At 57.9% G+C, this 47,359-nt stretch carries 41 protein-coding genes and 1 pseudogene (1 of these 42 only partly in view); 34 read left to right on the top strand and 8 right to left on the bottom strand.

What is annotated here, in order from left to right; all coding sequences use genetic code 11:
• Positions 1-101: 101 nt before the first annotated feature.
• Positions 102-1,446, bottom strand: a pseudogene (locus tag QP915_RS04265) (IS256 family transposase).
• 132 nt (positions 1,447-1,578) lie between these two features.
• On the opposite strand from QP915_RS04265, the gene QP915_RS04260 reads away from it, so the two are divergent.
• The 3 genes from QP915_RS04260 (at position 1,579) to QP915_RS04250 (ending at position 2,607) form a co-directional block, all read left to right on the top strand.
• Positions 1,579-1,779: a hypothetical protein gene (locus QP915_RS04260; RefSeq protein WP_239234729.1), complete on the top strand. Its 201-nt coding sequence runs from the start codon at positions 1,579-1,581 to the stop codon at positions 1,777-1,779.
• Between the two features lie 36 nt (positions 1,780-1,815).
• Complete coding sequence (locus QP915_RS04255; protein WP_284768223.1) at positions 1,816-1,971, top strand: hypothetical protein; 156 nt, start codon at positions 1,816-1,818, stop codon at positions 1,969-1,971.
• Between the two features lie 120 nt (positions 1,972-2,091).
• Positions 2,092-2,607 carry a hypothetical protein gene (locus QP915_RS04250; RefSeq protein ID WP_239234725.1) on the top strand — a complete coding sequence of 172 codons (516 nt, stop codon included), beginning with the start codon at positions 2,092-2,094 and terminating at the stop codon, positions 2,605-2,607.
• 73 nt (positions 2,608-2,680) lie between these two features.
• Here QP915_RS04250 and QP915_RS04245 read toward each other — a convergent pair whose 3' ends face one another.
• Together QP915_RS04245 and QP915_RS04240 are read right to left on the bottom strand one after the other, a co-directional pair.
• The gene (locus tag QP915_RS04245) at positions 2,681-5,071 is read right to left on the bottom strand and encodes a glycogen/starch/alpha-glucan phosphorylase (RefSeq protein WP_284768222.1); all 2,391 of its coding nucleotides are present in this window, start codon (positions 5,069-5,071) and stop codon (positions 2,681-2,683) included.
• Positions 5,072-5,169: 98 nt separating this feature from the next.
• Positions 5,170-6,375 carry an amidohydrolase gene (locus QP915_RS04240; protein ID WP_284768220.1) on the bottom strand — a complete coding sequence of 402 codons (1,206 nt, stop codon included), beginning with the start codon at positions 6,373-6,375 and terminating at the stop codon, positions 5,170-5,172.
• A gap of 36 nt (positions 6,376-6,411) precedes the next feature.
• On the opposite strand from QP915_RS04240, the gene QP915_RS04235 reads away from it, so the two are divergent.
• A complete protein-coding gene (locus QP915_RS04235) occupies positions 6,412-6,810 on the top strand; it encodes a hypothetical protein (RefSeq protein ID WP_049378311.1) in 399 nt (132 codons plus the stop codon).
• Here the strand turns inward: QP915_RS04235 and QP915_RS04230 are convergent.
• Positions 6,807-7,889, bottom strand: coding sequence for a glycerate kinase (locus tag QP915_RS04230; RefSeq protein WP_284768219.1), 1,083 nt, complete (start codon positions 7,887-7,889; stop codon positions 6,807-6,809). The two genes, QP915_RS04235 and QP915_RS04230, sit on opposite strands and share 4 nt — an antisense overlap.
• A gap of 199 nt (positions 7,890-8,088) precedes the next feature.
• Here QP915_RS04230 and gdhA point away from each other — a divergent pair, with 199 nt between their 5' ends.
• A complete protein-coding gene (gene gdhA, locus QP915_RS04225) occupies positions 8,089-9,435 on the top strand; it encodes an NADP-specific glutamate dehydrogenase (protein WP_284768218.1) in 1,347 nt (448 codons plus the stop codon).
• Positions 9,436-9,636: 201 nt separating this feature from the next.
• Positions 9,637-10,395: a DivIVA domain-containing protein gene (locus tag QP915_RS04220; protein WP_049378308.1), complete on the top strand. Its 759-nt coding sequence runs from the start codon at positions 9,637-9,639 to the stop codon at positions 10,393-10,395.
• 191 nt (positions 10,396-10,586) lie between these two features.
• On the opposite strand, the gene QP915_RS04215 is transcribed toward QP915_RS04220, so the two are convergent.
• Complete coding sequence (locus tag QP915_RS04215; protein ID WP_284768216.1) at positions 10,587-11,234, bottom strand: hypothetical protein; 648 nt, start codon at positions 11,232-11,234, stop codon at positions 10,587-10,589.
• Between the two features lie 150 nt (positions 11,235-11,384).
• Here QP915_RS04215 and QP915_RS04210 point away from each other — a divergent pair, with 150 nt between their 5' ends.
• The 16 genes from QP915_RS04210 to ffh all read left to right on the top strand — a co-directional run bounded on the left by QP915_RS04210 (position 11,385) and on the right by ffh (position 31,957).
• Positions 11,385-11,930: a YceD family protein gene (locus tag QP915_RS04210; protein WP_284768214.1), complete on the top strand. Its 546-nt coding sequence runs from the start codon at positions 11,385-11,387 to the stop codon at positions 11,928-11,930.
• Complete coding sequence (gene rnc / locus QP915_RS04205; protein ID WP_049378305.1) at positions 11,927-12,697, top strand: ribonuclease III; 771 nt, start codon at positions 11,927-11,929, stop codon at positions 12,695-12,697. The genes QP915_RS04210 and rnc overlap by 4 nt, the downstream gene beginning before the upstream one ends.
• A 2-nt stretch (positions 12,698-12,699) precedes the next feature.
• Positions 12,700-13,515 (top strand): bifunctional DNA-formamidopyrimidine glycosylase/DNA-(apurinic or apyrimidinic site) lyase, encoded by an 816-nt coding sequence (mutM, locus tag QP915_RS04200; protein ID WP_284768213.1) that lies wholly within the window; start codon positions 12,700-12,702, stop codon positions 13,513-13,515.
• A gap of 53 nt (positions 13,516-13,568) precedes the next feature.
• Positions 13,569-15,068: an alanine/glycine:cation symporter family protein gene (locus QP915_RS04195; RefSeq protein ID WP_284768212.1), complete on the top strand. Its 1,500-nt coding sequence runs from the start codon at positions 13,569-13,571 to the stop codon at positions 15,066-15,068.
• A gap of 16 nt (positions 15,069-15,084) precedes the next feature.
• The gene (locus tag QP915_RS04190) at positions 15,085-15,369 is read left to right on the top strand and encodes an acylphosphatase (RefSeq protein ID WP_225746771.1); all 285 of its coding nucleotides are present in this window, start codon (positions 15,085-15,087) and stop codon (positions 15,367-15,369) included.
• Between the two features lie 78 nt (positions 15,370-15,447).
• Positions 15,448-18,969: a chromosome segregation protein SMC gene (smc, locus tag QP915_RS04185; RefSeq protein WP_284768210.1), complete on the top strand. Its 3,522-nt coding sequence runs from the start codon at positions 15,448-15,450 to the stop codon at positions 18,967-18,969.
• Positions 18,970-19,058: 89 nt separating this feature from the next.
• Positions 19,059-20,996 (top strand): signal recognition particle-docking protein FtsY, encoded by a 1,938-nt coding sequence (gene ftsY, locus QP915_RS04180; RefSeq protein WP_284768209.1) that lies wholly within the window; start codon positions 19,059-19,061, stop codon positions 20,994-20,996.
• A gap of 372 nt (positions 20,997-21,368) precedes the next feature.
• Positions 21,369-24,347 (top strand): DUF4040 family protein, encoded by a 2,979-nt coding sequence (locus tag QP915_RS04175; RefSeq protein ID WP_284768208.1) that lies wholly within the window; start codon positions 21,369-21,371, stop codon positions 24,345-24,347.
• Complete coding sequence (locus tag QP915_RS04170; protein ID WP_049378298.1) at positions 24,347-24,823, top strand: sodium:proton antiporter; 477 nt, start codon at positions 24,347-24,349, stop codon at positions 24,821-24,823. Before QP915_RS04175 ends, QP915_RS04170 begins: the two co-directional genes overlap by 1 nt.
• Positions 24,823-26,364: a monovalent cation/H+ antiporter subunit D family protein gene (locus tag QP915_RS04165; RefSeq protein ID WP_239273125.1), complete on the top strand. Its 1,542-nt coding sequence runs from the start codon at positions 24,823-24,825 to the stop codon at positions 26,362-26,364. Before QP915_RS04170 ends, QP915_RS04165 begins: the two co-directional genes overlap by 1 nt.
• Positions 26,365-26,898, top strand: a complete 534-nt coding sequence (locus QP915_RS04160) for a monovalent cation/H+ antiporter subunit E (RefSeq protein ID WP_239273124.1) — start codon at positions 26,365-26,367, stop codon at positions 26,896-26,898.
• Positions 26,895-27,185: a hypothetical protein gene (locus tag QP915_RS04155; RefSeq protein ID WP_023021278.1), complete on the top strand. Its 291-nt coding sequence runs from the start codon at positions 26,895-26,897 to the stop codon at positions 27,183-27,185. The genes QP915_RS04160 and QP915_RS04155 overlap by 4 nt, the downstream gene beginning before the upstream one ends.
• A 3-nt stretch (positions 27,186-27,188) precedes the next feature.
• On the top strand, positions 27,189-27,557 hold the full coding sequence (locus QP915_RS04150) for a Na+/H+ antiporter subunit G (RefSeq protein WP_284768205.1): 369 nt from the start codon (positions 27,189-27,191) through the stop codon (positions 27,555-27,557).
• A gap of 230 nt (positions 27,558-27,787) precedes the next feature.
• Positions 27,788-28,126: a P-II family nitrogen regulator gene (locus QP915_RS04145; RefSeq protein ID WP_239273121.1), complete on the top strand. Its 339-nt coding sequence runs from the start codon at positions 27,788-27,790 to the stop codon at positions 28,124-28,126.
• A gap of 6 nt (positions 28,127-28,132) precedes the next feature.
• Positions 28,133-30,256: a [protein-PII] uridylyltransferase gene (locus QP915_RS04140; protein ID WP_284768203.1), complete on the top strand. Its 2,124-nt coding sequence runs from the start codon at positions 28,133-28,135 to the stop codon at positions 30,254-30,256.
• Between the two features lie 51 nt (positions 30,257-30,307).
• Positions 30,308-31,957, top strand: a complete 1,650-nt coding sequence (gene ffh / locus QP915_RS04135; protein ID WP_284768202.1) for a signal recognition particle protein — start codon at positions 30,308-30,310, stop codon at positions 31,955-31,957.
• 128 nt (positions 31,958-32,085) lie between these two features.
• On the opposite strand, the gene QP915_RS04130 is transcribed toward ffh, so the two are convergent.
• On the bottom strand, positions 32,086-34,353 hold the full coding sequence (locus QP915_RS04130; RefSeq protein ID WP_284768201.1) for an acyltransferase family protein: 2,268 nt from the start codon (positions 34,351-34,353) through the stop codon (positions 32,086-32,088).
• Between the two features lie 352 nt (positions 34,354-34,705).
• Between QP915_RS04130 and rpsP the strand changes: the two genes are divergently transcribed.
• Positions 34,706-35,221 carry a 30S ribosomal protein S16 gene (gene rpsP / locus QP915_RS04125; protein ID WP_005325261.1) on the top strand — a complete coding sequence of 172 codons (516 nt, stop codon included), beginning with the start codon at positions 34,706-34,708 and terminating at the stop codon, positions 35,219-35,221.
• A 217-nt stretch (positions 35,222-35,438) separates the two neighbouring features.
• On the opposite strand, the gene QP915_RS04120 is transcribed toward rpsP, so the two are convergent.
• The gene (locus QP915_RS04120) at positions 35,439-36,125 is read right to left on the bottom strand and encodes a TetR/AcrR family transcriptional regulator (RefSeq protein WP_284768200.1); all 687 of its coding nucleotides are present in this window, start codon (positions 36,123-36,125) and stop codon (positions 35,439-35,441) included.
• Between the two features lie 38 nt (positions 36,126-36,163).
• Positions 36,164-36,568, bottom strand: a complete 405-nt coding sequence (locus QP915_RS04115; RefSeq protein WP_284768198.1) for a cupin domain-containing protein — start codon at positions 36,566-36,568, stop codon at positions 36,164-36,166.
• Positions 36,569-36,675: 107 nt separating this feature from the next.
• Here QP915_RS04115 and rimM point away from each other — a divergent pair, with 107 nt between their 5' ends.
• From rimM to QP915_RS04060, 11 genes are all read left to right on the top strand, one after another.
• Complete coding sequence (rimM, locus tag QP915_RS04110) at positions 36,676-37,173, top strand: ribosome maturation factor RimM (RefSeq protein WP_284768196.1); 498 nt, start codon at positions 36,676-36,678, stop codon at positions 37,171-37,173.
• Positions 37,170-38,042 (top strand): tRNA (guanosine(37)-N1)-methyltransferase TrmD, encoded by an 873-nt coding sequence (gene trmD, locus QP915_RS04105; protein ID WP_284768195.1) that lies wholly within the window; start codon positions 37,170-37,172, stop codon positions 38,040-38,042. The genes rimM and trmD overlap by 4 nt, the downstream gene beginning before the upstream one ends.
• A 494-nt stretch (positions 38,043-38,536) precedes the next feature.
• Positions 38,537-39,169 carry a hypothetical protein gene (locus tag QP915_RS04100; RefSeq protein ID WP_284768193.1) on the top strand — a complete coding sequence of 211 codons (633 nt, stop codon included), beginning with the start codon at positions 38,537-38,539 and terminating at the stop codon, positions 39,167-39,169.
• Positions 39,170-39,315: 146 nt separating this feature from the next.
• On the top strand, positions 39,316-41,652 hold the full coding sequence (locus QP915_RS04095; RefSeq protein WP_284768192.1) for a Tex family protein: 2,337 nt from the start codon (positions 39,316-39,318) through the stop codon (positions 41,650-41,652).
• Between the two features lie 202 nt (positions 41,653-41,854).
• Complete coding sequence (locus tag QP915_RS04090; protein ID WP_284768191.1) at positions 41,855-43,969, top strand: YhgE/Pip family protein; 2,115 nt, start codon at positions 41,855-41,857, stop codon at positions 43,967-43,969.
• A 148-nt stretch (positions 43,970-44,117) separates the two neighbouring features.
• Positions 44,118-44,462: a 50S ribosomal protein L19 gene (rplS, locus tag QP915_RS04085; protein WP_005325245.1), complete on the top strand. Its 345-nt coding sequence runs from the start codon at positions 44,118-44,120 to the stop codon at positions 44,460-44,462.
• 186 nt (positions 44,463-44,648) lie between these two features.
• Positions 44,649-45,452 (top strand): signal peptidase I, encoded by an 804-nt coding sequence (gene lepB, locus QP915_RS04080; protein WP_284768190.1) that lies wholly within the window; start codon positions 44,649-44,651, stop codon positions 45,450-45,452.
• Positions 45,430-46,167, top strand: coding sequence for a signal peptidase I (gene lepB / locus QP915_RS04075; protein WP_284768189.1), 738 nt, complete (start codon positions 45,430-45,432; stop codon positions 46,165-46,167). Before lepB (QP915_RS04080) ends, lepB (QP915_RS04075) begins: the two co-directional genes overlap by 23 nt.
• Positions 46,154-46,795 (top strand): ribonuclease HII, encoded by a 642-nt coding sequence (locus QP915_RS04070; RefSeq protein WP_284768187.1) that lies wholly within the window; start codon positions 46,154-46,156, stop codon positions 46,793-46,795. Before lepB (QP915_RS04075) ends, QP915_RS04070 begins: the two co-directional genes overlap by 14 nt.
• A 62-nt stretch (positions 46,796-46,857) precedes the next feature.
• Positions 46,858-47,163, top strand: coding sequence for a DUF2469 domain-containing protein (locus tag QP915_RS04065; RefSeq protein ID WP_005325239.1), 306 nt, complete (start codon positions 46,858-46,860; stop codon positions 47,161-47,163).
• A gap of 170 nt (positions 47,164-47,333) precedes the next feature.
• Positions 47,334-47,359, top strand: the 5' portion of a protein-coding gene (locus QP915_RS04060) for a YraN family protein (protein ID WP_284768185.1). The gene runs 373 nt beyond the window's last position; the window shows 26 of its 399 coding nt (coding positions 1-26); its start codon is at positions 47,334-47,336; its stop codon lies off the right edge, out of view.

Raw genomic sequence — 47,359 nt, 5'->3', positions numbered from 1 at the left:
ACATGAGGAGATCATGGCCAGTCAAGAAGTGGGTCATTCCACGTGGTTCCGATCCTGTATTCCCATTATCAGCGTCAAGTTGTTTGTGTGTGGGGCTAGGTTTATAGGTATTTGTCGAAGCTGTCGGGGTAGGCCACGGCCATTTGGTTAATGGCTTGTTTCCAGCCGGAAACTCGGGTCCCTTCCATGAGTCTGCCGGTTGTCGCTGAGACCCGTTTGCCCTGCTTCGCTCTCTTGGCAGCTCGTCTGTCTTCGATATTGCAGATCATCAACCATAGCGTCTTGAGCGCTGATTCATTGTTAGTGAACTGCACCCTGTTGCGGGTAGCTTTCCGCAGTTCATTGTTGAATGATTCAATCGAATTCTTCGTGTAAATGACCTTGCTGGCTGCTGGTGGGAACTGGAGAAACGGTACGAAACGCGCCCATGCATCTCGCCAGACTTTGACTGAGCGTGGATACTTTTCTGCCAATTCAGAGGCTTCAAATTCGTCTAAGGCAGCCTTAGCTGTGGACTCGTCCGTGGCGGTGTAAATCTTTTTCAACGCGGCCGATACGCCCCGGCGATCCCTGTAGGCTACCCATCGGTTAGCGGCACGAATCAGGTGCACGATACAGGTTTGCACCATAGAGTTCGGCCAAGGTTGCCTTTACTTCTTCCGGCAAGCCTTTGAACCCGTTACAGCAAACGATAAAGACGTCTTTAACCCCACGGTTAGAAAGATTGGCGCATACTTGCGCCCAGGATGAAGCGCTTTCTTCTTTGGCCATCCACAATCCCAAAATGTGTTTGATACCGTCCAGATCCACACCGATTGCCATGTACGCGGACTTATTGACCACTAGGCCGCCATCGCGGAGTTTAATGCGCAGCGTGTCCAGGAAAATGACCGGGTAGAACTCGTCTAGCTGGCGGTTTTGCTAGACCATGACCTCATCGAGGACGGCATCGGTGACTGCGGAAATCGTCTCATGGGAAATATCAACACGCATCGCCGTTGCCATATGGTGCTGGATGTCCCTAATTGTCATCCCACCGGCGTACAAGCTAACGGTCATGTCATCGACATCGGTCAATCTCCTCGAGCCTTTAGGGACCATAGTCAGCAAGAATGTGCCAGCCCTATCCCTCGGCACATCAACGGTAACTGGCCCGTAGTTAGAATCCACGGTCTTTGGATACGACCCGTTGCGGTGATTGTCTGTTCTAGCTGCAGCTTTAGCGCTCCTGTCGCCAGACTCGTAGCCCAGGTGGGCATCCATTTCAGCGTTGAGTCCCCTGGTAATCGAGGCTTGCAACATGCCGCGAACCAGGTCGTTGGCATCCGTTGTAGACGTGCCTAGGTCATCAATCAGCTTCGCGATTTCAGGGTTAGCAAGAAGCTTCTTTTCAATCGCATCAATCTTGGCCTTATCAGCCGGATCTCGTCTCGCCACAGTAGTCATTCTGGTCCATCTCCTCATGCAGGTTAGGTACCCACACACAAACCATCAGACACTCTCTATTCCGAAGCCACTCCGGCGGCGTGGGCCGCGCACAACAAGGACCGCGATAAGCTGCAGGACATTAGCCGTGAGATGCTCGGCAGCGCCCTCGACTTGGTCATGGCCGCTGGCCACCCGTTCTACGATAATGACCACCAGAAGGTCGATACTCCCGACTATAGCTTCATGTACGAGGACGACTACGCCAAGCTTTCCGGAGGCGAGACCGACTGGAATTACTTCGAGTCCAACGATGACTTCAAGAAGATGGCGCAAGGTGACGTCAAGCCGTAGCAGAAGTATTGGGGTATCGCGCAGGTAGGTTCCACGTTGCAGAACTCCCGCTCGGGCGAGGCAAAGGCTCCGTACTCTGACCCGCTTAACGACGTCGTCGATCTCCCCACCATGACGACTGGCGCCCTCAATGCGCTGGGACAGGACGAGGATGGCTTTTCCATCATGATTGAGGGCGGTGCCATCGACTGAGCCGGCCACGGAAATAACCCAGTGCGCGATATCGAGGAGACTCAGGACTTTAATAAGTCGGTTGATGCTGCCATCAAGTAGGTAGAGGAGAACTCCTCGTGGGAGGACACTTTGCTCGTCGTGACCGCGGATCACGAAACCGGTTATCTATCCGGTGCGAATGAGGCAGCGACGGACGACAACCCTGATGCGGAAGACCGCTTTAACGCCATGGAAGGCGAAAAGGGCAAGGTCGCTCGGCACGGTTGGTACTCCGGGCAGCACACCAACCAATTGGTGCCATTCTTCTTCAAGGGTGCAGGCTCTGAGGACATCATGGCTAATACCTCCGGTACGGATTCGGTGCGCGGCGATTTCATCGATAACACCTTGGTGGCCAACTTGGTCTTTGATGAGTGGTGGAATGGTGACGCCGGCTCTGCCGACGAGCCAGAGCAGCCGGGAAGTACTACTAATCCGGCGGATGATGCAGGAAAGAAGGGCAGCAGCAAGGGCTTTGCCGCAGGTCTAGCTACAGGCCTAGGAATCTTGGGCGCTGTCGTTGGCGGACTCGGTTTCCTAGCCACGCAGATGGGTGTGCTCAATATTGACCTAAAGCCCATCTATGAGCAGCTAAAGCGCGTCGGCCTGCGCTAAACAAACGGAAGTAGGCCTAACGCCACGTTAAAGTCCTGCCCTCAGCTGCAGAAGCGGAGGGGCAGGACTTTTCTTAGCTCTGGGAAATCGGAGTTGGTTGGATCTTCCAGACCTCGTTGGCATAGTCCGCGATGGTCCGGTCGGAAGAAAAGCGGCCAGAGTAGCAAATATTGAGCCACGCCTTCTTGGCCCAGGCAAGTTGGTCTGCCTCGTATTCGGCAGCCATGCGGTCGCGGGTCTCGCGGTAGTCGGCGAAGTCACCTAGGACGTAGTACTGGTCTTGAGCGTGCTCCCCGAAGCCGTCGAGAAGCGAGGCGCGCAGATCGCCGAAGATACCGGCATTGTCTGCGCCCAGGGTGCCGTCGACAAGCGCATCCAGTACGCGGGCCAAGCCTGGCACGCTCTGGTAAAGCTCGCCCGGGTTGTACTCGGCGCGCAGCTGTGGCAATTCCTCATTGCGGGCGCCGAAGATATAAGCGTTGTCCTCGCCAACCGCCTCGACGATTTCTACGTTTGCTCCATCCATGGTGCCCAAGGTCAGGGCACCATTCATCATGAACTTCATATTGGACGTGCCGGAGGCTTCCTTGCCAGCCACAGAAATCTGCTCAGAGATATCAGCGGCTGGGATGATGTGCTCGGCGGGGGAGACGTTGTAATTCTCTACGAAGACGACGCGGATGATGTCCTTGGTGGCCGGGTCGTTATTGACCAGGTCTGCGATGGTGTTGATGAGCTTAATAATCGCCTTAGCGCGGTCGTAGCCCGGTGCGGCCTTGGCACCAAAGATGAAAGTACGCTTCGGCACAGTTTCGCCCTCGTCCTTGATGCGGAAGTAGAGGTCAAGGACGTAGAGGGCGTTCATCAGCTGGCGCTTGTACTCGTGCAGGCGCTTAATCTGCACGTCAAAGATGGAATCAGGGTCGATTTCAGCGCCTTGGTGGACGTTTACCCACTGCGCAAAGTCGCGCTTATTGGCCTGCTTGATGGCGATCAGTTCTCGTAGTAGGTCAGCATCGTCGGCCTTATCGGCGAGTCTGGCCAGCTGGGTGAGGTCAGTAACCCACGCATCGGAACCAGCCTGCTGGGTGAGCAGTTCTGCCAGGCGGGGGTTGCACATCTTCAGCCAGCGGCGCGGGGTGACGCCATTGGTCTTATTGTTGAATTTTTCTGGCCAGAGCTCATGCCATTCGGACAGCGTATCGGCCTTGATGATTTCGGTATGCAGGGCGGCGACACCGTTAATGGAGTAAGCGGCGTAGCAGGCGATCCAGGCCATGTGAACCTGTCCGTTGGACACCGGCGCCATGTAGTCAATGCGACCTTGATCCAGGCCGCGATGGGCCATATCTTCGCGGAAGCGGCGATCGATTTCTTCCACCAACTGCCAGATGCGCCAGAACAGCTTTTGGAAGATGGACACTTCCCAGCTCTCCAGTGCCTCTGCGAGCACGGTGTGGTTGGTGTAGGCGAAGGTCTCGGTGACGATCTTCCATGCCGCATCCCAGCTCAGACCATGGTCATCGAGCAATATGCGCAAGAGCTCTGGGATGGCGAGCACGGGGTGAGTGTCATTGAGCTGGATGGAGTTGTACTGCGCAAAACCGGTGAGGTCCTCGCCGTGCTGGGCAATGTAGTTATCCACCATGGTCTGCAGGGATGCGGAGACAAAGAAGTATTGTTGGCGAACGCGCAGTACCTTGCCCTCGTAGGTGGTGTCGTTGGGGTAGAGCACGCGGCAGATATCCATGACGCGCTCGCGATCGACAATGGCCTCCGTAAAACGCTGGGAGTTGAAGGCGTCGTAATCGAATTCAGCGATGGGTTCGGACTTCCACAGGCGTAGCGTGCCTACGTTATCGGTTCCATAGCCGGTGATAGGCATGTCATAGGGAATGGCGCGCACATCCATGTCATCGAAGTGGACACGGCGTTGCTCGGAGGCGCGGCGGATGATGAAGTCATAGCCGTTTTCCATCCATGCATCAGGCTGTTCCTTCTGGAAGCCATTCTCAAAGGACTGGCGGAAAAGGCCGTAACGGTAGAGCAGGCCATAACCGGTGACGGGGTAGTCCTGGGTGACAGCGGAATCGAGGAAGCAGGCGGCAAGGCGGCCGAGGCCACCGTTGCCGAGCGCGGCATCGTGCTCGGCGTCGAAGACATCGCTCAGTTCGTGATCGGCAGCGGTGGCCGCTGCCTTGGCATCGTCGACCAAGCCCAGGTTGGTGAGGTTATTGAGCAGCGCGCGGCCCTGCAGGAACTCCGCGGAGAAGTAGTGCTGCTGGCGGGTGGCAGCGTAAGCCGAACGGGTGCGCTCCCAATTATCGGCAATCTGCTCCATGACGGCGCCGGATAGGCCCGACCAGAACTTGCGGTAGGAAGCGCTGTGCGGGCTCACACCGGAGGCCGCACGAACATGGGAGGGAACGGTGGATTCGAAAACAGAGTGCCGTGGCTGGCTCATGTGAAACCTTAAGTTAGTGGGAAGTCACGAAACGTCTGCCAGCTTAATAGGATTGGCGCAGCCTTGCAGGGGGGAATAGGGAAAGGCGCGCCGGGTACCTAGGACTTAGCCAAGTAGGTCAATGCCGCACCATATGCTGCCCGGGTGGAGGCATATACGGTCGGGGCATAGTCCGGAAGGAAGGTCGCCTGGTGGTTGACAGGCGGATCCTCTAACTCATTTTCCGGAGTGCAACCGATGTGCCAGAAGACATAAGGTACGCCCCATGCTTGTGGTAGATAGCAAAAGTCCTCAGAGGCGGTAGAAGGGGAGGCGATGACCGAATCGGAGCCGAAGGCGGCATCGAAAACCTCGGCCACTGGTGCGTGGGCCGTAGCGTCGTTATCGGTGACCTCGCCGTGAGCGTAGTACTCAAAGGTCGGGTCCTGCTCGCTTCCGGACGCCACACACTCGGCCTTGACCATGCGCTCGAGGGAGGCATAGACCTTTTCCGCGAGTGCGGGATCGTAATAGCGCGTATTGAGCACGAGCTCGGCGGATTCGGGAATGATGTTGTTTTTATCGCCGGAGTGAAGCTCGCCTACAGAGATGACAAAAAACTCGTGTGGGGCAACTTCGCGGCCCACGATAGCTTGGAGGCGGGTGACGATCATGGCCGCGATATAGGTGGGGTCGATGGAGTTATGGGGCATGGAGGCGTGGGCCGACTTTCCAAAGACGCGAATGCGCAGGGAATCGCAGCCGGCCATGATGGGGCCGGCGGTGTGGCGCACAGTACCGGCGCGGCCGGGCATGATGTGTTGTCCTAGGCAAATATCGGGACGAGGCACACGCTCGATGAGGTTATCGGCCAACATGTCCTTAGCCCCCACGGAGGATTCTTCGGCCGGTTGGAAAAGGGCGAGGAAGGTGCCGGACCAGGAGCTCCGAGAGGCGTCGAGAAGCGCGCAGGCACCCAGCAGCGCCGTGGTGTGCATATCGTGCCCGCAGGCGTGCATCTTTCCATTAGTGGCGGAATAGGACACGCCCGTGGCTTCCTCGACAGGCAACCCATCGAAGTCTGCGCGCAGCAAAGCAGTGGGACCATCGCCGTTGCGGAAGATAGCGACCATGCCAAAGCCACCGATATTTTCCACTACCTCGCAGTCAAAATCGGCGAGCTTGGCGCGGATGCGAGCGGCGGTGCGCTCCTCTTCATGCGAAAGCTCGGGGTGGCGGTGCAGGTCTTCGTAAAAGTCCTGCTGCCACCCCAGATCGGCTTCTTGGGAAGTGACAAGCTGGGCGATGCGGGCAGAATCAGACATGGTTTCACACCTTAGGGATTGGGTAGGGTTGGCGCTATGCCGGTTATTCAATTTGATGTTTTGGTTCCCAACGCGCAAGCAGAGCGCGTCGCGGAAATCTTTACCACCGCCACGGACAAGCTGGTGGAGAGTGGTTCGCTTTCCTCAGCTGACGTTACCCGCCCAGAGGCACCGCAGTTTCCAGAGGGGTTGGAGGAGCAGCTGCGGCAAAATTATCGCGACGAGCATGAGGACCGCGACCTTGAGGACGCGAGCGTGCACCGCTACGACATTGCGGTGGCGGGCGTGAGTGGCTCGGTCAACCAGCTGGGCATGGTGCTCTCGCGCCTTCTCACCCCGCATGCAGTGCTGCCCAAGGACCACGTATTGCTTGAAGACGAGCTGGCACATGAGCGGCCCGCTATCTTCCCGTGGTCACTGTCCATTCGGCCTTAGAGCTGCTTAACGATGTCCCCGGCGGCCGCCGCTAGCTGCTGGGCCAACGAGCCTTCTTGACTAAGGGGAGCGCAATAGGCGTCGGTGTCATGCTCGAAGGAGCCGGCGATAATGCCCACGGGAGTTCCGGCTTGTCGGGCGAGATCCGTGATGGTTCCGACTGCCTTGCCGGTCAGAGACTGTTCATCAAAGCGGCCCTCGCCAGTAATGACGAGATCGGCAGCGGCGATCTTTTCCGGAAGGCCCAGTGCTGCGGCTACGTGCGTGCCGCCGGACAGGACGCGCACGTGTTCGTCTGAGCCCCAGAGGGTGCGCGAGAGCCAGGACAGGCCAATGGGAAGGCCACCCGCGGCGCCAAAATATTCGGAATCTGCATCGGTGTCGGTAACCTCGCAGGCTTGGAGCATGGCGCCGGCCAGCAGCGCTACTTGTTCGCCTTTAGCTCCCTTTTGGGGGCCGTACATGGTTGCCGCCTGCACTGGGGTAGCGCGGGTATCTGCCAGCAGTGTGAAGTCGAGCATGCCGGCCTTGATATTGAGCTGCGCGGTATCGATGTGGTCCAGCTGAACGAGAGGAGCGCCGCCCTTGGGCAGGGCATAGCCGCGGGCGTCGTGCGCGGCGGCGCCGAGTGCGGTGAGGACGCCCATCCCGGCGTCAATGCTGGCGGTGCCGCCTAGTCCCAGCACGATCGAGGTAGCACCTCGTGTTTCTGCGTCCGCGATCAGCACGCCGGTGCCATAGGAATCGGCGTGGAGCGGATCAAGGCTGTCCTGCACGGCTGGCAGCCCGGTGGCAGAGGCGACGTCAATGAACGCAGTGGTTCCGGCGAGAACATAGCTTGCCTGAGTCAAGCGGCCAATGGCGTCGGTAGTGGGCAGGGTAATGGTCTCGGCGGATTGTCCGCCGGCCGCTGCTGCCTGCGCAAGGACGGCAGCGGAGCCTTCGCCGCCATCGGCCATGGGCAGGGTGGTCACTGTGGCGTCGGGAAGCACCTGGCGCACTCCCATAGCAATGCTGGCTGCGGCCTCGGGCGCGGAGGCGGTGCCTTTAAACGAGTCTGGGGCGACGACAATATGCATGCCCGCAATTATAAAGCCCGTGTGCAATGGGGCACTGCGCGGCTTAAGTTTCGAACGGTCTACAGAAAATATCTATCTTTATTGTGGCTGGTAAGAGGTGTTGTGTATCTCCCTAAGCCCTCGAACCTGTTTGCATTATCGGTAGTGTGATAGGAAACTGGTATCTGTTCTTACGAGTCCACAGAATGGAATGCACACCATGTCAGTAGATAGCCAAATCTCTGAGTACTACGACAAATTGCTCAAGCGCAATGCGGGAGAACCAGAATTCCACCAAGCGGTTTCTGAGGTCCTGGATTCGCTGAAAATTGTCCTGGAAAAAGACCCGCAATACGCGGACTACGGCCTGGTGGAGCGCCTGTGCGAGCCTGAACGCCAGCTCATTTTCCGCGTGCCATGGATCGACGATAATGGCGAAATCCAGGTCAACCGCGGCTTCCGCGTTCAGTTCAACTCCGCGCTCGGCCCCTACAAGGGAGGCCTCCGATTCCACCCCTCGGTCAACCTGGGCATCATCAAGTTCCTCGGCTTTGAGCAGATCTTCAAAAACTCCCTGACCGGCCTGCCCATCGGCGGCGGCAAGGGCGGTTCTGACTTTGATCCCAAGGGCAAGTCCGAGGTAGAGGTCATGCGCTTTTGTCAGTCATTTATGACGGAGCTGCACCGCCACATTGGCGAATACCGCGACGTGCCAGCCGGTGACATCGGCGTCGGCGGCCGCGAGGTCGGATTCCTCTTTGGCCAGTACCGCCGCCTGACCACGCAGCATGAATCTGGCGTCCTCACCGGCAAGGGATTGACCTGGGGTGGTTCCCTGGTTCGTACTGAGGCCACGGGCTTTGGCACGGTCTACCTCACCAATGAGATGATGAAGACGCACGGCGAGTCTTTCGACGGCGCCAAGGTTATCGTCTCCGGTTCTGGCAATGTGGCCATCTACGCCGCAGCTAAGGCCCAAGAGCTCGGAGCCACCGTAGTTGCGATGTCTGATTCCTCCGGCTACATCACCACCCCTAATGGCGTGGACATTGAACTGCTCAAGGACGTCAAAGAAAACCGCCGTGCACGTATTTCCACCTATGCCGAGGAAGCTGGAAACGGCGTGGAATACCACCAGGGTGGAAATATCTGGGAAGTACGGGCAGACGTGGCTTTGCCGTGCGCAACGCAAAATGAGCTCGATGGTGAATCCGCAAAGAAGCTCGTCGATGGCGGCGTGCGCTACGTAGCCGAAGGCGCCAATATGCCGTCTACCCCAGAGGCGGTCCATGTCTTCCAAGAATCTAAAATCAACTTCGCGCCGGGCAAGGCCGCCAACGCTGGTGGCGTTGCTACCTCCGCGCTAGAAATGCAGCAAAACGCATCCCGTGACTCCTGGTCCTTTGAATACACCGATGATCGCCTCCATTCGATCATGTCCAATATCTTTAAAAACATCGATAGCACGGCTAAAGAATATGACCGTGAAGGCGATTACGTTGCCGGTGCAAATATTGCTGGCTTCAAGAAGGTAGCGGACGCCATGCTGGCACAGGGCGTCATTTAGTAGCTCGCTTTTACTTTTAAGCTCCCCTTCTGCACTGCCTTTGTGTAGTGGAGAAGGGGAGCTTGTGGCTTTTTAGAAGCGCCATTAATTCCGTGCGCGGGCCGATAGTTGGAGATGATCGGCTCTGGAAGTGAAATCTGCAGTACACACTCGGTGCGTGGCCTCCACGTCTGGCACGTGAGGGCATGTAAAATTCGCAGCATGTACCGTGTCTTTGAGTCCCTAGATGAACTAGTCCAGCACTTGGAAGAGGCCCATAGCCTCCCTATGACCTCTAATTGCATGGTTCCGCGCCATGAAATGCTCGCGCTTCTCGACGACCTCCGAAACGCCCTGCCCGTTGAAATTGATGACGCGCAGGATGTCTTGGATAAGCAGGATGAAATCCTCCACGGCGCCGAAGAGCGTGCGGATCAGACCATCAATGACGCTAATGCGCAGGCCGACGATATCGTGGGCCATGCTCGCGAGGAGGCGGATGCCACGGTCTCCCACGCAGAACAGCATGCCGCCAAGCTAGTGGCTGATGCTGAAGCTCGCGCTCAGTCCATGGTGGAACAGGCCCGCGCGGAGGCTGACCGCACCATTGCTCAGGCCAATGATGAATATGAACGTTCCGTGGCAGAAGGTCGTGCTGAGCAAGAGCGCATGGTTTCGGAATCGGAAGTTGTCCGCCGCGCTGATGAGGAAGCACACCGCATTGTGGAGTCCGCCCATACCGAGTCCAACCGTCTGCGCAGTGAATGTGATGAGTTTGTAGACGGCAAGCTAAGTGAATTTGAAACCACCCTCAATGGGCTGCTGCGTACCGTAAGCTCTGACCGCTCTGCACTGCGCGGCGGTGCCGGCGTCCGTTCCCGCGGCGGCGACTACCAGCCCTCGGGTCGTGCCGGTGGCGTTGCGGGAGGCCCCCGTTACGCAGAAGGCGAGGCATACGAGCGTCGCTATAACGAGCGCTAAACCTTTAAATTCTTTCTGCCTTTAAGCTTCATTTCCTGGATGGCACTGGGCTCTGGAGCTTGAGGGGTGAGGGATGGTTTGGTCCCTTATATCAGGCACGGCTAAAGGCTCTGGTGGGTGGGCAGACGGTTTGTCGTACACCGTCTGCCCACCCACCAGAGCCTTAATGTTTTCCTACCAGCGCGGGCAGTTCAGGAGGTTGTGCGGGAGCGCGGCAGTGTGGTGGGCACTGCCGTATTTGCTGCATGGGGAGCAGCTGTTAATGGCGTGTGTGTGGACGTGGCGCTGCCTTCTTCCCTCGAGGTGAGATGCGCAGGCGCGGCGGATTGGACGGCCATACATGCTGCAATGATTGTGGTCACTAAGCCGGGGAAAAGGAATGCAACGAGTGCGGTAAAGAAATAGGAAGACAGTGACGTCACAGAACTATCCCTAAAGTTTTGCGGAAAGCACACGGCGCACATACTCACTAACGCACCTGTGGCAACTAGCATGGTGCCTACAGAAATAAGTGCGGTAGGAATGGTTTCTCGTGAGAACCAGGTAATGGCGCCTGCGCTTAGGGAAAAGATGAGTGCGCCGGTAAGCACCGAAAGGTCCATGCCAGTGGGCAATACCAGGATGGTGCCAGCTATCAAACCGGCAACGATGCTGCAGATGAGTGCAGTAAAAAGGCGAATCCCACTAGCGCCATAGATTCCTGAACGGTCCGGCTGTGGAGTGGCGTGCACGAGCGTGCCGGCAATGGTTAATACCGCGGCAGGAAGGCAGCTAAAAACGGCGAATCCGAGCGCGATGCTTTGCGGATCCGTGGAGGCTAGCGCCAAGTGGTAGGTCATGCCTCCACCCTAAGGACGGCTTTTGCTTGGGAAAAGGCTATTCCGGAAAGGTATAGGCCCTTTTACTTTAAACGACAGACTCTTGACAGAAAGTTTGCCTGTGCTGGCCGCTAGGCGGAGTTTGCGGGGCAAGGTAGACTACCTAGTGTTATGACATCACCATTGAAGTTCGATGTGGGCGAATTGTTGAACGCCCAAGGCGCTGACGCACTGCCGGAGCAACGCACCCAGACCGGCCCCGCACCTGAGAGGATCGGCGTCGAGATGATCGCTATTCCGAAGGGCGAGGAGCTCACTGTAGACACCACCTTGACCCCTCTAGGTGCAGGTGTCTTGGTGGATGCCAACGTATCTGGACGGCTGACAGGGGAATGCTCCCGGTGCTTGAAGGAACTGCACCCAGAGCTGGACTTGCACGTCACGCAGGTCTTTGCCGCCGATGAATCCTTCGTCTCTGGCGATGATCCTGCAGCCGATGATGAGGGCTCCGGAGATGAGATTCCGGAGATCGAGGATGATGAGCTGGACCTTTTGCAGGCCGTGATCGATGAGGCAGGTCTTAACCTTCCCTTCGCGCCGGTGTGTGAGGACGGCTGTGAGATTGACACGCCTGAAGGGGTGACCACCGGTATCTCTGGTGAAAAAGAGGAAGACAAGGTCGATCCCCGCTGGGCTGGTTTGGAGAAGTTCCTATGAGCCGCAAAAAGAAGCTAACCGGGGAAGAAGCACTGGCAGCTGAATTTGCTGCAGTAGACCACAGTCCATTGTTGGAATCGCTCGGCGTGGAATTGCAACCAGAACACCTGCGTTTGGCGCTTACTCACCGGTCGTTTGCCAATGAGAATGGGCATTTGCCTAATAACGAGCGCTTGGAGTTTTTGGGCGATGCGGTGCTGGGCCTGTCGGTGGCCTCTCAGCTCTACATCACCTATCCCTCCCGTCCGGAATCGGATATTTCCAAGATGCGTGCTTCGATCGTCTCGCGCTACGGGCTATCGGATATTGCTCGTGAGATAAACCTCGGCCCGCACATATTGTTGGGTAAAGGCGAGCAATCCACTGGTGGCCGCGATAAGGATTCCATCCTTGCCGATACCACCGAGGCAATCTTTGGCGCTATCTACCGCGAGCATGGATTCGAAACTGCGCGAGATGTCATCCTGCGCTTGTTTGCGGAAAAAATCGAAAATGCCACTGTGAGCGGCCGCCACTTGGATTGGAAGACCACTTTGCAGGAGCTGTGCGCCGAGCTTAAGGCACCGATGCCGGTCTACTCGGCTACCTCCACCGGCCCAGAACATGACCAAACCTTTAACGCGGTAGCTACCGTAGCTGGTCTAACCGTGGGCAATGGAGTGGGACACAATAAGAAGCTGGCCGAGCAGCAAGCGGCTCAGGAGGCGTGCCAGACTTTGCGTGAGACTCCTCTCTTGGTGCAGGGCACTGCGCATAAAGAAGGCTAAGCATGCCGGAACTGCCGGAAGTCGAGTCCGTACGCCGGGGTCTTGAGCCCCACGTGGTGGGGCGGACTTTTGAGTCTGTACGAGTGCGGCACCCCCGCGCCAACCGTGGCCAAGATGAGCCGCTTTCCGGTCTTCTTGTCGGTAAAGAGATCGCCGCTGTGGCCCGGCGAGGCAAGTTTATGTGGCTGGAATTTGTGGGCGAAGATTTCATGGATCCCCACCGCGACGTCCTTTTTGTCCACTTAGGCATGTCGGGCCAGGTTCGAATCGGCACGACCGATTCGCCGCATCTGCGCATTAGTGCTCAGCTAAGCGGTGGGGTAGAGCTTAGCTTTGTAGACCAGCGCACCTTTGGCTATTGGCTCTATGCACCGTGGGCGAAGATCTCGCACATCGGCATTGACCCGTTGGAACCAGACTTTGACATTGTGGCTACCGCACGGCGCCTGCGGGCAAAGAAAACTGCAGTAAAGACCGCACTGTTGGATCAAACCTTGGCTTCTGGAATCGGCAATATCTATGCCGATGAATCCCTGTGGGCGGCACAGATTCCGCCCCGCAAAAAAGCATCGACGTTGCGGCAAAAGGATGCCGTAACCCTGCTCGAATCGGCCCAAGAGGTTATGGCCGCCGCCCTAAAAGTGGGTGGCACGAGCTTCGATTCCTTGTACGTCAACGTGAACGGCGAATCGGGATACTTCTCGCGGTCCTTGGCCGCGTATGGGCGGACTGGCCAGCCCTGTCAGCGTTGCGGAACGCCCTTGGAGCGCTGCGTAATTTCAGGGCGTTCCACCCATTTCTGCCCCCATTGCCAATAAGTTATGGCGCATGAGGTTCACGTTGTGAACCTCAAGGCAGTAAATTATTCTGCATGGATTTTCTTGAAAATGTCGTAACGACATTTAATGACGGCGTCTGGTCGTGGATTCTGCCCTGGCTGCTCATCGCTGCGGGCCTATTCTTCGGCATCCGTACCGCTTTGGTGCAGGTGCGCATGGTGCCAGATATGTTCCGCGCCGTCGTCGAGCGGCCCAAGGGGGAAGGTCGCGATGAGGACGAGGACTACGGCGGCATCTCTGCTTTCAAGGCCTTTACTATTTCGGCCGCCTCCCGCGTCGGCACCGGTAACGTGGCCGGCGTGGCCGTGGCCATTTCCGTGGGCGGTCCAGGTGCTGTCTTTTGGATGTGGCTCATCGCCATCCTTGGTGGTGCAACTGCATTCATCGAATCCACGCTGGCGCAGCTGTGGAAGGTGCGCGATGGTGATGGTTACCGTGGCGGCCCAGCCTACTACATGAAGCGCGGTTTGGGCTGGGGCCCGCTTGGCGTTCTTTTCTCCATCGCTATCGCCTTTACCTTTGGTTTGGTCTACAACGCCTTCCAGACCAACGCCATCGCGGATGCGGTGTCCTTCTCCTTTGACCGCGATGACACCATGTTCCGCGCCATCATCGGTGTTGTTATCGCCGTGGTTGCAGGCCTCATCATCTTTGGCGGTGTTAACCGCATTGCCAATATCACCCAGATCATCGTGCCTTTTATGGCGGTGGCCTACCTGCTTGTCGGCGGTTTTGTAGTCATCACGAACTTTGACAAGGTGCCGGGAATGATTGGAGATATTGTCGGTCACGCACTGGGCATTAAGGAAATCGCAGGCGCCGGTCTCCGTGCGGCCATGATGAAGGGTATTCAGCGCGGACTGTTTTCCAACGAAGCTGGCGAGGGCTCTGCTCCGAATGCAGCGGCTACCGCGGCAGTCTCGCACCCTGTCAAGCAGGGCCTGGTGCAAACCCTTGGCGTGTACTTCGACACCTTGGTGGTGTGTACCATCACCGCCTTCGTCATCTTGCTGGGGCCGGAGATTGCCTACGGCGCTGAAGCAGAAGGCGTCTCCTTGACTCAGGCGGCTTTGTCTTCTGAGGTGGGCGAGTGGGGTATCCACTTCGTCAGCTTCATCCTTTTCTTCCTGGCTTTCTCCTCCATCCTGGGTAATTACTATTTGGCGGAATCTAACCTGGAGTACCTCACCCAGAGCAAGCCTGCGCTGGTAATCTTCCGCCTCGTTGTGCTCTTCTTTGTCTGGTTCGGCGCAGTGGGCTCTCTGCCGCTGGTCTTTGCCTTGGCAGATACCGGTGCGGCAACCATGGTGATTCTCAATATCATCGCCATCGTGCCACTATCCGGTGTGGCGATTAAGTTGCTCAAGAATTACAACAAGCAGCGCAGCCAAGGCATTGACCCGGTATTCCACCGCGATATGATGCCGGAGCTGAAGGGCGTAGAGTGCTGGGACGGATCGGATCCTGTCACTCGCCGCAGCGAGGAGGATCGCCGCGTGTTGCGCGATAAGGGACACCACGACCGCTATTAGAAATTAGGGAGGCCGCATGGCACTGGAAAGAATGACCGCTTTTGTCCATGGGCACGTTCAAGGCGTGGGCTTTCGGTGGTGGACGCGCTCCCGTGCCCTTGAGCTCGGCTTGAACGGGCATGCCACTAATCTGGCCGATGGCCGGGTGCAGGTGGTAGCTGAAGGTCCGCGGGAGAAATGCGAGGAATTGCTGGGACTCCTCAAAGAGCAGCCGAGTACGACCCGCCGCCCGGGAACGGTGGATCTGGTCGTCGAACAATGGGCTGCCCCTAAGGGCGAATCTGGCTTCATCGAACGCTAACTCGCAGCACAAGCCCGCCCAGCCGAATCTCGAGGCTCGGCTGGGCGGCTGCGTTCAAGGCTTGCTAAACTTACCCAAATGCACCTGAAATCGCTGACGCTGAAAGGCTTCAAATCATTCGCGTCGGCGACGTCTCTGAAATTCGAGCCAGGAATTTGCGCCGTCGTCGGACCGAATGGCTCCGGCAAGTCCAATGTGGTCGACGCCCTGGCCTGGGTTATGGGTGAGGGAAGCGCCAAGACGCTGCGCGGTGGAAAGATGCAGGACGTCATCTTTGCCGGCGCTGGTGACCGCAAAGCGCTGGGGCGCGCCGAGGTCACCCTCACCATTGATAATGCGGACGGTGCGCTGCCAATCGAATACTCGGAAGTGTCGGTCACCCGCCGGATGTTCCGCGATGGCGCCAGCGAATACGAAATCAATGGCGCCAAAGCGCGCCTGATGGATATTCAGGAGCTGCTATCTGATTCCGGTATTGGCCGCGAGATGCACATTATCGTCGGCCAAGGCAAGCTTTCTGAGATCCTAGAATCGCGGCCTGAGGATCGGCGCTCGTATATCGAAGAGGCTGCGGGTGTGCTCAAGCATCGCCGCCGCAAGGAAAAAGCGCAGCGCAAGCTCACCGGCATGCAGGCCAATTTGGATCGCCTGCAGGACCTTACTGATGAGTTGGGCAAGCAGCTCAAGCCTTTGGCCCGTCAGGCTGAGGCCGCGCAGCGCGCTGCCACTGTACAGGCTGATTTGCGCGACGCTCGCCTGCGGCTTGCCGGCGATAGGGTAGTGCGCCTGCGCAGCAAGTTTCAGGAGGCCGAGCGCGCGGCCGAGGTCCTAGCCGAGCAAGTAGAAGAAGTTACTGCGCAGCTAGAAGAGGCAACGGGTTCCCAGCTAGAAGTGGAAGCCCAGCTGGAGGAGATTAACCCCAAGGCGGATTCCGCCCAAAAGCTGTGGTTCGACCTATCCACGCTTTCCGAGCGCATTTCCGCCACCCAGCGCATCGCGGAGGAACGAGCGGCCAATGCCGGCGCCCAGGTGGCCTATTCTGGCCAGGACCCGGATGACCTAGAGGCCCGTGCTGCCCGCGCGGACGAAGAGCATGCGGAGCTTCTCGCTGCGGCAGAGGAAGCTGCGGAACGCCTAGAGGCTATCCGCGAGGAGGTAGCAGAGCGTCGTGAGGCATTCGAGGCCGCTGAGCGCGAGCACATGGCGCAGCTGCGGGCTATTGCGGATAGGCGTGAGGGCGTCGTCCGCCTCATCGCCGCAGAAGAAAAGGCGGCAGGCCAGGTAACTTCGGCAGAAGAGGAGCTGGCGCGTCAAGAAGAGACCTTGACTTCTACCAAGCAGCGCACCCAAGCTGCCCAGGCGGAAGCCGATGAGGTAGCGGATAAGTTGCAGTCTTTGGCCGGTGAGCGTGAGCCGCTCGAGGAAGCCCATGTGCGAGCGGCCAGTGAATCGGGTGCGGCCGATAAGCGTTTGGAGCAGCTACGCGATGAGCAGCGCGAGCGCGAGCGCGCCGTCTACACGTTGCGCTCCCGCATCGATACCTTGGCTCAAACTGCGCCGGAAAAGATTGAGGTAGGCGAGCATTTCCAACCGTTGGCCGAGTTCATTACCACCAAGTACGAGACCGCGGTAGCCGCCGCGTTGGGTGCTTTTGCAGAGGCCCAGGCGGGCGAGATTTCTGCCCAGCTGATTGCGGACTTGGAAAAGGGCACGCGCTCTGCGCTTATCGACGTCTCCGTGGCCGCCCCTTCCTCTTCCTGGCGCGTGGATGCGTCTTTGCCCGCAGGCACCTCGTGGTTGCTCGACCACATTGCGGTGGTTCCAGAGGTATCCGCCGCGCTGCACCGCCTCCTTGCGGATGTCGTGCTCGTCTCCGATGTCGCGGAGGCGAAAAAGCTGGTGGCCGAGGACCCCCGCCTGCGTGCGGTCACCGAATCCGGCGTGGTGCTGGGTGAAGGTTGGGTAGAAGTAGGCACCGGTGCCTCATCCACCGTCGAGGTTTCCGCCCGCATCGCGGAGGCAGAGGAGCAGTTGGAATCTGCCACGCAGGAGCTGGAAGAACTATCGGGCACGCTTGAGGGCGCGAAGATCGCGGCGGAGGATGCCCGAGTGACTGCAGCCTCGGCAAAGGCCGCCTTGCGCGAGCACGATACTGAAGTTGATGCGTGGAAGCGCGATCACCAGCGCCTGCTCAAGCAATACGAGGCCAATAAGAATGAGCACGAGAAGGCCGCGGCGCGCGCGACCGAGATCGAGGTCAAGCTGACCGAGGCCCGCACGCAGCTTGCCGACGCCCGCGATAGGCTCGCCCGCGTCGATGCGGACGAACAACCCGACGAACCCTCTTCGGTGGAGCGCGATGAGGCCTCCGCAGCATTAGAGCAGGTCAAGTCCATGGAAATGGAGGCGCAGGTTGCAGCCCGTTCTGCCCAAGACCACGTGGGGCAGGTAGCGGGGAAGGGAGAGGCGTTGCGTCGCCAAGCGCAGCATGAACGCCAAGCCAAGGCCCGCCATGAGCAAGCAATGGCGCGGCGCAAGGCCCAGGGAGAATTGGCCGGTGCGGTGGCCAAGCATTCCCGCGATTTGGCTGCCCGCGCCACGCAGCTCCTCGAGCGCGCGACCTCTGAACGCGATGATTACTTTGCACAGCGCACCTCCCTAAACTCGCAGCTGCAGCAGGTCAAGCAACACGTCTCGGCCGCGCGGCAGCAGCTGGACCGGCTGACCAACCGCGCCCATGACTCCGAAATTGCTCGCTCCCAGGCGCAGGTGCGTGTAGACGAAGCAGAGGCCAAGATTGTGGAACAGCTGGGCATTGCGATTTCAGATCTCTTGCAGGACTACACTCCAGGCGAAGATTTCGACCGCGGGGCGGAAAACGCGCGCTTGAAGCAAGCAGAAAAAGACCTCAATTCCCTAGGCAAGGTCAACCCGCTCGCGTTGGAAGAGTATAAGGCTTTGGAGGAGCGCTATTCCTTCCTTTCCACTCAGCTGGAGGATGTCATCCAAGCCCGCAAGGATCTGGCGGGCGTTATCGAAGATGTAGACGCGCAGATCTTGCAACTGTTTACCGATGCGTGGCACGACGTCGAAGCAGAATTTCCTAAGGTTTTCCAGACCCTTTTCCCCGGTGGCGAGGGGCGCCTTATCCTCACCGAGCCGGAGGACATGCTCACCACCGGCATCGAGGTGGAAGCGCGCCCACCGGGCAAGAAAGTCAAGCGCCTGTCCTTGCTATCTGGTGGCGAGAAGTCGCTTACTGCGCTTGCGATGCTGGTAGCTATCTTCCGCGCCCGCCCCAGCCCGTTCTATGTCATGGACGAGGTTGAGGCAGCGCTTGATGACGTCAACCTGCGCCGCCTCATTGCCCTCTTTGAGGAGCTGCGTAAAGATTCACAGCTAATCGTCATTACGCACCAAAAGCCGACGATGGATGTCGCCAACGTCCTTTATGGCGTAACCATGCGCGGCGATGGTGTTACTCGCGTGATTTCGCAGCGCATGAATCCCGCAGGCAGCGCCCCTGGAACGGAGCAAGCCAGCGAGGATGCCACTCGCTTGGGCGTAGATGCTCCCCGTGGTGACGAGGCGGGGAAGTAGCCTGGGCTCGTCGACTTCCCGCAGAAATCCTTCCGCTATAGAAGGGGGTTTGGCGTGCCGCGAGCTGAGAAGACTGGCACTATAGAGGCATGAATTCTTTATGGTTATGGATCGGCATTGCGATCGTCGTCATCGTGCTGATTATTCTTTTCGTAGTAATCGGCAAAAAGCGCGGCGACGCCAAGAAGGTGTCCTTTGATAAGCCTGCTGAGGAAGAACCGAAGCAGCTGACCCAGGAGCAAAAGTCCGGCAACTATCAAGCCAAGTCCGGCTTTAACTTCGCTCCTGCTGGCGGCGCTAAGGAAGCGCAGAAAGCCCCGGTCCAGGCGGACAAGTCAGCTCCAGCGCAGCAGGCAGCGAAGACAGAGCCGAATGCTACAGACATCGCCAACGAGCAGCTCAGCGGCAAGACCTCGCAGTCTAAGGAAAAGCCGCAGGCACAGGGTAAGCCGCAGGCTGATAAGCCACAGTCTGCTCAGCCCACGACTGATGCCGCGGCAAACAAGCCCGTGGCCGACAAGTCTGTGGCAGAGGAACCAGAAACCAAGCCGGCACCTCAGCAGGGGAAGCCGGCGAAGACCGACAAGCCGGCAGAGCCTACTAAGCAGGACCAGGCCCAAGCGCCAGCGGAGGAGAAGAAGCAAGCGGCAGAATCTTCCGCTGATAACACAGAAAAAACACAGTCCAAGGGAACTGGCGCTGCGGCCGCGGCGACGACTGCTGGCGCGGCAGGCGTAGCGGGTGCGGCAGCTGGGGCGTCTGAAAGCGAAGAATCGCACGCGGACCGTGCCCCGGAAGCGGCTGGACAGCCAGAAGCTGCACCTAAGCCGGAAGAGCCGGCAGCTGCCGAAAAGGCAAAAGAGCCGGAAGACGTTGTCTCCGTGGAAAATGCCGAGGTAGAAGAGGAGTCCCCAGTCTTCGACGAGGTTGTTGAAGACAATGATGCGGAAGACATCGAGGAGCGGGTGGACGACCGCGAGGAAGCCCAAGAAGCCGCAGCTGCTGCCGAGGCACAAACCGGTGCAGCCGAAGCCGCCAAGGAACAGACCGAAGTTCCAACAGGCGAACCTGCCCCAGCACCAGCTCCGCAGGATGATATCGCACCCGCCGGTGGGCGTCTTGGCCGTTTGCGCGGGCGCCTATCGCGCTCGCAAAATGCCATCGGCCAAGGGCTCATGGGAATTTTGTCCGCAGGCGATTTGGATGAAGACGCCTGGGAGGAAGTCGAAGACACGCTCATCATGGCGGATTTGGGCACCAAGTCCACGATGAAGGTTACTGACTCCCTGCGCGAGAAGATTGCAGAGCGCGGCGTTTCCAGCGAGGATGAAGCCCGTGCCATGCTGCGCGAATGCCTGATTGAAGCAGGCCACCCAGAGATGGATCGCTCCATTAAGGCCATGCCGAATGAGGACAAGCCAGCAATCGTAATGGTCGTCGGTGTCAATGGCACCGGCAAGACCACAACCACCGGCAAGCTTGCTCGCGTGCTAGTGGCCATGGGCCATAAGGTCCTTTTGGGCGCGGCCGATACTTTCCGAGCTGCGGCCGCTGATCAGCTTGAGACGTGGGGCCGCCGAGTTGGCGCCGATACCGTGCGCGGCAAGGAAGGCGCTGACCCAGCATCGGTAGCCTTCGATGCGGTAGCAACCGGCGTGGAACAGCAAGTAGATGTGGTCTTGGTCGACACCGCAGGCCGGCTCCATACCTCCACGGACTTGATGGACCAGCTAGGCAAGGTCAAGCGCGTGGTAGAAAAGAAGACCGATGTGGACGAGGTCCTGCTGGTATTGGATGCCACGGTGGGACAGAATGGCCTTACGCAGGCACGAATCTTCCGCGAGGTAGTAGATATCACCGGTGTGGTTCTCACCAAGCTGGACGGCACCGCTAAGGGCGGAATCGTCTTCCAGGTACAAGAAGAATTGGGTGTTCCGGTCAAGCTTGTGGGCTTGGGCGAGGGCGCTGATGATCTCGCGCCATTCGAAGTTGAAGGCTTCGTCGACGCTCTGTTGGGCGAGAAGTAGCAGCCAACCTTGCAACTCCCCCCCTGCATATTGGGTGTCACGTACGTGCGCCACGGTGTGCTGGGGGAGTCGTTCGTTTTCATGGGCGAGTTATAGCGTGCAACAATCTCGCGAATTCTTTTCGCTCTCATCTCGCTGTCGGTTCGCAGACTATGCAAAAATCCTATGCAATTGGCGCGGGAATAAGTCCTGCTGAGCGCCTGTGAATTCTCTGCCTGCAAGCGTAATTGTGGCGGTTGTGCTTGCCTTTTATGTAGCGCAGGGGAATGCTGCAATGTGGTTTGACCTTGGCAGGAATGGTAGCCTGAAAGGGCTGTATTTAATGCGAAATTCGCATTAAACCTAGACCAAGGTTCGTGAGGCAAGTATTTCGTGACGCTACTTTATGCAGTCCTCCTCGCGGCGCTGGCAGTGATCTTGGCACCGGTAACCGTAAAGGTTATTGACCGAAAGGCAGGCTATCCACTAGCTGGCCTTTTTCTTATTGCAGCGGTCCTCATCGCCAAGGAATTTCCTGCCATTGCAGCCGGGGAGGAATTAAGTTTCCACGCCACTTGGGTGCGTGATTTCATCGCACCAGGCGTCGACGTAAGTTTTGCTCTCCGCGGGGACGCGTTGAGCATCTTCTTCGCTATGTTGGCGCTGGTCATTGGCGCCGTCGTTTTCACGTATTCGGCGGCCTATTTGCCCAAGAATGAGGGCAACACCAGCTTTTATACCTTGATGACAGCGTTCACGCTGTCCATCTTGTTGCTGGTTCTGGCCAATGACGTGGTGGTTTTGTTCCTTGCCTGGGAGCTAGTCTCCTTGGCCTCGTTTATGTTGATTGCTCGCTCCGGTTCAGGCGGCGAGGCTGGTTCGCAGCGCACACTGATCCTGACCTTTATTGGTGGATTGACCCTGCTGACCGGTTTGGGTATTGCCGCGACGGTGACCGGATCGACTACCGTTTCTGATATCTTGGCGTCCCCTGTATGGACGGAAAGCCCAGGGATAACGGCAGCCGTAGCCGTGTTGATTGCGGCGTCCGCCTTTACTAAGGCGGCACAGTTCCCATTCCATTTCTGGTTGCCAGAGGCTATGGCCGCCGCCACCCCGGTATCGGCCTTCCTTCACGCAGCAGCGGTGGTCAAGGCCGGTGTGTACCTGCTTATTCGTTTTTCCACTATCTTCCACGATGTGGCGGTGTGGAATTGGTTGCTCATCGTCGTAGGCATGGGCACCGCGGTGATGTCCGCGGTATTTGCAGTGCAGAAGACGGATCTGAAAAAGCTTACGGCCTATTCCACCGTCTCCCATCTGGGCTGGATTGTTGCCACCATTGGCGTGGGTACCCCGTTCGCTATCGCTGCAGCGTTGGTCCACACTCTGGCGCACGCGCTGTTTAAGTCCTCGCTGTTTATGCTCATTGGCGTCATCGACCACGAGGCTGGGTCGCGCGATATTCGCCGCCTAGGACCACTGTGGAATAAGATGCCGTGGACATTTGGCTCCGTAGTAATTGGTGCGGCCTCGATGGCTGCGGTGCCACCGCTTCTGGGCTTTGTGTCCAAAGAGGGAATGCTCACGGCGTTTGAGGACGCCCCGATTGGTGGCGCGGGCCAGGTAATCCTGCTCATCGTTGCTGGCATCGGTGCCTTTTTCACCTTTACTTACTCCGCAAAGATTGTCTTCGGCGCCTTCTTTGACGGACCTCGCGACATGGGACATGTCCATGAAGCCCCCGTGTCGCTCTGGCTGCCCGCCGCTTTGCCGGGCTTTATGTCCCTGCCGCTGGTATTTGTGCTCGGGCTCTTTGATGCCCCGATTGATGATGCAGTGGCTGCCGTGGGATTGGAGCATCATTCGCACCTTGCCCTCTGGCACGGGTTCAACGTTCCTTTCCTTATCTCGCTAGTGGTCCTCATCGTCGGTATTGCCGGTATCTTTGCCCGCAAGAAGATGTGGGCAAGCTTTGAAGCTCACGAGTTCATGCCGCGCAGCGGCAATGATTTGCTGTATTCTCTGATGAAGGGTTGCTCCCAGTTGGGGCGCGTTCTGGGCAAGATGTCCGATTCGCATAATCCGTCCCGACATATGGTGCCGATTGTCATTTTGATTATCGTGCTGGCAGCTACCACCCTCATTCGCGATGGCGTCGACGGCGTAGCACTGCAGCCACGGGTGGCTGGCCTGGATAACCCATGGGACTTGCTGCCACTGGGCATCATCGCCCTAGCGATGTTTGGTCTGGTGCGCACCCAGAACCGCTTGACCGGTGCCATCATGATTGGCATTGCTGGCTCGGGCGTGACCCTGCAGATGTTCCTGCTTGGCGCACCTGACGTGGCGCTGACGCAGTTTATGGTGGAGGCCCTGTCCGTCATCGTCATGATGATGGTGCTGCGCTACCTGCCAGAAACCTTCCAGCCGGTGAAGAACAAATCCCGCAAGACCGGCTCCATCGTCATTGCGGTCTTGGCCGGTGCGGCTGCGTTCCTAGGTGTGTGGGGACTCATGGGCCGACACGAGCGCTCCGATTTGGCCATGTGGTACCTGGACAATGCTCCGGACATCACTGGCGGCGACAATGTTGTCGCTACGATCATCGTGGAGTTCCGTGCACTCGATACCTTGGGCGAGCTTTCCGTACTGGGCATGGCTGCGGTGGTTATTGCAGCAATCACTACAACGTTGCCGCGGTTCCCGTTCAAGTCGGGTACACGCCCAGCGCCGTTTGGCCAGTCCCAGCTGAACTCCGTGCCATTGCGCAAGGGCGTGCACGTTGTTATCCCGCTGTTGGTCATTATGTCCGTCATCGTTTTCTTCCGCGGGCACAATGCCTCCGGCGGCGGCTTCCCCGCGGCGCTGATCATGGGTGCAGCAATCGGGCTTATCTATCTGTCCCGTGGCTCTGATGAAATTGTTTTCGGCCGCATGACTCCGATTCGCCTAACCGGTATCGGCATCATCACCGCCTTGATCGCCGGCTTTGTAGGCTACTTGCACCACGGCATTGGCAATGGTGGCTTCCTGGCTGCAATCCATGCCGAAGCCTTTGGCCAACACTGGACCACCTCTCTCATCTTCGACTTGGGCATCTACCTAGCGGTGCTGGGTATGTTGACTATGGCGATTAACGCATTGGGCGGTTACCTGCGCCCAGGAACGGAGCGTGAATTCTTGCCATGGGTTCATGATGATGATTCCGCGCTGCCGACGACTCCACGCATTTCCCTTGAAGACGTCGACGATCCGTACCCAGATCCGATCAACCCTTCGACCGACCCGTTGGCCTTGCTGACGCCTTCGGAAGCAAAGACGAAGAGGAAGAGTAAGCGCTCCGCGGCTATCCGGGGAGGGGAGAAGTAATGATCCTTGCATTGACTATTGCTTTGCTCATCGGTAGTGCTGTCTATCTCATTCAGCAGCGCGGCTTGGTACGCATCGTGCTGGGCATGATGGCTTTTGGCCACGGTGCCAACCTGATGCTGCTGGCTACGGGCGTGTATTCCTACCGCGGAGAGTCCTTCCCATCTCAGGTTCCGCACGATCAGATGGCCGACCCGCTGCCGCAGGCCTTCGTGCTGACCGCCGTTGTTATTTCCATGGCAACCTCGACCATCTTGTTGACGATGGCGGCCATGGGCAAGAACGACGACACCGATGTGGTGGAACCAGTTGATGACAACACCATCGACCATGCCTTTTCGACCTTGGGTCGAGACGCCCAAAATCGCCAAATTTTGGAGGATTCCACCAATCAGCTTGACCGAATTGGTCAGGTGGACCACAACACTCCCGTTGCAGAACGCGGGGCAACTGAACAGAAGGAGGATGACAAATAATGGCTGATGCTGTAGCTCAACTCCTTCCGCTATTTCCAGCGGTCCCGCTGATTGCAGCGGCCTTCGCACTGCTGGCACCGTGGCGTGCTCTACGCGATTCCATCATGCTTATCATCCCGGGTATTGGAATTTTCGCCGGCCTGGGCCTGCTCATCTACACCATGAACAATGGGGTAGTAGCCCATACTGTTGGCCTTTACCAAGGCAATGTGGGTATCCCGTTTGCTGCGGATGCCTTCTCCGCGTTGATGATCGTTACTACGATGATCGTCGCGTTTGGTGCCAACTGGTTTGCCATTGTGGGTGGGGAGACAAAGTCTCGCTACTATCCTTCGCTCACCCTGATTTTGATCACCGGTGTGTGCGGTGCATTGCTAACCGCTGACCTCTTTAACTTCTTCGTTTTTATTGAGGTCATGCTTCTGCCGTCCTACGGCCTTATCACCATGTCTGGTACGTGGTCGCGCTTGGCAGCCGGCCGTGCCTTCGTCTTGGTTAACCTTTTCGCCTCCACCTTGTTGGTTGTTGGCGTGGGTTATATCTATTCGGTTACCGGTGCGGTCAACCTAGGCGCACTGAAGGGCGCAGCGGCAGGCAATGGGCCGGTGACCGTGGCAGCAGGCTTGATCCTCATTGCGATTACCGCCAAGGCCGGCGTGTTCCCCGTGCAGTCGTGGCTGCCACGCACCTACCCAGGAACCTCCGCCGCAGTGATGGGCTTGTTTTCCGGCTTGCACACCAAAGTGGCCGTCTACATGCTCTACCGCCTCTACGTGCAGCTATTCGATCTGGAACAGCGCTGGAATCTGTTGATCATCGTCATCATGATTATCTCCATGATGATCGGTGCCTTCGGCGGCCTAGCGGAAAATTCCATCCGCCGCGTCCTCGGTTACCAGATGCTCAACGGTATGCCTTTCATTTTGGTCATGCTTGCGTTTACCTCTGATGACCCACGTCGCGCACTGGCAGCTGGCATCATGTACACGATTCACCACATGGTGACCGTTGGTTCGCTGATCTTGGCCTCTGGTGCCATTGAGGAGACCTACGGCACGGGCGTGCTCAGCAAGCTTTCCGGTCTCGCTCGCCGCGACCCCATCATCGCGTGGATTTTCGCTGCCGGTGCATTCTCCGTCGTGGGTTTCCCACCGTTCTCGGGAATGTGGGGCAAGTTGATGATTGTCTTCGAGATCGCCCGCGTGGGCGGTGCTTGGGCTTGGATTGCCATCGCGGCAATCATCATCGCTTCCTTCGCTGCCTTCTTGGCCATGCTGCGCGTGTGGCGCAAGGTCTTCTGGGGCAAGGGTCTGCCGGAGGACAAGGTCCCAGATGAATTGGTCATCCGCAAAAAGCTCATGGCCCCATCCGCGGCTCTCATCCTTGGTTCGCTGTGCATGTTCATCTTCTCCGGCATCGTCCTCGATGTTGTGGATGCCGCAGCGGAGCAGCTGCTGGACACTAACGCATATACTGAAACCGTCTTGGGAGATGAGCCGATTGCCGTTCCCAATATCGATGAAATCCAGGAGGGCCGTTAAATGAACGCAATTGTGTATGCATTGTGGCTCATCAAGGAGATTTTCGTAGCCGGCATTAGCTTGGCACTGGCGGCCTTCAAACCGGATAACGAATACAATCCGGTTATTATTCGCTACCCCCTGCGTGTGACTAGCGCCTGGGAAATCTTCTGGTTTACGTCTTCCATTACCGCAACCCCGGGCACGCTCTCGCTCGGTTTGCGTGAACCACCCCGCCAAGGACTGCCGCGTATCGTGCTGGTACAGGCCGTCCAAGGATCCGACCCGGCGGGAATCGTGGCTGATCTGGCTGAGATGGAACAGCGCCTCGCCCCGCGGGTTAAGGACATCGATTATGGCGTGCCGGGCCAAGGGGAGACTACAGAATTGGATGAGGCTTTCTACGAGTATCCGCTCGAGTCTGTGGGACGCTATATGCGCTCGCCTGACTTGGCGCGGGCGGAGGACACTCCGCTTTCAGAAAGCCAGGCGGACGTCGAAAAGCCAAAGCGCCGAGCCCGCAACGTACAACGCAGAAAGGAGACCGAGCGATGATTGACTTTGCCACATTGTCCCCATTCGGCTGGGTCGTATTTGTATGCGTATTCATCATTGGCATCGCCACGTGGTGTGGCGTGCTGCTAGCGCTTCGTACTCGCGATGAACTCACCCGCGCCATTACCTCGGATATAGTTTTCTACGGCATGATCTGCATGTATTTAGCGTGGTCGATGACCAATAACGCCCCGATGGCGTATTACATTGCACTCCTTGGTGCCATTGCCGCCGGTGTGCTACCGACGCTATCGATGGCCCGCATTATTTCGAAGGGCAGGCGGTAAACCATGGCCATTTCTGAAATTATCGCCTCGGTCCTGCTTATCATCGCTACCCTCTTGGTGGTCGCTACGGTGGTCTCCCTCTGGCGCGCGCCGGATGCTTTGACCCGTGCTAACTTGCTGGGCCCCACTGTGGGACTTGCGGTACCGCTGATTATCGTGGCCAAGGTAGTCGTGGACTTTGGCCGCGATGGCTTTTCCCTGTGGCTGCTCATCCAGGCACTGATCGCCTGCTTCGGCGTATGGATCATCGGCTCGGTAGGGTCCTTTTATCTGGGCCGTTCCATCTACGGCGTAACCGTCACCGACGTCAAACACGCCAAACACAACAATAGGAAAATTCAGACCGTGCACGCAGAGGAAGACGATATCTAGTCCTCTCCAGCCCCTTCTGGTGGCGAGCCGTTTCTGTTCCTGCGCGTGGCTGCGGGGAAGACAGAACAGCTCGCCGCTTTTCTGGTTGCACAGGAGGTCTTCTGAACCCACCAGCTCTCTGAATACGCAATGTGGAAAAAGTTGCACAGCAATTGCTGTGCTCGGGCTAGAATGGGTGCACGTTATTCGGTGCCTGTAGACCCGCCCCGAAGAGTTAGCAAGGAGTAACAATGAAACTCATCACGGCCATCGTTAAGCCCTTCACCCTGCCGGAAATCCGCCAGGCTTTGGAGCAGCAGGAAGTACGCGGCCTCACTGTTACTGAAAGCCAGGGCTTTGGGCAGCAGCGTGGACACAGCGAGGTATACCGAGGGGCAGAATACGCCACCGACTTTGTGCCCAAGGTGAAGCTGGAGATTGTTGCGGCCGATGACCACGTCGAAGACATCATTAATGCCATTGTGGATGCTGCCTACACGGGCAAGATCGGCGATGGCAAGCTGTGGGTAACCCCGGTTGAAGATGCCATTCGTGTGCGCACCGGCGAGCGCGGCGAGGCGGCGCTCTAAGTCCGCATGCATACCGCCGCACAGATTCGCGCCGAGGCCCATGCCTCGGCGCTTCGTGTATTGCGCAGTCTCGAGCTTCCACCGGGAACAGCGCTCGCTGCCACCGGATCCTTTGCGCGCAATGAGATGACTCCGCACTCTGATATTGATGTCATCCTCATCTATCCGGAAGGTCACGAGCCAGATCCGGCTTTGGTGGAGCAGCTGTGGTACCCCGTGTGGGATGCCAAGTACCGCCTGGATTATGCCCTGCGCACCCCGCAAGAGTGCGGGGCGATTGCCGCCGAAGATGCCTCTGCCGGCTTTGCCCAGTTGGATTTGGCCTTTGTAGCAGGGCGCAAGGTTCTGGTGGATGAGGCACGGGCGCAATTGCTCGCAGCGTGGCGGCGCCAGCTGCAGCGCGGCTTTGATGATTTCTTGGATACCGCGATTACTCGGTGGAAGCGTTCGGGCGCTGTGGCAGCGATGACGAACCCGGACTTGAAAAATGGGCGCGGGGGATTGCGCGATATTCAGCTCTTGCGCGCGATGGCTTTGGGCAACCTGTGCGACTTTCCAGATTTGGACGTTGAGCAGCGGCTGCTTCTCGACGCCCGCACGCTCCTGCACGTCACAGCCCGGCGCCACCGGGATATCTTGGATCCCGAGTTCGCCGCGGATGTAGCTGCGGACCTGGGGTTTGAAAGTCGTTATGCCTTGACAGCGGCTTTGGTCAGCGCTGCAGCCACGGTCAATAAGGCGGTGGAGCGCGGCCTTGCTACCGCCCGTGGGGTGCTAGGCCGTAATGCTTCAGTGACCGGCCGGGGCCGGCGCCGCCCGCTCGATGTGGACGTGGTGTCCGAGGGCGGCAACATTTTCCTTTCCCGCAATCCAAATGTAGAGGACCCGTGGCTGCTCACCCGCGTGGCGGCTGCCGCGGCACGCACGGGATATATCATCGCCGAGACCACGTGGCACCAGCTGCAAGGCCTGCCCGAGCTGCCGCTACGCTGGCCGCGGGCAGCGGTGGATGATTTCTTCGCTATTTTGTCCTCGCCGCGATGCACGCCGCGCGTCATACAGGACTTGGACCGCTATGGCCTATGGGAACGCTTAGTCCCAGAATGGGGGCATGTGCGCGGCTTGTTGCCGCGCGAGCGCAGCCACGTCAATGCGGTGGACCATCATCTCATCGCAACGGTAACGCGGTGCGCGCAGATGCGTACTTCGGTGGCTCGTCCTGACTTATTGCTGCTGGCCGCGCTTTACCATGACATAGGCAAGGGCTACGGGCGCGCTCATGCCCAAGTAGGTGCGGAGATGATTACCCGCCAGGCAGCCCGTATGCGGCTGAGCGTCGCCGATAGGTCGCGCGCCCAAACCCTGGTGGCAGAACATACCACCTTGGCGCGGTTAGCAGCGACGATGGACCCAGCTTCCGATGCCGCTCGCGACGCCCTCTTGGCTGCCGCGCATTATGACCAGCTGACTATATCCCTGTTAGCGGTGTTGGCTGAGGCTGATGCCCAATCGACCGGGCCTGGCGTGTGGACACCGCGGGTGGAGCAAGCACAGAAGCTGATCGTCGCGCGGGCACTTGAGGCGCTCAAACCACGTGTTCTCGACCGCCCTGCTGTGCATGTACCGCTATCTAGCGAAGGCGTTGCGCTCAAAGTGGATTGGGAAGACCAAGAAGTTAGTGTGTCGTGGTGCGGTTCCTCGCAAGAAGAGTTAAAGCGCATCTTTGCCTTGTTATCGGCTCTGGGGTGGACCATCGTGCGGGCGAAAATCGTTCGCGAGGAGGACGGTGCCTATAAGGCGGAGTTTTTCATCCGCACGGTGCAACAGACCCTAAAGGAAGCAGCGCAGGAGATAAGGTTTATCCAGTCCTATAACTCACGAACTTATACGGAGCTGCCGGCCATTACTGGAGAGGTGACCACTGCGGCATTCGATGTGGGCGGCATTTTGGTCATCCGGACAGTCGAGCGCATCGGCGCTTTAGGGCACTTGGTTGAGGCATTGCCGGACTTTGTGTGGCTGCGCCATGAGATTTTGGGCGCGACGATGATTGTCAATGTGTACCTCGCCGGGCAGGTTTCTCGCGCTACCGTGGTGGGGAATGTGACCAGGGCCCTGGCTAGGGACTAAGATTGAATAGTTGAACTTTAGATCGATCTAAATAAAGGGAGCGCATCCGTAGTGTTTGACTCACTATCAGACCGCCTACAGTCAGCCCTGGCGGGCCTGCGCGGTAAGGGCAAACTGACCGAGGCTGATATCAATGCCACTGCCCGCGAGATCCGCCTCGCGCTGCTGGAAGCCGACGTGTCTTTGACCGTCGTCCGTGGCTTTATCAAGCGCATCAAGGAACGCGCCCGCGGCGCGGAAGTTTCTGAGGCGCTCAACCCAGCCCAGCAGGTAGTCAAGATCGTCAATGAGGAGCTCATTGAGATCCTTGGTGGCGAAACTCGCCGCCTGAACTTGGCTAAGAACCCGCCGACTGTGATCATGCTCGCCGGCCTTCAGGGTGCTGGTAAAACCACCTTGGCCGGTAAGTTGGCCAAGCACCTGGCGAAGCAGGGCCATACCCCGATGCTGGTGGCCTGTGACTTGCAGCGCCCAGGCGCAGTGCAGCAGCTGCAAATCGTCGGCGAGCGCGCTGAGGTGCCGACCTTTGCGCCGGATCCGGGAACCTCCCTGGACTCCAACGAGCATGAAATGGGTACCTCGCATGGGGACCCAGTGGACGTCGCCAAGCAGGGCATTGCTGAGGCCAAGCAGAAGCAGCACGATGTGGTCATCATCGATACCGCTGGCCGCTTGGGCATCGATGAGACCCTGATGACGCAGGCACGCAATATCCGCGATGCCGTCAACCCGGACGAAGTCCTTTTTGTCATCGACTCCATGATCGGCCAGGACGCCGTGCAGACGGCCGAGGCCTTCCGCGATGGCGTGGACTTTACCGGCGTCGTTCTCACCAAGCTGGATGGTGACGCCCGTGGTGGTGCGGCCTTGTCTATCCGTGAGGTCACCGGCAAGCCCATCATGTACGCCTCTACCGGTGAGAAGCTCGATGATTTCGATGTCTTCCACCCAGAGCGCATGTCCAGCCGTATTCTGGGCATGGGTGATTTGCTCTCCCTTATCGAGCAGGCTGAAGCAACCCTAGACCACCAGAAGGCCGAAGAGGCAGCCTCTAAGCTGGGCTCTGGCGAGCTGACGCTCAATGACTTCCTTGAGCAGATGCTGATGATCCGCAAGATGGGCCCCATCGGCAACTTGCTGAAGATGATGCCCGGCGGCAAGCAGATGAATGAAATGGCCGCCATGGTGGATGAAAAGCAGCTGGACCGCATCCAGGCGATCATTCGCGGTATGACGCCGCAGGAGCGTGAGGATCCGAAGATTCTCAATGCATCGCGCCGCAAGCGCATTGCTAATGGTTCTGGTGTAAGCGTTTCCGAGGTCAACCAGCTCATTGAGCGCTTCAACCAGGCTAAGAAGATGATGTCCAAGATGGCCGGCCAATTCGGCATGGGCGGCATGGGCGGTCGCTCCGCTACCAAGAAGAAGCCTAAGGGCCGCAAGGGTAAAAACGGCAAGCGCAAGAAGGGAAAGGGCGGCGGAGGCAACCGTGGCCCGAAGATGCCGGGCGGTATGCCGGGCATGGGCGGAATGCCAGGAATGCCTGGTGGCGGCATGCCGTCCATGGAGGAGCTGCAAAAGCTCCAGCAGCAAATGGGCGGCGGCGGTGGTATGCCAGGTATGCCCGGCATGCCAAAGATGCCGAAGGGAATGGAAAATATCGATCTCGACAACTTGGACTTTGGCAAGGGCACAAAGTAGTCTTTCTAGCCCGTAGCCAGAGCAAAGGGGCTTCCGCATTCGCGCGGAAGCCCCTTTTGTGCTTGCATTTGTCTACGCCCCCTTTAAACCGGCTTCGCGAAAGCACAGTCGGTTTTGGATCTTAAGGGTTAGACTGCCTTTTCTTGCCCAGCCTTGGGGTAGGGGACTGGGTTGGCACGTTGCTTGCCGGCGTTGGTAGGCGCTGCGGGCGCTTGCTCCACGGCTCCTGCAGCTTGCTCCGGTGGAATATCCGGGGCTTCCTGCTGGACTTTTTCCCCGTTGAGGAAGGGCTTTAGTGCCTCGCGGATCATTGGAATTGCAGATTCCGCAAAAGCATTGGTGATGTGGTGCATGTCGCGGTAGACCATCGTATTGCCGATGATGACCGGGCAGTCACCATTGGCGTCGCAGAACCACGGAGCGGTATCGATTGAGAGCATATTCTGGTACTTGGATAGTACGACCGCACCGGGGTCATAAGGCTGGTAGACTTGCTCAACGCGCATGCCGCAGCCGTATGCATCTTCGGTAGCGACGTAGCACTCATCAAACTCACGTGGGCGGCCTTCTTCATCGAATCCCCACGGGTTATCGCGGAAGCCCAAAAAAGGAATATCGCGGTCGGCCAATTCATCCCAGAATGCCTGGTAGCCGGCGGGCACGGCATCAGGGCCGGTACCATATTCATTTTGCGGGCGCGTGGTATTCGAGATGACCAAGGCCGGGTTCGCCTCTTCGATGCGATCCATGACCAGCTTGCCCCACTCGGCACACTCTGGGGTCACGGTGACATCGTCGCCCAACTCAATCGGGCAGCCCTGGCGCAGCAGCGGTACCAGCTTAAAGCCCATTTCCTTGCCCAAGCGGTCAAGCGCGGAAGAGTATTGTTCCGCGTGCGAACCGCCTACCAAGTACACCTCCTTATCCGAATTCACGTCACCGAAAGTGCATGGAGTTTGCTTATCTTTCCGGGTTTCGAAGAAAAAATCGGCAGGCATATTTTGCGGTATAAAGCACCAGTTAGCTGCAACCGGTGGCTGGATGCCGCGGGCTAAAATCGGATCGGGTTTAATCTCCACGTTATCCGCTGGGGTGATGTCATTGATGAACGTAGTAGCGCCGGGGTAGAGGGCAGGATCCAAAAGCTCGGTCTCCGCATCGTCGAGGGTACGCATCCACAGTGGCTGGATTGCAAACAAGCCGACGACGGTGGCGGCCACCAGTACGCCGCCGACACCGCGGGCGGCACCGGCCGGCGTCTTTAGAGTGGAAAGTCCCTTGCGTACCGGCAAGTCCTCGGCTGTAGGGCGCTTGCGATGCTGGCGCAGGGGCTTTTCCAAAAAGCGGTGCGTGAGGTGCGCCAACACTAGCGAAATGACGATAATGATGACGCCCAACCACCACGACGGGGTTTCTTGACCCAGGTAGGAGGTGGACAAAATGAGCAATGGCCAGTGCCACAGGTAGAGCGGGTAGGCTACATCGCCCAGCCAGCGCGCCTGCTTGGAGGCCATGGCCTTGGAAATCTTGCCACCGCCGCCCAAGATAATGAGCACGGCGCCGCCTAGTGGCAAGAGGGAAAGCGGGCCAGGATACGCAGTGGTATCCGCGATGATGGCACCAGTAAAGATGAGCATCAGAAGGCCCAGACCAGTAAAGAGGTCATAGAGGCGGGCTGGAATCTTCCAGGAGGAACCGTAGATGGCCAGGACTGCGCCCAAGGTTAGCTCCCAAGCGCGCGACCAGGTGGAGTAGTAGTTCTCCGGAGTTCCGTAGAGGCCGTGGCGCGAGGCATAGGCGAAGGAGGTGATGGTGACCACGATGAGGATCGGGCCAGCAATCTGGTTAACCGTGGGGAAGCTGCGCTTGCCCAAAGGCTGCTGCTCCGGCCGGAACTTCATGATGGCAGCCAAGATGAGCGCGAAGGCAATACCCATGATGTAGAACTGGCCCTGCACGGCCATGGACCACATGTGCTGCAGCGGTGAAGTATCAGCCGCGGCCGCCGTGTAGTCGGCGTTTTGTTCTGCTAGCTCCCAGTTCTGGTAATACAGCATGGTGGCTGTGATTTGCTGGGTGAGCTCGGTGCGCATGAGCTGCGGGGTGAAAATGCGCACCAGAATGTAGGTCACGCCGATGACCAAAACCAAGCTTGGTACCAGGCGCCGCAAGGTACGCCAGATGGGCCACCATGGGTTCAGGGAGGCGTTAGGCTTGCTTGCGTAGCGCAGCTGGGAGCCCAAGAAGAAGTAGCCGGATAGCAGCAGGAAAACGTCGACGCCGCCGGATACCCGTCCGACGAATACGTGGTAGATAACTACTAGGCCGATGGCAATACCGCGCAGACCATCAAGGTCATAGCGGTACCGGAAATTTCGCGGTGATTCTTTAGTCATAAACTGTCTTTTCGTGCGCCTTTGCCAAGATGGTGGGGCGGAAGGCGCGCCATACATATGAAACGAAATGTCTATATTCGGCCCTTAAGGGTACTCTGCTTCAGTATCGCAGGCATAACGAACCTGCGTGCGTGCCGTATTAATTTTTGAAAATGCAGCTACTCGCGTTAAAATATTTCAGGTTGTCTACTCGGATTTCTGAGCTAGATAAACTGAAGAACGTAATATTCTGCGTAGCACCGTTTCCGTCTACGGTCGGCCGGTATGTCACGCGCAGATAAAATCCAAGGGTTGAACCGGCGCACAATCTCGTGCGCGTCTGTACTGCCCAGTGACTAGTAAAGGAGCCAACATGGCTGTCAAGATCAAGCTGCAGCGCCTAGGCAAGGTCCGCGCCGCTGAGTACCGCGTTGTGATTGCTGATGCCCGCACCCGTCGTAACGGCAAGGTCATCGAGAACATCGGTATCTACCACCCGAAGGAAGAGCCCTCCCTCATCCAGATCGATTCCGAGCGTGCACAGCACTGGCTGTCCGTTGGTGCACAGCCAACCGAGCCGGTTCTTGCTCTACTGAAGGTCACCGGTGACTGGCAGAAGCACAAGGGCCTGCCGGGCGCAGAGGGCACCCTGAAGGTTGCTGAGGAGAAGAAGTCCAAGTTGGAGATCTTCAACGAGGCACTGGCTGAGGCCAACAACGGCCCGACCATCGAGGCCATCACTGAAAAGAAGAAGAAGGCCAAGGAAGAGGCCGAGAAGAAGGCTGCTGAGGAAGCTGCTGCTGCAGAGGCTGCCGCTGCTGCCGCCGGCGAAGCTGACGCTGAGGCCGAGGAGAAGGCTGAGGAAGCTTCCGAGGAGTCCGCAGAGTAATCTGCCTCCCTTGCTAAGCGCATAGCGCTCTAGCTTCGGGCTCCGCCGCTACGATAACTGATCGTAGTAGCGGGGCCTTTATTGTTTGGAGAAGAACGCTGACACACGATAGCGACCGCGCACGCTAGTCCTTGACGGGGCTGCGTGCGCGGTCGCTACTGATTGTGACGCGCTAGGAAACTTGCGGCATCCATGTTGGGGATATGCCAGTTCACCTTTAGTTCTGTGGCTTGTAGTTGGAGTAGCGGCTGTAGACGTTAGAGGGATCCTTAAAGTCCATGCCGCGCAGGGCGCCTGTAACAACCGGTGTGAAAAGCTCGAGGATCTGCTCGCGTGGAAGCTGTGACATAGGGCCATTGATGGCAAGTACGGTAAATCCGTGAATGGCCGACCAGGCCAGCAGAGCATTCTGCATGAAATACGTAGCGTCAGTGGTATTGTCCAGCGCTTCCGCATGGCGGGACAACAGGGCGAAGAAATCGCGAATCTGCTGTAGATGATCCATCTTCGGATCATCTTCCGTATTGGGATCTACGCCAAGCATGAAACGCAGCGCCTTCCACTCCAGCATACAGCGGAAGAAATTGGTCTCATCCATGGCAAACTCGAGGTAAGCGTAACCAATCTGCATCAGGTGCTCTGGAAAATCTAGGCCCTCTGCAGTCTCGGTAGTTTCGTGTAAACGCTGGACCAACTCATCGGTGGCAAGTTCAGCGACCTTATCGTGCAGTTCTTCTTGGTCCTTGAAATGGCGGTATGCGGAGGTAGGGGACACTCCTGCTTCGCGGGTAACCGCACGAACGGTAATTGCGTCTGGGCCGCTTCTTTTGCCTAGTTGAACAGCGATACGGAGCAGCTCATCGTGGAGGTTTCCATGATGGTAAGACTTATTGTGCGTTTCCATAAAACTCATTTTATCACCAAAACCTATGGGTGTATAAATTATTTGGTTAGCATGGTGAGCAGCAAAACTGCGGGGGTGAAAGGGTCGCCGCTCTCGCTTGTAGTCTCGACTTTGTGCACCTCATATGCAGGAAGGTGCACGATAGAGCCGGGGGCGAGAGTGATGGTTTCACTGCCGTAGCTGAAGTCAAGCTCTCCGCGCAGCGCCTGCACGGTGATGGGATGTACGGCTTTATGATCGGGCAGGGACTGTCCAGGCGCAAAGCTAAAAAGAATGAGGTTGGCACCATCTGCGCTTAAGACGCGCTGGACGCCTGGGCGCGGGCGTCGCGGATCGGTATCTGGTGCGATGTCGAGCAGGTTGAGCGCGGTCATGGCAGAGGTGCCACTGGAATGAGAAGCCGCGCCAAAGGTTTCCGGGGAGTTGGTAGGTAGGTTGCTCATGGGCCCACTTTAACGACAATGACACTCAAATTCTGGGTTTGCTTTCTAAGGTGGCGGAATTTTACGACTGACAAGGGCAAAGAGAGCTGTGTTGTAGAATTTCCGCTATGGAATTGATGATTGGTCGCGTGATTAAATCGCACGGCGTGAAAGGCGAAGTCGTAGTCGAGGCCACTACGGATGAACCGAAGGTGCGCTTTGCGGTTGGGGAAGTTCTTCATGGTACGCAGGGCAAGAAGGGGCACACACTAACTATCACGGCGGTCCGGAGCCATAAGGGAAGGCTGCTCGTCACCTTCGAAGAGATCAGAGACCGAACAGTGGCGGATAGCCTACGTGGTACCAAGTTCTTTGCCGCTCCGCTCGACAGTGATGATGATGGCTTTTATGACCATGAGCTGGAAGGGCTTCGCGTACTTCTGGCGGGCGAGGAGATCGGTGAGGTCACATCGGTCATCCACGGTGGAAGCCAGGATTTGTTGGAGGTAGTACTCGACAACAGCAAGGAGGCGCTCATTCCCTTCGTGCATGCCATTGTTCCTGAGGTGAACTTAGAGGCCGGAACGTGCACCATAGATCCGCCGGAAGGACTGCTCGACCTATGAGGCTTGACGTCATCACCATCTTTCCGGAGTACCTGGACCCGTTGCGGCATGCGCTTTTGGGGAAGGCCATTGAACAAGGTCGCCTTGAGGTAGGTGTGCACGATCTGCGGCAGTGGGCTACGGATGCGCATAAGTCTGTCGATGACTCGCCGTTCGGTGGTGGCCCCGGCATGGTTATGAAGCCAGAAGTTTGGGGGCCGGCGCTCGATAGCGTCGCTGCGCGGGAAAGTGCGCCTAATCTAGAGTCTGCGCTGCCACATCTGAACCGTCCGCGCCACGATGAATTAGAAGGGGTAGAGGCCCAGGCCTATGCGGTTGATGCCATGGCCGATGAGGATAGCGACCTTCCACTGCTTATCGTGCCGACGCCGACGGGAAAACCGTTTAGCCAAGAAGATGCGCGGGCGTGGTCCAATGAGGAGCACATTGTTTTTGCCTGCGGGCGTTATGAGGGCATCGATCAGCGCGTGGTGGATGACGCCGCTCGGCGATACCGCGTGCGCGAGGTTTCCATCGGCGATTATGTGTTGATCGGTGGGGAAGTAGCCACGTTGGTGATTGCTGAGGCGGTAGTGCGACTCATCCCCGGTGTGCTGGGGAATAAGCGCTCTCATGAGGAAGATTCTTTTTCTGATGGTCTCTTGGAAGGCCCGAGCTATACCAAGCCGCGAGAGTGGCGTGGCCTAGCCGTGCCGGACGTGCTCACCTCGGGAAACCACGGTTTGGTTGACAATTGGCGGAGGGAACAGGCATTGCTGCGCACGTGGCAACGCCGTCCCGAGCTGCTGGAAGTAGCCGAGCTAGACAAGGATGATAGGGCTTTCATTGCGCAGTTGGAGCAGGAAGCTAAGGCTAAGGGTGAAGGCTAATGGAGGTTAGTGCTGATCTTTCCGTGCTTCTAGGAACTCGAGAGAATGAGGATTGCCTCGCAGGACTGCCTGACAGGCTACGTGCTCAGGGCTTTCATCCAGCTAGCATTTTCGTCATTCAGGTAGCGGAGTCATGCCCGGAGAGCAGCCCGTTAGCGCAGGAATACCGTTTCAGGTTTGGTCAGCGACCGCAGGGAATTCCGGTGTGGCGGCTTATAGTTAACGGTGAGACCGCACACCCCTTAGCCACCGTGGCCCCCACTGTGGCGGAATGTTTGCCCCCGGAAGCGCTGTGGTTGGGGAGCGCGGAAATCGGTTTTACAGAGATGGGGCTTGGTACCCCAGCGGTATGGCGGGCGGAAGCTGCGCAATAGGCGCCGACGAGAAAATTAATCGCCGCATTTTCACGCTAAATCTGCAGCGCTTAGGCCGTTTGGGGTTATGGTAAAGGGGACATTCCCTCCAGATTCCTATTCCCAAGGTGGTCCCTGACTATGACGGCTCCCAACGGCAATAACTACGGTGGATATAACCAACAGCCGCCCCAGTACAATCAGCAGTATTATTCCCAGCCGCAGCAAAGGGGTGGCGTAGGCGGCGCTACGATCGCCGCGATTATCGCAGCCATTGTGGCGGTCATCGCGGTGGCCGCCATGGTCATTATGTTCGTGACCAATAACAACGATGATGCATCGACTAGCGCGGCCGCCGATAGTCAATTCCAACAAGCTGATGCTAATAGCGGTTCCGGCTCCGGATCTAGCAAGCACTCCGGCTCCTCGTCCAAGGACGATGCAGAGGATGAAGATTCCAGCCCAGTCACGGTGACCAAGACCAAGGATGCTCCAGCTCCAGCGCCGGCACAGGCAGCGTCTTCTGGCAGTAGCAATGGGCACTCTTGGAGTGACTTCACTAGCTACTATGCGGCTACCAGCAAAACCTCCAGCGGGTTTGCCAGCAACGTCTATACCGCGTTTATGAATAACTGGGTCGCTGGCGGCGGAACCAGCGCTACCTTGAGTGTCTACTCGCCGGCCACCGGTGGTACCTACACCATGTACTGCTCCGGTAGCTCTTCGCGCGTTTCCTGCTCCGGCGGCGATAACGCCCGCGTGGTTATCTACTAAGAACGCGCTACGGCAACCTCCTTTCCTTACTGGGGAAAGGAGGTTTTGTGTGTCTTGGGGGCGTCGGCAAGCGAAGGCAGTGGAGGGGCCGTGCGGTAAATTGGGTGGGTCTAATCCCAAGCCTCGAGAAAGAGTGAGGAGACCACGTGAATATTGCGGCCACTATCGCCGCCGAGCTCAACGTCAAGGAAACGCAGGTTTCTACCGCGTTGCAGCTGCTTGCGGAGGGCAATACAGTGCCCTTTATCGCCCGCTACCGCAAGGAGGCCACCGGTGGGCTGGATGATTCCCAGCTGCGCACCATTGAAGAGCGCGCGAACTACCTGAAGGAACTGCAGGAGCGCAAGGAGACCGTCCTTGCGGCGATTGAAGAGCAAGGCAAGCTTAGCGACGCCCTCAAGGAGCAAATCCTTGCCTGCGAGACCAAAGCGCGCCTAGAAGATTTGTATCTGCCGTATAAGAAGCGCCGCAAAACCAAGGCCGATATTGCCCGCGAGGCCGGCCTTGAGGAGCTGACCGATAAGCTCATTGCGGATCCCAACGCCGCTCCGGAAGAGTTGGCACAGGCCTTTACCACCGAGGGCTTTGAGGACACCAAGAAGGCCCTCGACGGCGCCCGCGCCATTTTGGTGGACCGCTTCGCGCTCGACGCGGATCTGGTGGGTGAAGTGCGCGAGCGTATGTTTACTGAGGGCTCCATGGGCGCGCGCGTTGTTGAGGGCAAGGAAGCCGAAGGCGCGAAGTTTAAGGACTACTTTGATTTCAACGAGCCCTTCCACAAGCTGCCTTCGCACCGCATTTTGGCGCTGCTGCGTGGCGAGAATGAGGGCGTGCTGCAGTTGCAGCTAGATGCCGGCGATGACGCCGATTACGAGGATGTAATCGCCTCCCGCTTCGAGCTGGATCGCTCCTCCAAGTGGCTTGCCGACGCCGTCCATTGGGGATGGCGCACCAAGCTCTATATTTCCTCCAGCCTGGACGTTCGCATGCGGCTCAAAGAGATTGCGGAGGAAGGCGCGCTGCAGATCTTTGCGACCAATTTGCGCGATGTGCTGCTCGCGGCACCTGCTGGCCAGCGTGCCACCATCGGCTTGGATCCGGGTTACCGCAATGGTGTGAAGTGCGCGGTAGTGGACAAAACCGGCAAGGTGCTCGACACCGCCATTGTCTACCCGCATCAGCCGCAGAACCAGTGGAGCCAAGCAGTTCAGACGCTGTCGACCCTGTGCGCCAAGCATTCTGTAGACCTTATGGCCATCGGCAACGGCACTGCCTCCCGCGAGACCGAGAAGCTTGCCCAGGAAATTGCGGACCTTATCAAGCAAGCTGGGGGTCAGCGACCCACTCCAGTGGTGGTTTCGGAGTCCGGCGCCTCGGTCTACTCAGCCTCGCCGCTTGCGGCGGAGGAATTCCCCGACATGGATGTCTCGCTGCGCGGTGCGGTTTCCATCGCTCGCCGCTTGCAGGATCCTTTGGCTGAGTTGGTCAAGATCGATCCGAAGGCCATTGGTGTGGGGCAGTACCAGCACGACGTTAACCAGACGGCGCTCGCCCGCACCCTTGATGGCGTCGTGGAAAGTGCGGTAAACGGCGTGGGCGTAGATCTCAATACCGCCTCCGTCCCGTTGCTTGAGCGAGTAGCGGGTGTCAATTCCACCATCGCTGCCAATATCGTTTCCTACCGCAATGAACACGGTTCTTTCGCTTCCCGCAAGGAATTGAAGAAGGTACCGCGTCTTGGACCTAAGGCCTTTGAGCAGTCTGCGGGTTTCCTCCGCATCAACGGCGGTACCGATCCGCTGGATTCCTCTGCCGTACACCCAGAGGCCTATCCTCTCGTCTCCCGCATCGCGGAGAAGACGGGCCTGGGTATTTCTGAACTTATTGGCAATACCCGCGTACTTAGCACGCTGGCGCCAGCGGACTTTGCGGATGAGACCTTCGGTATTCCTACGGTGACCGATATCATCGCCGAGCTGGATAAACCCGGACGCGACCCGCGCCCTGAGTTCAAGACCGCCACCTTTAAAGAAGGCGTACATAAGGTCTCCGATCTCACCCCGGGCATGATTCTTGAGGGCACGGTGACAAACGTGGCGGCATTTGGCGCCTTCGTGGATGTTGGAGTCCATCAGGATGGCCTCGTCCACGTTTCTGCCATGAGCCACAAGTTTGTCTCCGATCCGCACGAGGTCGTGCGCTCTGGCCAGGTGGTCAAGGTGAAGGTCATGGAGGTTGATGTGGAGCGCCAGCGCATCGGTCTCTCCCTCCGTTTGGATGATGAACCGGGGCAGCCGGCTCCCAAACGCCGCGGTGATTCCCCACGCGGTTCCGCCAAGTCCGGTGGCAGGGGAGAAGGAAAGCGCTCCGGCCACAAGTCTGGGCGCGGATCCCGGGGTGGCTCGCGCGGCCGCACGGGTGGTGCAGGCAGCACCGGCGGTGGTGGTGCCATGGCCGATGCCCTGAAGAAGGCAGGGTTCTAACCGCTTTCAACTGCCGTTGGGAAACCCTGATTCGCCCAGCTGTGTAGCTCCCATCGCCGTAGGCGATGGGAGCTTTTCCTGTTCGGATACAAGTTTTGAATGGATTGGTGTTCAATATGCGCGGATATCAACCCAAAATGGTAAGTTTGGCAAAACTAAATATCCGATCGTTCGAGTCACTGTTTAGTGCAAGGAGAAAGAAATGAGCAACGGGGCTAAAAGAGGTTACGGCAGGGGAGTATTGGGTTGGCACCGCCTACTCGATTGGCGGCCCCGCAGCGTGGTGGCCCGAGTATGCATAGTGTTCTTCTTGGTTGCGCCCATCATTATTGCCGGGACCATGATGTGGGCGATGTGGGACCCTTCCAAGTACATGCGCAAGATCGACTTGGCGGTGGTCAATGAGGACGTGGGCGTAGATAAGCAGGACACGTACACCAACTACGGTGACCAGGTGGTAGAAGGATTGCTAGATACCGACTACCTCAATTTCACAGAGGTGGAAAAGACTGAGGGTGATGAAGGCCTAATCAAGGGCAAGTATTTGATGGTGGTGACCATCCCCAAAGATTTTTCCCAGCGGGCGGTGACCATCATCAGTGACAATCCCGTCAAACCCGAAATCCATTTTGCTAGTAACGACTTTTACGGGTCCAATGGTTCCGTCATTTCCTCAAGTCTGATTCCCCAGGTGCAAACCAGTGTGGAAAACGCGATTTCGAAGAAATACGCTGACCAGGTAATTGAGGGGCTCAACAAACTAAGTGACGGCCTAGGCAATGCCGCCGACGGCGCTGGGCGTCTTGATCAGGGCGCTGGGAAGCTTCAGGAGGGCGGTAGCCGTGCTGTCGGTGGAATCCAAGAATTGGGAGCTGGTGCCGGAAAGATTAATGACGGAACCTCGTCTTTGGTCGATGGAACCGCTCGCCTCAATGAAGGGGTTGGGCGTCTCGATGAGGGTGCGGTCCAGCTCGATGAAGGTGCGGCTCAGCTTGCCACAGGGTCCGATAAACTGCTTTCTGGAACTGGCCGTCTTGCTGACGGTGCCGGCCAGATTGATGGTGGAGTCAATCAGCTCACGGGAATGCTTACTCCAGTGCTTAAGCAGGCCCAGATTGTGGTCCCAGCACTGTCGCAGCTGGTAGGCGCATTGCGCAATTTAGGTATGGAGCAGCAGGCAGAGCAACTCAATTCGCTCGTATCCAAGCTTGACCCTGAAGCGAGCGGAAACATGGTGGATAAACTCGAGCAGCTTTCGGAGGGGACTGGTCAGCTACATTACAACCTTTCAGATCCCAACTCGGAGTATCTGGGGGGAATGAATAAGCTCAATGTTGGCGCCCATCGTCTTTCGGATGGAACCAAGCAGCTTCGTGGAGGCGTGGGAGAGCTAAGCGATGGAGCCTCGCAGCTGCACGATGGTGCCACCCGCCTTCATGCAGGTACCGGTACTCTTAAAGAAGGAACCGACCGGTTAGCGGCCGGAGGTGCCGAGCTTAAAGGCGGTATGGATAAGCTCAAGTCTGGTTCCGGTGAACTATCCCAGAAGCTGGCGGATGGAGTAGCCAAAGCGCCAACTATTTCCAAGCCCGATAAGTCGGCTCAAAACATGGCCGTGCCTATCAACTTCACGGCGTCCAATGTGCATCCGGTTCAAACCGTGGTAAACCCCTTGGACCCTACTCGCAAGGACATTACCGGCGGTGCCTCACTTCTTTTGGTCCTCGTCTTTGGCTTCCTCGTCATGCTGCTTGTAGCTTTGATGCTTCCGTATTACTTAGGCCGACGAGGAGTCCGTGTGGTGCATCCAGCGCGCGGAATACTTGGAGCTTTTGGCGTACTAACTATTCTCAACTTTCTTGTTCTAGCATTTATGGCGCTCATGTCTGCGACGCTGGGCTGGGTACCTGAAAGCTGGCCAATGATACTTGGGGTGATAGCGGCGATAGCTGCAGCAGGCGCGGCAACCTACCAGTTCTTTTTGGTGACGTTTGGGCGAAAGGTAGGTGGTGTGTTTGCCGCGGGACTCTTCGCTTTAGGTGTGATGGTCTTCGGCGGTGTGTGGCCGGTAGCCGCTATTCCGCGGCCGCTCAGCGTTGTTCACCCCCTCCATCCGATGGCCTATGTAAAGGATGCCTTTACGCGCGCTACTGACGGAATTTATGATACGACTTTCTGGACCGGCATGGGGGTGCTGGTCGTGACCGCACTGTTTGCGCTTTTAGTGTCTCAAGCGGTTTTCCGTGCGCGTCACCTAGGTACTGCAAGAATTGTTGATGAACACCTCTTTCGTGCAAAGTCCACTGCGGCGGCATAGTTTGGGTGGGGCCAGGGCCAGCTATAGAAGAATTTGGTTCTTGCTGGCGAATATGGAAAAGTAGTACACCGTTCTATGTAACGGGCACGAACCGGTTAGGCAGTATGCCGCTAGGGTCCTCTGTCCCAAACTGAAAAGGAATATTGGCATGTCCAACATTATTGACAAGGTTGATGCAGCACAGCTGCGCGACGATATCCCGTCCTTCCGCCCAGGCGATACCCTCGACGTTAACGTGAAGGTTATCGAGGGCAACAACGAGCGTGCACAGCTCTTCAAGGGCATCTGCATCCGTCGTCAGGGCTCCGGCATCCGTGAGACCTTCACTGTCCGTAAGGTCTCCTTCGGTATCGGCGTTGAGCGTACCTTCCCGGTTCACTCCCCGAACCTGGAGTCCATCAAGGTCTCCCGCCGTGGCCGCGTCCGCCGTGCGAAGCTCTACTACCTGCGCGATCTGCGCGGCAAGAAGGCTCGCATCAAGGAGCGTCGCTAGTACTAGCGCGCTGCGCGCCAGCATCCCCCTGCACCCAACCGTGGGTGCAGGGGGATTTCTATTTTCCTAATTCCCTTCATCCTCATGTCAAGGGGGAAGGCCGCAAACGAAAAGTTGACTGTGAATCCCCCTGCCGCGAGGGGGATAAGACCGGACATTGGGCGTGGGGTTGCTAGGATCTAGCGCGTGAATAAAGACAGCATCTCGCAGGAACAGCCGTCAGAAGGCGAGGGGGCCCACCCAGTACAGGGAGACGCCACCCAGCAAGGCAAAGAGGCGACTAAGAAGAAGGAAATGCCGTGGCTGCTGGAAACACTTCTGGTCGTGGCGACGGTTCTCGTGATCGTCGGACTATTCCAGAACTTTATCGGCCGGCAGTATGTGATCCCATCGGGTTCGATGGAGCCGACTCTCCACGGCTGCGAGGGCTGCACAAATGACCGTATCTTTACGGAAAAGATCTCTTACTACGGTGACGGCGAGCCAGAGCCGGGCGATGTCGTGGTATTCAAGGGTACCGAGGACTGGAATTCCAGCTACGTCTCACCGCGCTCGTCCAATCCGGTAATTCACGGCATACAGGATGCGTTGAGCTTCGTATCCTTGGCACCGCCAGATGAAAACACACTGGTCAAGCGTGTGATTGCTACTGGCGGACAGACGGTGTCCTGCCAGGAGGGCGATTCTGCCGTCATGGTAGATGGCAAGCCCATCGAGCAAGACTATGTGCAAGACCCGCCTACCTACCCGGTAGATGAGTCGACAGGCTCGGAGGCCTGCGGTGGTCCGTACTTTGGTCCCGTCGAGGTACCGGAGGACAATATCTGGGTGATGGGCGATAACCGTACTGCTTCGGCCGATTCTCGCTACCACATGACCGATAAGTTCCATGGCACGGTTCCAGTAGAAAACGTCCGCGGCAAGGTGAAATTCGTATTTTGGCCGTTTACCCGCATAGGTGGGGTCGATGACCCGGACATTCAGGAATAAGCCTTCCTCCCAACGCCTGCGCACCCGGGATTTTCTCATCCCCGTGGTGACAGGCTTTGTCCTGCTAGTACTCTTGCAGGCGCTGGTGGGGCGGATGTATGTCATTCCTTCTGCTTCGATGGAACCGACCCTGCACGGGTGTGCCGGCTGCAAAAATGATCGCATTGCCGTGCAAAAGGTCAGCTACTACTTCACGGACCCCAAGCCCGGGGAGGTGGTGGTTTTTGAAGGGCCCGAGTCGTGGAATAACGAGTTCCAGGTCAAGCGCTCGCGCAATATCTTTGTGCGCGGCGCGCAGAACGCTTTGGCAGCCGTAGGGCTGCTTCCTAATGGGGAAAATATCCTTGTCAAGCGCGTGATTGCTACCGGCGGGCAGACGGTGAGTTGTCAGGCTGGCGACTCTGCGGTCATGGTGGACGGAAAGCCTATTGACCAATCCTTCGTTCTCGATCCGCCGGAGATTCCCGTAGACCCCAGCGTGGGCTCGCGAGAGTGCGGCGGTGAGTATTTTGGCCCTGTTACCGTCCCCGAAGGAAACCTTTGGGTGATGGGTGATAATCGCACCAACTCCCTCGACTCCCGTGCACACTTGGGCGACCATCTGCAAGGCACCGTGCCGGTAGACAACGTCCGCGGACGCGTCGAGGCCGTCATTTTGCCGCTTTCGCGTTGGGGCGGGGTGCAGCACCCGGAAATTTCGCATGCGGCGGCTTAAACAGCGACGCACCTACGAGGTCGCATTGAGCAAGGCCGGTTTAGGTCCGGTAGCTGGCGTGGATGAGGCTGGACGCGGTGCCTGCTGTGGACCAATCACCATCGCGGCCTGTGTGATGCCTGATCGGCCGATCAAGGAGTTGGCGGAGCTTACTGACTCCAAGAAGCTCACCCCCAAACAGCGCGAGAAGCTTTTTCCACTCATTAAAGACAAGGCTGTGGACTGGTCTGTGGTGCATATTGGTGCCGGGGACATCGATAAGCGCGGCATCCAGCACGCCAATATTTCCGGCATGCGCAGGGCAGTTGCGCGCCTGGAAGCACGTCCGGGCTATGTGCTTACCGACGCCCTCTTTATCCCCGGCCTCACCCAACCCCACCTGCCCATTATCGGCGGCGATGCGGCCGCGCGGTGTATCGCCGCGGCGAGTGTGTTGGCCAAAGTCAGTCGCGACCACCTGATGCACGAGCTGGATGCGCGGTACCCCGGGTACGGGTTGGCCAGCCATAAGGGGTACGGAACCAAGGCGCATGAGGCCGCAATTGCGGTGCTTGGAGCGTGTCCGGAGCACCGGATGAGCTATGAGAATGTCCGCCGCGCTCATGCGGAGTTTGCCGCGCGTGCCTAGCTAAAATCTAGCCTTTCTCGCGCTAAGCTTAAGCGAGCTAACCCACAACCTGGAGGTCCACCGTGAGTGCAGAGGAACTCGATAACTACGAGGCTGAGGTAGAGCTGTCCCTCTACCGCGAGTACCGGGACGTTGTCAGCCAGTTTTCCTATGTCGTTGAAACTGAGCGGCGCTTTTATCTGGCTAATGCGGTAGAGCTTATTCCGCATACCTCTGGACCTGATGTCTACTACGAGGTGCGCATGTCTGATGCTTGGGTATGGGATATGTACCGCTCCGCGCGCTTTGTGCGCTACGTCCGCGTTATCACCTACAAGGACGTAAACATCGAGGAGCTGGATAAGCCGGAATTCATGATGCCGGAATAAGTTTGTCAAGCCGGCGCACGCGGCGCCGCGCCCTAGCTGTGGATAACAGAGGTGCAGAGCCTGGTTATCCACAGCTAGGGCCTTTTTGCTATTGCGTCCCTTGTGTAAGCCTTGCCAGCTGCGGTGTTCTGTGCTGGCCAATGAATTTCCCAACGCACAAGGAAACCGCAATGCACTTTAATTCAGAACACCGCTT

The organism is Corynebacterium sp. MSK158, from assembly GCF_030229085.1.
Classification (GTDB): Bacteria; Actinomycetota; Actinomycetes; order Mycobacteriales; family Mycobacteriaceae; genus Corynebacterium.
The sequence above is the reverse complement of the archived record's forward strand: the minus strand, read 5'-3'. Positions and strand labels throughout refer to the sequence as shown.

Excerpts from the sequence above, each read along its gene's own strand:
- rplS (WP_005325245.1), top strand. The coding sequence starts at position 44,118 with ATGTCCAACATTATTGACAAGGTTGATGCAGCACAGCTGCGCGACGAT.
- rpsP (WP_005325261.1), top strand. The coding sequence starts at position 34,706 with ATGGCTGTCAAGATCAAGCTGCAGCGCCTAGGCAAGGTCCGCGCCGCT.
- ftsY (WP_284768209.1), top strand. The coding sequence starts at position 19,059 with ATGAATTCTTTATGGTTATGGATCGGCATTGCGATCGTCGTCATCGTG.
- lepB (WP_284768189.1), top strand. The coding sequence starts at position 45,430 with ATGACCCGGACATTCAGGAATAAGCCTTCCTCCCAACGCCTGCGCACC.
- QP915_RS04235 (WP_049378311.1), top strand. The coding sequence starts at position 6,412 with ATGCCGGTTATTCAATTTGATGTTTTGGTTCCCAACGCGCAAGCAGAG.
- rnc (WP_049378305.1), top strand. The coding sequence starts at position 11,927 with ATGAGCCGCAAAAAGAAGCTAACCGGGGAAGAAGCACTGGCAGCTGAA.
- QP915_RS04240 (WP_284768220.1), bottom strand. The coding sequence starts at position 6,375 with ATGTCTGATTCTGCCCGCATCGCCCAGCTTGTCACTTCCCAAGAAGCC.
- QP915_RS04245 (WP_284768222.1), bottom strand. The coding sequence starts at position 5,071 with ATGAGCCAGCCACGGCACTCTGTTTTCGAATCCACCGTTCCCTCCCAT.
- mutM (WP_284768213.1), top strand. The coding sequence starts at position 12,700 with ATGCCGGAACTGCCGGAAGTCGAGTCCGTACGCCGGGGTCTTGAGCCC.
- smc (WP_284768210.1), top strand. The coding sequence starts at position 15,448 with ATGCACCTGAAATCGCTGACGCTGAAAGGCTTCAAATCATTCGCGTCG.
- QP915_RS04160 (WP_239273124.1), top strand. The coding sequence starts at position 26,365 with ATGAACGCAATTGTGTATGCATTGTGGCTCATCAAGGAGATTTTCGTA.
- QP915_RS04115 (WP_284768198.1), bottom strand. The coding sequence starts at position 36,568 with ATGAGCAACCTACCTACCAACTCCCCGGAAACCTTTGGCGCGGCTTCT.
- gdhA (WP_284768218.1), top strand. The coding sequence starts at position 8,089 with ATGTCAGTAGATAGCCAAATCTCTGAGTACTACGACAAATTGCTCAAG.
- QP915_RS04130 (WP_284768201.1), bottom strand. The coding sequence starts at position 34,353 with ATGACTAAAGAATCACCGCGAAATTTCCGGTACCGCTATGACCTTGAT.
- QP915_RS04215 (WP_284768216.1), bottom strand. The coding sequence starts at position 11,234 with ATGACCTACCACTTGGCGCTAGCCTCCACGGATCCGCAAAGCATCGCG.
- QP915_RS04145 (WP_239273121.1), top strand. The coding sequence starts at position 27,788 with ATGAAACTCATCACGGCCATCGTTAAGCCCTTCACCCTGCCGGAAATC.
- rimM (WP_284768196.1), top strand. The coding sequence starts at position 36,676 with ATGGAATTGATGATTGGTCGCGTGATTAAATCGCACGGCGTGAAAGGC.
- QP915_RS04150 (WP_284768205.1), top strand. The coding sequence starts at position 27,189 with ATGGCCATTTCTGAAATTATCGCCTCGGTCCTGCTTATCATCGCTACC.
- QP915_RS04195 (WP_284768212.1), top strand. The coding sequence starts at position 13,569 with ATGGATTTTCTTGAAAATGTCGTAACGACATTTAATGACGGCGTCTGG.
- QP915_RS04220 (WP_049378308.1), top strand. The coding sequence starts at position 9,637 with ATGTACCGTGTCTTTGAGTCCCTAGATGAACTAGTCCAGCACTTGGAA.
- QP915_RS04230 (WP_284768219.1), bottom strand. The coding sequence starts at position 7,889 with ATGCATATTGTCGTCGCCCCAGACTCGTTTAAAGGCACCGCCTCCGCG.
- QP915_RS04120 (WP_284768200.1), bottom strand. The coding sequence starts at position 36,125 with ATGGAAACGCACAATAAGTCTTACCATCATGGAAACCTCCACGATGAG.
- QP915_RS04100 (WP_284768193.1), top strand. The coding sequence starts at position 38,537 with ATGACGGCTCCCAACGGCAATAACTACGGTGGATATAACCAACAGCCG.
- QP915_RS04165 (WP_239273125.1), top strand. The coding sequence starts at position 24,823 with ATGGCTGATGCTGTAGCTCAACTCCTTCCGCTATTTCCAGCGGTCCCG.
- QP915_RS04140 (WP_284768203.1), top strand. The coding sequence starts at position 28,133 with ATGCATACCGCCGCACAGATTCGCGCCGAGGCCCATGCCTCGGCGCTT.
- QP915_RS04260 (WP_239234729.1), top strand. The coding sequence starts at position 1,579 with ATGCTCGGCAGCGCCCTCGACTTGGTCATGGCCGCTGGCCACCCGTTC.
- QP915_RS04090 (WP_284768191.1), top strand. The coding sequence starts at position 41,855 with ATGAGCAACGGGGCTAAAAGAGGTTACGGCAGGGGAGTATTGGGTTGG.
- QP915_RS04070 (WP_284768187.1), top strand. The coding sequence starts at position 46,154 with ATGCGGCGGCTTAAACAGCGACGCACCTACGAGGTCGCATTGAGCAAG.
- QP915_RS04210 (WP_284768214.1), top strand. The coding sequence starts at position 11,385 with ATGACATCACCATTGAAGTTCGATGTGGGCGAATTGTTGAACGCCCAA.
- trmD (WP_284768195.1), top strand. The coding sequence starts at position 37,170 with ATGAGGCTTGACGTCATCACCATCTTTCCGGAGTACCTGGACCCGTTG.
- QP915_RS04190 (WP_225746771.1), top strand. The coding sequence starts at position 15,085 with ATGGCACTGGAAAGAATGACCGCTTTTGTCCATGGGCACGTTCAAGGC.
- QP915_RS04170 (WP_049378298.1), top strand. The coding sequence starts at position 24,347 with ATGATCCTTGCATTGACTATTGCTTTGCTCATCGGTAGTGCTGTCTAT.
- QP915_RS04155 (WP_023021278.1), top strand. The coding sequence starts at position 26,895 with ATGATTGACTTTGCCACATTGTCCCCATTCGGCTGGGTCGTATTTGTA.